The 57,671-nt window shown below is 65.3% G+C and carries 44 protein-coding genes and 8 pseudogenes (2 of these 52 cut by a window edge); 27 read left to right on the top strand and 25 right to left on the bottom strand.

Annotated features, from left to right (window positions below; translation table 11 throughout):
* From IU450_RS28085 to IU450_RS28050, 8 genes and pseudogenes are all read left to right on the top strand, one after another.
* Window positions 1-3,343: the 3' portion of a hypothetical protein gene (locus IU450_RS28085; RefSeq protein WP_195152748.1), read on the top strand. The gene continues 329 nt to the left of window position 1, outside the view; 3,343 of the gene's 3,672 nt are visible here — the last part of the coding sequence; its start codon lies off the left edge, out of view; it ends in the stop codon at window positions 3,341-3,343.
* Window positions 3,344-3,345: 2 nt separating this feature from the next.
* Window positions 3,346-7,899 carry a hypothetical protein gene (locus IU450_RS28080; RefSeq protein WP_195152747.1) on the top strand — a complete coding sequence of 1,518 codons (4,554 nt, stop codon included), beginning with the start codon at window positions 3,346-3,348 and terminating at the stop codon, window positions 7,897-7,899.
* 46 nt (window positions 7,900-7,945) lie between these two features.
* Window positions 7,946-8,839 carry a hypothetical protein gene (locus tag IU450_RS28075; RefSeq protein WP_195152746.1) on the top strand — a complete coding sequence of 298 codons (894 nt, stop codon included), beginning with the start codon at window positions 7,946-7,948 and terminating at the stop codon, window positions 8,837-8,839.
* Window positions 8,840-9,087: 248 nt separating this feature from the next.
* Window positions 9,088-11,574 (top strand): hypothetical protein, encoded by a 2,487-nt coding sequence (locus IU450_RS28070; protein ID WP_195152745.1) that lies wholly within the window; start codon window positions 9,088-9,090, stop codon window positions 11,572-11,574.
* A gap of 4 nt (window positions 11,575-11,578) precedes the next feature.
* Window positions 11,579-16,153 (top strand): hypothetical protein, encoded by a 4,575-nt coding sequence (locus IU450_RS28065; protein ID WP_195152744.1) that lies wholly within the window; start codon window positions 11,579-11,581, stop codon window positions 16,151-16,153.
* A 107-nt stretch (window positions 16,154-16,260) separates the two neighbouring features.
* Entirely contained in the window at window positions 16,261-17,070 is an 810-nt protein-coding gene (locus IU450_RS41400) for a transposase (protein ID WP_416382913.1), read from the top strand.
* Between the two features lie 202 nt (window positions 17,071-17,272).
* Window positions 17,273-17,494, top strand: coding sequence for a hypothetical protein (locus IU450_RS28055; RefSeq protein ID WP_195152742.1), 222 nt, complete (start codon window positions 17,273-17,275; stop codon window positions 17,492-17,494).
* 62 nt (window positions 17,495-17,556) lie between these two features.
* Window positions 17,557-17,811, top strand: a pseudogene (locus IU450_RS28050) (transposase); the annotation flags it as partial.
* A gap of 506 nt (window positions 17,812-18,317) precedes the next feature.
* On the opposite strand, the gene IU450_RS28045 reads toward IU450_RS28050, so the two are convergent.
* Both IU450_RS28045 and IU450_RS28040 read right to left on the bottom strand, forming a co-directional pair.
* Window positions 18,318-19,163, bottom strand: a complete 846-nt coding sequence (locus tag IU450_RS28045) for a hypothetical protein (protein ID WP_195152740.1) — start codon at window positions 19,161-19,163, stop codon at window positions 18,318-18,320.
* 121 nt (window positions 19,164-19,284) lie between these two features.
* Entirely contained in the window at window positions 19,285-19,695 is a 411-nt protein-coding gene (locus IU450_RS28040; RefSeq protein WP_195152739.1) for a hypothetical protein, read from the bottom strand.
* Window positions 19,696-21,004: 1,309 nt separating this feature from the next.
* Here IU450_RS28040 and IU450_RS28035 point away from each other — a divergent pair.
* Window positions 21,005-21,828 (top strand): IS5 family transposase gene (locus IU450_RS28035; protein WP_324197859.1). Its coding sequence is split into 2 segments (ribosomal slippage): window positions 21,005-21,352 and window positions 21,355-21,828, totalling 822 coding nucleotides; the frame shifts between segments, so codons are not numbered across the junction.
* Here IU450_RS28035 and IU450_RS28030 read toward each other — a convergent pair.
* A pseudogene (locus IU450_RS28030) lies at window positions 21,817-23,161 on the bottom strand (IS701 family transposase). The gene IU450_RS28035 and the pseudogene IU450_RS28030 sit on opposite strands and share 12 nt — an antisense overlap.
* A 103-nt stretch (window positions 23,162-23,264) precedes the next feature.
* Between IU450_RS28030 and IU450_RS28025 the strand changes: the two are divergent.
* Window positions 23,265-24,586 (top strand): annotated as a pseudogene (locus tag IU450_RS28025) (IS701 family transposase).
* 175 nt (window positions 24,587-24,761) lie between these two features.
* Here the strand turns inward: IU450_RS28025 and IU450_RS28020 are convergent.
* Entirely contained in the window at window positions 24,762-25,895 is a 1,134-nt protein-coding gene (locus tag IU450_RS28020) for an IS701 family transposase (protein WP_195152737.1), read from the bottom strand.
* 48 nt (window positions 25,896-25,943) lie between these two features.
* On the opposite strand from IU450_RS28020, the gene IU450_RS41395 reads away from it, so the two are divergent.
* Entirely contained in the window at window positions 25,944-26,915 is a 972-nt protein-coding gene (locus tag IU450_RS41395) for a DUF6585 family protein (RefSeq protein WP_416382912.1), read from the top strand.
* Here IU450_RS41395 and IU450_RS28015 read toward each other — a convergent pair.
* The 5 genes from IU450_RS28015 to IU450_RS28000 form a co-directional block, all read right to left on the bottom strand.
* The gene (locus tag IU450_RS28015; protein WP_195152736.1) at window positions 26,842-27,552 is read right to left on the bottom strand and encodes a hypothetical protein; all 711 of its coding nucleotides are present in this window, start codon (window positions 27,550-27,552) and stop codon (window positions 26,842-26,844) included. The genes IU450_RS41395 and IU450_RS28015 overlap by 74 nt on opposite strands.
* A 34-nt stretch (window positions 27,553-27,586) precedes the next feature.
* Window positions 27,587-28,600, bottom strand: a complete 1,014-nt coding sequence (locus IU450_RS28010) for a hypothetical protein (RefSeq protein ID WP_195152735.1) — start codon at window positions 28,598-28,600, stop codon at window positions 27,587-27,589.
* 136 nt (window positions 28,601-28,736) lie between these two features.
* Window positions 28,737-28,859, bottom strand: a complete 123-nt coding sequence (locus tag IU450_RS40660) for a hypothetical protein (RefSeq protein ID WP_267470624.1) — start codon at window positions 28,857-28,859, stop codon at window positions 28,737-28,739.
* A gap of 111 nt (window positions 28,860-28,970) precedes the next feature.
* Window positions 28,971-29,141 carry a hypothetical protein gene (locus tag IU450_RS28005; RefSeq protein WP_195152734.1) on the bottom strand — a complete coding sequence of 57 codons (171 nt, stop codon included), beginning with the start codon at window positions 29,139-29,141 and terminating at the stop codon, window positions 28,971-28,973.
* Between the two features lie 73 nt (window positions 29,142-29,214).
* Window positions 29,215-29,973 (bottom strand): WD40 repeat domain-containing protein, encoded by a 759-nt coding sequence (locus IU450_RS28000; RefSeq protein WP_195152733.1) that lies wholly within the window; start codon window positions 29,971-29,973, stop codon window positions 29,215-29,217.
* 717 nt (window positions 29,974-30,690) lie between these two features.
* Between IU450_RS28000 and IU450_RS27995 the strand changes: the two are divergent.
* Both IU450_RS27995 and IU450_RS27990 read left to right on the top strand, forming a co-directional pair.
* A pseudogene (locus IU450_RS27995) lies at window positions 30,691-31,385 on the top strand (IS30 family transposase); the annotation flags it as partial.
* A gap of 1,010 nt (window positions 31,386-32,395) precedes the next feature.
* Window positions 32,396-33,433: a peptidoglycan-binding domain-containing protein gene (locus tag IU450_RS27990; protein ID WP_195152732.1), complete on the top strand. Its 1,038-nt coding sequence runs from the start codon at window positions 32,396-32,398 to the stop codon at window positions 33,431-33,433.
* A gap of 18 nt (window positions 33,434-33,451) precedes the next feature.
* On the opposite strand, the pseudogene IU450_RS40140 reads toward IU450_RS27990, so the two are convergent.
* Window positions 33,452-33,974 (bottom strand): annotated as a pseudogene (locus IU450_RS40140) (IS3 family transposase); the annotation flags it as partial.
* A gap of 616 nt (window positions 33,975-34,590) precedes the next feature.
* Between IU450_RS40140 and IU450_RS40135 the strand changes: the two are divergent.
* The 5 genes and pseudogenes from IU450_RS40135 to IU450_RS41390 all read left to right on the top strand — a co-directional run bounded on the left by IU450_RS40135 (window position 34,591) and on the right by IU450_RS41390 (window position 37,956).
* Entirely contained in the window at window positions 34,591-34,995 is a 405-nt protein-coding gene (locus IU450_RS40135) for an LGFP repeat-containing protein (RefSeq protein ID WP_228835243.1), read from the top strand.
* Window positions 34,996-35,022: 27 nt separating this feature from the next.
* Window positions 35,023-35,430: a hypothetical protein gene (locus IU450_RS27975; RefSeq protein ID WP_195152729.1), complete on the top strand. Its 408-nt coding sequence runs from the start codon at window positions 35,023-35,025 to the stop codon at window positions 35,428-35,430.
* A gap of 333 nt (window positions 35,431-35,763) precedes the next feature.
* Window positions 35,764-36,137 (top strand): annotated as a pseudogene (locus IU450_RS27970) (transposase); the annotation flags it as partial.
* A 36-nt stretch (window positions 36,138-36,173) separates the two neighbouring features.
* Window positions 36,174-37,315, top strand: a protein-coding gene (locus tag IU450_RS27965; RefSeq protein WP_195152728.1) for an IS3 family transposase whose coding sequence is annotated in 2 segments (ribosomal slippage) — window positions 36,174-36,441 and window positions 36,441-37,315 — 1,143 coding nt in all. Because the reading frame shifts where the segments join, the coding sequence is not laid out codon by codon here.
* A 230-nt stretch (window positions 37,316-37,545) separates the two neighbouring features.
* Window positions 37,546-37,956, top strand: a complete 411-nt coding sequence (locus IU450_RS41390; RefSeq protein ID WP_416382911.1) for a methyltransferase domain-containing protein — start codon at window positions 37,546-37,548, stop codon at window positions 37,954-37,956.
* Window positions 37,957-38,726: 770 nt separating this feature from the next.
* On the opposite strand, the gene IU450_RS27955 is transcribed toward IU450_RS41390, so the two are convergent.
* The 4 genes from IU450_RS27955 to IU450_RS27940 all read right to left on the bottom strand — a co-directional run bounded on the left by IU450_RS27955 (window position 38,727) and on the right by IU450_RS27940 (window position 41,576).
* Complete coding sequence (locus IU450_RS27955; protein WP_195152726.1) at window positions 38,727-39,482, bottom strand: hypothetical protein; 756 nt, start codon at window positions 39,480-39,482, stop codon at window positions 38,727-38,729.
* Window positions 39,483-39,953: 471 nt separating this feature from the next.
* On the bottom strand, window positions 39,954-40,625 hold the full coding sequence (locus tag IU450_RS40130) for a hypothetical protein (RefSeq protein WP_228835242.1): 672 nt from the start codon (window positions 40,623-40,625) through the stop codon (window positions 39,954-39,956).
* Between the two features lie 4 nt (window positions 40,626-40,629).
* Entirely contained in the window at window positions 40,630-40,977 is a 348-nt protein-coding gene (locus IU450_RS27945) for a hypothetical protein (RefSeq protein WP_195152725.1), read from the bottom strand.
* Between the two features lie 377 nt (window positions 40,978-41,354).
* Entirely contained in the window at window positions 41,355-41,576 is a 222-nt protein-coding gene (locus IU450_RS27940; RefSeq protein WP_195152724.1) for a hypothetical protein, read from the bottom strand.
* A gap of 111 nt (window positions 41,577-41,687) precedes the next feature.
* On the opposite strand from IU450_RS27940, the gene IU450_RS27935 reads away from it, so the two are divergent.
* Window positions 41,688-42,065, top strand: a complete 378-nt coding sequence (locus IU450_RS27935) for a hypothetical protein (protein WP_195152723.1) — start codon at window positions 41,688-41,690, stop codon at window positions 42,063-42,065.
* Window positions 42,066-42,133: 68 nt separating this feature from the next.
* Window positions 42,134-42,373: a hypothetical protein gene (locus IU450_RS27930; protein WP_195152722.1), complete on the top strand. Its 240-nt coding sequence runs from the start codon at window positions 42,134-42,136 to the stop codon at window positions 42,371-42,373.
* Window positions 42,374-42,977: 604 nt separating this feature from the next.
* Here IU450_RS27930 and IU450_RS41385 read toward each other — a convergent pair.
* Window positions 42,978-43,226: a helix-turn-helix domain-containing protein gene (locus tag IU450_RS41385; protein ID WP_416382915.1), complete on the bottom strand. Its 249-nt coding sequence runs from the start codon at window positions 43,224-43,226 to the stop codon at window positions 42,978-42,980.
* A 193-nt stretch (window positions 43,227-43,419) separates the two neighbouring features.
* Between IU450_RS41385 and IU450_RS40120 the strand changes: the two are divergent.
* A pseudogene (locus IU450_RS40120) lies at window positions 43,420-43,563 on the top strand (IS256 family transposase); the annotation flags it as partial.
* Between the two features lie 168 nt (window positions 43,564-43,731).
* On the opposite strand, the gene IU450_RS27920 reads toward IU450_RS40120, so the two are convergent.
* The 6 genes from IU450_RS27920 to IU450_RS27895 all read right to left on the bottom strand — a co-directional run bounded on the left by IU450_RS27920 (window position 43,732) and on the right by IU450_RS27895 (window position 50,512).
* On the bottom strand, window positions 43,732-43,905 hold the full coding sequence (locus IU450_RS27920) for a response regulator transcription factor (protein WP_195152720.1): 174 nt from the start codon (window positions 43,903-43,905) through the stop codon (window positions 43,732-43,734).
* Window positions 43,899-46,451 (bottom strand): AAA family ATPase, encoded by a 2,553-nt coding sequence (locus IU450_RS27915; protein WP_195152719.1) that lies wholly within the window; start codon window positions 46,449-46,451, stop codon window positions 43,899-43,901. Before IU450_RS27915 ends, IU450_RS27920 begins: the two co-directional genes overlap by 7 nt.
* A gap of 122 nt (window positions 46,452-46,573) precedes the next feature.
* Window positions 46,574-48,010: an FAD-dependent monooxygenase gene (locus IU450_RS27910; RefSeq protein ID WP_195152718.1), complete on the bottom strand. Its 1,437-nt coding sequence runs from the start codon at window positions 48,008-48,010 to the stop codon at window positions 46,574-46,576.
* Between the two features lie 61 nt (window positions 48,011-48,071).
* Window positions 48,072-48,962: an alpha/beta hydrolase gene (locus IU450_RS27905; protein WP_195152717.1), complete on the bottom strand. Its 891-nt coding sequence runs from the start codon at window positions 48,960-48,962 to the stop codon at window positions 48,072-48,074.
* A 50-nt stretch (window positions 48,963-49,012) separates the two neighbouring features.
* Window positions 49,013-49,660 carry a carboxymuconolactone decarboxylase family protein gene (locus IU450_RS27900; protein WP_195152716.1) on the bottom strand — a complete coding sequence of 216 codons (648 nt, stop codon included), beginning with the start codon at window positions 49,658-49,660 and terminating at the stop codon, window positions 49,013-49,015.
* A 12-nt stretch (window positions 49,661-49,672) separates the two neighbouring features.
* Window positions 49,673-50,512, bottom strand: coding sequence for an SDR family oxidoreductase (locus tag IU450_RS27895; protein WP_195152715.1), 840 nt, complete (start codon window positions 50,510-50,512; stop codon window positions 49,673-49,675).
* A gap of 777 nt (window positions 50,513-51,289) precedes the next feature.
* Here IU450_RS27895 and IU450_RS27890 point away from each other — a divergent pair.
* Together IU450_RS27890 and IU450_RS27885 are read left to right on the top strand one after the other, a co-directional pair.
* Complete coding sequence (locus tag IU450_RS27890; protein ID WP_324197858.1) at window positions 51,290-52,201, top strand: caspase family protein; 912 nt, start codon at window positions 51,290-51,292, stop codon at window positions 52,199-52,201.
* A gap of 284 nt (window positions 52,202-52,485) precedes the next feature.
* A complete protein-coding gene (locus IU450_RS27885; RefSeq protein WP_195152713.1) occupies window positions 52,486-52,695 on the top strand; it encodes a hypothetical protein in 210 nt (69 codons plus the stop codon).
* 471 nt (window positions 52,696-53,166) lie between these two features.
* Here IU450_RS27885 and IU450_RS27880 read toward each other — a convergent pair whose 3' ends face one another.
* Window positions 53,167-53,709 (bottom strand): TOBE domain-containing protein, encoded by a 543-nt coding sequence (locus tag IU450_RS27880; RefSeq protein WP_324197857.1) that lies wholly within the window; start codon window positions 53,707-53,709, stop codon window positions 53,167-53,169.
* A 210-nt stretch (window positions 53,710-53,919) separates the two neighbouring features.
* On the opposite strand from IU450_RS27880, the gene IU450_RS27875 reads away from it, so the two are divergent.
* On the top strand, window positions 53,920-54,462 hold the full coding sequence (locus tag IU450_RS27875; protein WP_195152712.1) for a TerD family protein: 543 nt from the start codon (window positions 53,920-53,922) through the stop codon (window positions 54,460-54,462).
* A 333-nt stretch (window positions 54,463-54,795) separates the two neighbouring features.
* Here IU450_RS27875 and IU450_RS27870 read toward each other — a convergent pair whose 3' ends face one another.
* From IU450_RS27870 to IU450_RS40105, 3 genes and pseudogenes are all read right to left on the bottom strand, one after another.
* A complete protein-coding gene (locus tag IU450_RS27870; protein ID WP_228835241.1) occupies window positions 54,796-55,437 on the bottom strand; it encodes a hypothetical protein in 642 nt (213 codons plus the stop codon).
* Window positions 55,438-56,145: 708 nt separating this feature from the next.
* On the bottom strand, window positions 56,146-56,472 hold the full coding sequence (locus IU450_RS40110; protein ID WP_228835240.1) for an LGFP repeat-containing protein: 327 nt from the start codon (window positions 56,470-56,472) through the stop codon (window positions 56,146-56,148).
* Between the two features lie 79 nt (window positions 56,473-56,551).
* Window positions 56,552-56,683: pseudogene (locus IU450_RS40105) on the bottom strand (hypothetical protein); the annotation flags it as partial.
* Here IU450_RS40105 and IU450_RS27860 point away from each other — a divergent pair.
* The 3 genes in view from IU450_RS27860 to IU450_RS27850 are tightly spaced (each overlapping or abutting the next) and all read left to right on the top strand, a layout consistent with a single transcriptional unit that may run on beyond the window.
* A complete protein-coding gene (locus IU450_RS27860) occupies window positions 56,626-57,405 on the top strand; it encodes a GbsR/MarR family transcriptional regulator (protein WP_195152711.1) in 780 nt (259 codons plus the stop codon). The pseudogene IU450_RS40105 and the gene IU450_RS27860 sit on opposite strands and share 58 nt — an antisense overlap.
* Entirely contained in the window at window positions 57,402-57,614 is a 213-nt protein-coding gene (locus IU450_RS27855) for a hypothetical protein (RefSeq protein ID WP_195152710.1), read from the top strand. The genes IU450_RS27860 and IU450_RS27855 overlap by 4 nt, the downstream gene beginning before the upstream one ends.
* Window positions 57,607-57,671 carry the 5' end (the start) of a hypothetical protein gene (locus IU450_RS27850; protein ID WP_195152709.1) on the top strand. The gene runs 271 nt beyond the window's last position, so the window shows 65 of its 336 coding nt (coding positions 1-65); it begins with the start codon at window positions 57,607-57,609; its stop codon lies beyond the right edge, outside the window. The genes IU450_RS27855 and IU450_RS27850 overlap by 8 nt, the downstream gene beginning before the upstream one ends.

The following is a 57,671-nucleotide window of genomic DNA, read 5'->3' as shown; positions in this document are numbered from 1 at the left end:
ATCATTGCTGCAGCCGCAGTCTCCATCCGGACCGGATCTACCACCGCAGCCGATCGCATTCCGGCTGCTGCGTCCCGCCGACTTGCTGGACCTTCGATGCGAGGCCAACGGATGTCGCATGGTCACGGACAACCGGACCTCGCGTCTGGTCGCGGTCACCGACGACGCCCACATCATCGTCCGCTTCGGCAGCCAGAACCTGCTCGAGGAGTGGTTCGCTGGCCCGCCGACCACGACTGCGAAGGCGTTGGCGGCGAACGACTCCCGGGTCGTCTTCGCAGTCGCGAAGGACACCGGGATCGAATATTCGATCACCGGTGTCCTCGCCGCGCTGACCACCTTCCCGCTGCGGGTCACCAAGCTCGCGACACCCGCCCCGGAGCCGAATGTTCCCGTTCCGGCGGACACGCCGACGACACCTGCACCGCCGGACCCGGATCAGACGGCCATCGAGGCGCCCTTCCGCTTGATCGTCTCCCCGAGCCCGTGCGGCGGCTTCGTGCACAACAGCGAATTGTCCGCCGCCCCGGGCGATCCCACCCGTCTCGAGCTGTGGGCGACCCGGCTCGGCGTACGCCGGGAGGTCGACGGAAAGTTCGCGCAGGTCGACGAGCAGGACGACAAGCAACGCATCGTGCGGGCCGTCTGGACCCGCGATCTGGACGCCGGCACCGCAGACCAGTCCTTCGACGCGTCCCTGGACCGGCTGACCCGTCAGGCCATCGTGCGGCAGACCGCGGACCGCCGGGAAGCCACCAAAGACGGCACGCCGATTGTGCCCACTCCCCTGTCCGTGCGGCGGCTGCATCTCAGCGCGATCGGCGCGTGGGTGGACTGGCACGCGACGTGGCCCGAGACATATCAGCCGGGCAAGGACCCGGTCACCGGCCAGCCCTTCACACCGCTGAGCGCCTATCGCCACCTCGCGCCGATGGGCCGTGACGCCTACGTTCGCGTCGAGACCCCGGCGATTCTGTTCCCGTTCGGCAATCACGTCACCCTGGTGAACCTCACCGAGCGCCGCATCGACGTCGGCGACAACCCGGTCGCATATCTGAAGCGGCGGACCTTCCTCGTGGTGCGCGAACGCACCAGGGACTACGCGGCGAACCCCGCGTTCAAGTCGGTGCTCACCTCGTTCCCGTTCCCGATCGTGTCGGTCGACCCACCGGTGACCCCGGACCTGGACTTCATCGACGTCAATCACACGGACCCGATCGTTCCGACGATCGGCGGCAAGGACTACCGGTGGAAGGTCACCGGTATCGACCACAGCGGTCAGCCGGTGGACATGCTCGCGGTGTTGTGCCTGGTGCCCGAACTCGCCGACGGCGCCGACACGAACAAGATCCTGACCCACTGGCAACCCGCACAGCGACGAGTCGCGCTGAACGACGCCGAAGTCGCGATGGCGCCGCCGACCGCCAAGGGCGACACCACCTTCCGGGTCAACGTCTTCGACCTCGGTGGCGTGCACTTCCCGAACTCGCGCACCAGCACTCCGCAGATGGCGCGAGCCTTCGTCGCGATCCCGGCGCTCAACGTCATCAGCGGCGGCCGGCAACCCACCCAGGTCGGCTACGAACCCACCTACCAATCAGTTGGTTTCGCCGATCAGGCGGAAGTGTTCCTGACGCTGACCGACCGCCAGAAACTGGACTTCGCCACGGGCACCGACAAGGGCGGTGGTTTCATCGAACCCAGCGTCGGCGTGTCCGCGCTGTCCCGCAAACACGGTGCGATCGGCGACTCGAGTGTCGGCCCGGGAAGTGCGCTGAGCCAGGGGCACTTCGATCCGACCGCGTTCCTGGCCGGCGCTCTGCCCAAACTCTTCGGGCTCTTCCCGCTCCTGGACATCCTCGTGAAGGACGCCGTCGACCTGGTCCGGGCACCGAATCTGATCACCGAGCAACTCGGAATGATCGATTCGCTGACATCGGAATTCGCCCGGCTGATCGCCACCTTGAACCAGGCGAGCAGCGATCTGGGCGTGGATGCGGTCAACAGTGCCAACGATGCGGCCAAGCAACGGCTGCAAGCGCTGCAGGCGAAGGTCGACAATGCCCGCACCACCCTGGTCGGCGCCGCCGACGATCTGCACAACGCCCTGACCAATGTCCTCGACGGACAAGCACAGGCCGCTGCTGCGGAGGCCGCCGCCTTCTCCGGCAAGCTGGCGAGCCTCGACGCGATCCTCGCGGATCCGGTCCTGCCCGCCATGATGCGGGGTGCGCTGGAAAAGCCCGCGGCCGCGTTGCACACCATCTCCACCCTGGCGCAGGGCGCGAATCTGCTTGCCGCACTGCGCGCACCGACCTTGTCGAATGTCATGCGGTTCGAATGGCACCCGCTGATCCACAATTGGACGCTCTCCGGTCTCGATCCGGAGACGGCTCCGGTCTTCAAAACGGACAAGGACGGTTTGACCCTCGCCGTCGAGGTCCGCACCACCGATCACGACAAGCCGCGGGTCGACGTCAGCGCCCAGCTGCGGGCGTTCGAACTGATCCTCATGCCGGGCGACGCTGCGCTGATGTCGATGCGCTTCGGCCGCTTGGGTTTCCGCACCTCCACCGGCGGTAAACCCGAGGTCGACGTCGTCTTCGACCGACTCCAATTCCTCGGCCCGCTCTCGTTCATCGAGAAGATCCGTGAGCTGATCCCGTTCGACGGCTTCTCCGACCCGCCGTACGTGGACATCTCCACCGACAGCGTCACCGCCGGATTCGACCTGGCCCTGCCGAGTGTCGCGGTCGGTGTGTTCAGCCTGCAGAACATCGCGCTGTCCGCGGACTGCCGCATTCCGTTCCTCGGTGAGGCGGTGACCGTCGGATTCGGCTTCTGCAGCAAGGAGAATCCGTTCCGGCTCACCGTCATGTGCATCGGTGGAGGCGGCTGGGTGGCGTTGCGCCTGAGCCCGCAGAAGATGGTCGTGCTAGAAATGGGTCTTGAGGCCTGCGCCTGCCTGGCCGTGGACCTCGGCGTGGCCTCCGGATCGGTCTCCGTCTCGGTCGGGGTCTACCTGCGACTCGAGGACACCAACGGCCAACTGACCGGGTACTTCCGTATCCGCGGCCAAGTGGACGTCCTCGGCTTGATTTCCGCGTCGATCACGCTGGAACTGTCGCTCACCTACCACTCCGACTCCGGCAAGCTGATCGGCCGCGCTAGCCTCACCGTCGAGGTCGAGGTGCTGTACTTCTCGGCATCGGTGGAGGTCACCTGCGAACGCCAGCTCGCCGGATCCCGCGGCGATCCGCGGATGCTCGACATCATGCCGCCGGACGCCGGCGGGCAGGACATGTGGAATTCCTACTTCGAGTCGTTCGCGATGGGGGTCTGACGATGACCGGCACAGTGCAGTTGATGACCACGGTGCTACCGCACTCCGTGGATCCCGGCGCGGATTTCCATGTGTCACTGTTCTTCACCCACCGGCTGACGCCCGGCGACACCAACACCCTGGCCGACGTGGCTGCCCTGGCGAATTGGGTCGCGCTGCTGAAAAACGCGCAGATCTCACTGCAGACTGATGCCGGAACCGTGGCCTGCACACCGATTCTCACTCCGCTCAGTGAATCGGCTTGGCACACCGCGTTTCCGGGAACGACACCGGTCCGCGACTTCCCGAAACCGCTGACATCGCAGGCGCCGTGGAAGTCCTATCCTGCCAATCGCCTGCCCGAGCATGCCCTCGCCGCGCACTACGCCTCGGTATTCTCCTCGCCGGTGACGCGGCCGGGTGTGGACGCGAGCCGGCTGGCGCAGGCGGTGCTGGCCCAGCTGCGGGATACCATCGCCACCACCGGCGACCGCCCGAATCTCAGCCGCACGATGCGCGACCTCGACGACTACGCCGGGAACAAACGAGACCGACGTGCCGGATACGAACGGGGAACGTACGACCAGGCCGGCGCGGCAGTCGATTTCACGCTGCCCGCCCCGCCGGCCGACCCGCCTGCGCCCCCGCCGCACATCGCGCTGCATCTGACCGAGGAGGTCGTCGAGCAGCCCTGGCGTTCACCGATCGAGGCGCCACTGGACGCCTGCGACACCGAAATCACCGACTACCTCGACAGTTCGATGAACGACAGCGCGTCGGTGGAGGATCCGGCCCTCGCGATGGTTCGCGACGCGCACATGACCCAGCGCTTCTACCACCGCACCGAGGAACAGACCGCGCCGAAGCCATCGCCGACCCCGGGCGTGCACGAACCGCGCCCGACGCCGGTCGTGCCTGACTTCCACGCTCGCGCGGCCACCGTCGGCAGCACGCCGGCGCTCGCCCGGCAGCTCGGGTTCGTCCTGGATCTGAAGGTGTCCGATCTGGACAAGCTGGCCGCCGCCACGCTGATCTGCTGTGACGTGACCGTGCCCGGTGTCGGCCTGCTCGTCGGCCCGGCCACCCGGTGCGTCGTGTCCGGCACCCGGTTCCTCGCCGCACCCGAAACCGACTCGTGGGTCGACGGCTTCCTCGCCGTCGGCCGGCCCGATCGATACCGCGTCATGGACCTCGACCCCGATGCCTCGGGCTTCAAACTCGAACAACTGCTGCGCGGTGTGGTCCGGGCCTACGCCACGGAACTGAACGGCGACTCCACCTCCTACGCCCCCGGCACGCTGCGTTCGTCCGGGTTCTCCATCGCACACATCGACCGGCCGGAGGACCTGCGGACCCGCGTCGAAGCGGCGGAACAGTTGCAACCGCAGGTGGCGGCCGGGGAGGTCCCGATCGATCAGCGCACCCGTTTCGGTTTCGAGCAGCTCGCACGCGGCTTCCGCGTCGAGGTCTGGGACGACGCCACCCGGCACTGGCACAGCCTGCACGAGCGCCGGGTCGACGCGGATTTCCAAGGCGCGCCGTTGCTTTCCGGCACCCCGGACACCGGGTATCTGCAGAACACCCCGATGAGCCGAGTGCCCGGCAATGCCGCGAACCCCTACTACGTGCACGAGGTGATCGCGGGCTGGGACGGCTGGAGTCTGGCCGCGCCACGGCCCGGCCTGGCGATCGTCCACGACAGCGGACAGGACGGCCATCCCGGCAGCGAGGTCGTCAAGGCCGACCAGGAACGCCCGTCCGGCGCCGCCGACGGCATCGGCATCCGCGGGGTCGCCGCCCCGAATACCCTGCCCGCCTTACGGTACGGCCGCAGCTACTCGTTCCGGGTCCTCGGAGTCGACCTCGCGGGCAACAGCGTCGACCATCGAATGGACGTCTCCCCGGTCGATCCGGCCGATCCCGCAGTGGGGGCCGCGACCATGCATCTGGCCGGCCTGCGCGAGGCCACCGACGCCCGGGACGCGGCCGGTCTGCTCGAACAGCAGCGCAAGCAGGTGATGCAGCAGCCGCCGCCGGCGAACGCTCATATCGCCAAGGTCGAGAACGCGGTGTCGGCCATCGAAGTGGCGGCGCAGCGGCTGACCACCCGGCCGCAACTCGACGTCGACCCGGCCCACTTCGCGGGTCTGTTCGCCACCGAGTCCAGCGACCCCAACACCGTGACCACGCCCCGACTGTTCCTGCGCTGGGAAGCGGTGCTGCCGCCGACAGTCGTGCCGCGCAACCCCTACACACTCGGAGAGTCGCTGAACCGCTTGGTGATTCGAGACAGCGTGGACGGGTCGGTGACCTCCCAGCGCCATCTCGTCCCGGCGAAATCCACCCAGCTCGACGCCGAATTGGACGGCTGCTTCGACGCCCTGATGACCTCGGCGAACCCCGACGATCGGCGGCGCGCGTACGCCACCGCGCTGAAGGAACGCGGCAGCCTGTTCGACATCCGCATCCAGAGTCTCGATGATCCCTCGGCGACCGTCGATCAGCCCGGCGTTTCGCTGCAGGCATCCGCCGGCGCCGATCCGCGTCCGTTCGTGACTCCCGAGCAGCTCCAAGACCATCCGGAGGTCCAGCCGGCCGAAGGCCAGTATGTTGTGCACGATGTGGACACCCTGGTGCTGCCGTATCTGCCGGATTCGATGGCCGACGGTGTCGCGCTCGTGTTCTACCGGGCCGGCGCCGGACATCACCTGCGCACGGCGCAGATCCTGCAGTCGGTCGTCATTCCCTTTGCGGGACAATGGCCGAACGTCGAGCCGCTGCGCCTGGTGGTGCACGGTGCGCCGGTGCTGCACGCCGAACAGGACGGCAACGTGATCGACGTCGGCATCCCGCCCGGCGAGCAGGTCGCCGTCGCGGTGTCCACGACATTGGACAAGGACCATCTGGATCGCCTGGGGCTGTGGCGATTCCACGCGGTCCACGACCCGAAGGTCGCCGACGCCGACCGGATCCTGTTGGAACGCGCCGCACTCGACGGCTGGCTGTGGTGGTTGACACCGAGCATCGATCTGCGCCTGGTGCACGCCACCGCACGTCCGGCGGTACCGCCAGCCATCACCGCCCTGACCGCGGTGAGCCGCCAGCAGGGTGTCGCCACCGCCGAACTCGTGGGCACGCTGCGCATGCACAGTGACAGCACCGAGCGGGCCGAACTGCACGCCACCTGGACCGACATCGAAGACGACGTGAGCAAGGATGCGGCGCAACCGGTGCAGCGCACCGAGATCGTGTCCGCATTCACGGTCGGGCCGGACGAGACGGATTCGCTGGTCTTCACCCGGAGCAATCCGCCGTCGGGCACTCGCGATCCCGGTGTACCCGTCCGCCCGATCCTGCACACCATGCCGGACACCCGGTTCCGCACGGTCGACTATCGGCTCTACGGGTCGTCCCGCTATCGCGAATTCTTCGACGCCGCAGAACTGCCCGCCCCGAACGACGAGGCGTCGGCCGGAAACACCGTCCGGGTGACACATCTGAACAGCGCGCCGCCGCTGCCGCCCCAGGTCCACGATGTCGTTCCGATGTTCCTGTGGGAGGAGGACAGCGAGCCCGAACAGCCCTTCGCACGACGGCGCACCCGTCGCAGCGGCGTCCGGATCTGGCTCGATCGGCCATGGTTCTCCAGCGGCGACGGGGAACTGCTCGCGGTGATCGTCGGCCCCGACAACATCCCGCCACCCAAGAACAAGGACGCCACCCTCGACAGCATCAGCCTGTGGGGCCGCGATCCCGCCTTCGTGACGCCCGGCGCGCGCAATTCCACCGACGTGCACCTGGTCCCGGCCTGGCAGCAGCGGGCCCTGCAACTGCAGCTGGATCCGCAGCGGCGTCCGGGACGTCCGGTCGGCTACAAGGGCCTCCAGTTCCTGCAGACCGATCCCGATCTGCGCAGCGCCTACCTCTATCAGCCGGAATATCACCACGATCGCAAACGCTGGTTTGTCGACGTCCTGTTCGACGCCGCCGACACCGCGTGGCCGTTCGTGCGGTTGACTCTGGCGCGGTTCCAGCCGAATTCGATCCTCGATTGCTTCGTATCGCCGACCGTCACCACCGATTTCGTGCAGTTGCTGCCCGAGCGCATCGCCACGCTGAGCCGCCCCGAGGCCGATCAGGTCCGGGTCACCGTGTCCGGCGCGACGGCGTTCACCAATATCCCCGGCATCTTCGGCACACCGAACCCGCCACCGGATGTCACCAATCCGAACGTTTTCGTCGCCTGGGCCCTGCCCACCAGCCGGCAGGTGGTGGCGACCCTGCAGTCCAAGGACCCCGGATCGGACAGCGACCTCGGCTGGACGAAGGTAGAGCAGGTCCAATGCACCGTCGAGGGTGCGCGGGTGGTGCTGAATTCCACCAACGGCAGTATCACGGAGCTGGCCGCGAGCTGGAGCGGCGTGTTGCAGCTCGATCCGGCGAATCAGCTCCGGACACCCGGCACCGTGCCGGAACTGCGCGTCCTGGTCGAGGAGTACGAGATGCTCCCCGCCGATCCCGAGAGTCGGAAGGCCACGATCTCGCGCCTGATCTACGCCGACCATCTGTATCTATGAAACAGACGGAGTAGTGAAATGCCGCTACATTCAGCACAATTCGCCGGTGATTCCACAGCTCGAGGCCGCGCTGGTCGACAACTCGGCGCACATCGCGCCGGGCGCCGTTGGTACCCATGTCCTGAAGATCCAGCTGGCGCTGGAGACGCTGGAGCAGATCCAGCTCCCCAGCGACGAGAAGGACAACTTCAAGTACGGACCCGAGACGGCCGATGCGGTGCTGCACTACAAGAGCATTCGGCGCAGCATCAACTTCGCCATCGAGCAGACCGCCGACAATATCGTCGGCGAACGCACGATCGCCAGCATGGACGCCGATCTGGTGGCCGGCGGTGACACCCGCGGCACCCAGCTGTCGGTCGCACACCGGGCCAGCCGCGAGTCCCTCGACGCCGTCCACACCCGGCTGCAGGGTCTGCGCGACGACATCGTCACCGCCGCAGCACTATCGGAACCGGAGCGGACCTTTGAGGCTGGCATCGTCGCCACCTCGCACGCGCGCGACCTGCAGGTACTGTCCCGGCGGCTGGTGGTGTCCGCCGACCCGCTCGACAACGCACTGCGCCAGGGCATTTCGGCGACCATCGACCTGATCACGCAGAACCTCGCGCAACCAGTGACGGTCATCGACGAGGGCGTATCCGGCCGGTGCGGCGTGTTCGCCGATCCGCCGTTCGCCGCGTCGGTGGCCAGTGACCCGGATCCGAAAGTGAGCGTGTGTGATCCGTTCTTCGCCAGCGCCGCGGACCTGCGGCGCGACATCGTCACCCACGAGTACTTCCATCTGATCGGGCTCGAGGACCACTCAGTCACCAATCTGGCGGAGGCCCTGACGAACGCGAACACCATCGCGCAGATCGTCGCATTCCTGTTCGACCGCGACCGCCAGGTGAACTCCGACGGTAACGAGGCCGCCGTGCCGCCGTTCCCGTCACCGTAGGCCTTCGCTCCGTACGAGAGAGGCCAACCCGGATCTGATCCACCCCCGGAGAGATTTTGGTCATTCCCCCGCCTCTGGTGGGCCCGCGATAGGGACGACCCCGGCGCCTCCGCTCCGGGGTTCAAAGGATCGTTGAGACCAGAAGAGCGCATAGCGATCCACCGCCAAAGCGCCAATCACACTGCTTATCCCGAGATCGAACCCGAGCCACTGCGCGTCGAGCGGTTCTAGCTCAGCGCCCTGGGCGCATGGATCGATTGGCGGGTGGGCTGGGACCCCCTGTCGCCGACGACGGCACTGGCGCGCTCTCGGCGTATCGGCACCTCGCACCGCTGGGCCGCGACAGCTACGTGCGCGTCGAGAAACCGGTATACCTGTTCCCGTTCGGACATCGCGGCACCCTGGTACGGGTCACCGAGCGCAAGATCACCGTCGGCGAGAAGAATCCGGCGGCCAACCTGTTCACCCGCAACTTCATCGTGTTGCGCGAACACACCCGCACCTACACCGGAATCGACGCCCGCCGGCTGCCGTTCACCTCGGTGACGATCGACCCGGTGGTGTCGCCAGACCTGGACATGGTGGACAATGACTCGAAGGTCTTCATCCCGTCGGTGGCGAAAACCCACTACCTATGGAAGGTCACCGGTACCGATCACGCCGGCCGCCCGATCACGATGATGACCGCGCTGGTGGCCGTCCCGCGCCACGCCCACCCCGACGCGCTGAACACCTGGAACAGCAACATCGTGGCCAAGGGCGTGACCGACCTCGGCGGCGCCGAGGTTGCGTTCGCGCCCGCCGCCACTCCCGGCGATACCACGACCCGCGTCCAATACATCCAGTTAGCTGGCGCCGCAGAGGAATTGACCAGCACACCGTCGATGGTCAAGGCGCATGTCACGGTCCCGGCGCTCACGGCGCTGAACCGCGGCGGCGGCCCGGTCGCCGTGCGGTACCCGGATTCCTACGTGAACCACGGGTTTCCGGCCGACGACCCAGCTCAACTGTTCCTCACCCTCGAAAGAGAGAACGAGAACAAGCTCGACTTCGCCGGCGCCACCGACCGCGGCGGCGGATTCATCGAACCCAGCGTCGCGGTCAACGCACTATCCCGCACCCAGGGCGCGGTAGGCGACGCGGGCAAGACCGCCGATGGCATCAGGGCCGGCAAGTTCGATCCGGCCGCGTTCCTGGGCGGTGCCCTGCCCAAGTTGTTCGGCCTTTTCGACCTCAAGGACATCCTCGTCGACGAGGACGTAAACCTCGGTATGGCACCCAAACTCATCACCGAACAACTCGGTCTGATCGGCTCGGTCGCGTCGGAGTTCGCCAACCTGGCCACCGCGATGGAAAAGGCGCGCAATACGCTGGACTCCGATATCGCCGACACCACGACGGCCGAGGCCAAGAAGCGCCTCCAGGACCTGCGCACCCAGGTTCAGCAGGCCATCGACACGCTGGCGGCTCATCCCGTGCAACCCCTGCTAGAGGCGCTGCACCTGGGCCCACCCACCGACGACGGCCCCAATCCGGCCGCCGAGCCGGCACGCCGGATCCTCGACGCCCTCCAACCTCTTGACGCGCTGCTGACCAATCCGTTCCTGCCGGCATACCTACGCGCCCTGATCGAACGGCCTTACCGCGCCGTCAAGTCCGCGCTGACAACCGCACAGGACGAGGACGCCAGGAAACTGGCCACGGCCCTGAAGTCGGCCGTGGAGGCCGCCACCATCCGCTACGAGTGGAATCCGCTGATCAAGGGTTGGCCGGCCACCGGCGACGAGGTGTTTGACCCCAAACAGCCGGACAAGGCACTGACGATCGCGGTCGAGATCCGCACCAGCAAAAATGCAGACCCGCAGTCCGACGTCAGCGCACAGCTGCGCAACTTCCGACTGCAGCTGCTGCCCGAAGCACGTTTGATGGACATGAAGTTCGGGCGCATCGGATTCCGCGTCGCCACCGGAGGAAAGCCCGAGGTCGACGTCCAATTCGACCGAATGGAATTCCTCGGCCCGCTCGGCTTCATCGAAAAGCTGCGCCAGCTCATCCCATTCGACGGTTTCGCCGACCCGCCCTATGTCGACGTCACCGCCGAGGGCGCGACGGCAGGTTTCGACTTGGCGCTGCCCAGCGTCGCAGTCGGCGTGTTCACCCTGGAGAACATCGCCCTCGGCGCCGACTGCCGGATCCCCTTCCTGGGCGAGGCCGTCACAGTCGGATTCATGTTCTGCAGAAAGGAAGCACCCTTCCGGCTCACCGTGCTGGCGATCGGTGGCGGCGGTTGGGTCGGAATCCGCCTGGCGCCCAAGGGATTGGTGCTCTTGGAGATGGGGCTCGAAGCTGGTGCTGCGCTCAGCGTCGACCTGGGCGTGGCCTCCGGCTCGGTGTCGGTGATGATCGGGGTGTATCTGCGGCTGGAGGACAAGAAGGGTCAGCTGACCGGCTACTTCCGGATCTGCGGCGAGGTGGAGGTGCTCGGGATCGCCTCCGCGTCGATCACCCTGGAACTGTCGCTGACCTACGACTTCGACTCGGGCAAGCTCGTCGGCCGCGCCACACTGTGTGTCGAGGTGGAAGTCGCGCTCTTCTCGGCCTCCGTCGAGATCACCTGCGAGCGCAAACTCGCCGGCTCCAAGGGCGACCCGACGCTGGCGCAGATCATGCCCCCCGATGAGGACGGCCAGGCCCTGTGGCGCCAGTACTACTCGTCATTTGCGATCGGAGCGTGACCGCATGCCCACCACCCGACTGATGAGCACCGTCCTGCCGTACTCGGTGGATCCGGCAGACCCATTCCATGTGTCGCTGTTCTTGTCCCATCGACTCGAGGGCGGCGGTCAGCTCGACGACTACCCGGTGATGCGGAACTGGGTGAGCACGCTGCGCGGTGCGACGATCCGGCTGCGCACCGACACCAGCCCCCTTCCGATCGCATGTACGCCGCTGCTGGCACCGAGCGATGACCCGCGGATCATCGCACCGAGCGACACCGCCTGGCAGACAGCGTTTCCCGCCGACACCGTCGTGCGTGACTACCCGCAGCCAAAGCTGACCGACGTGGCGTGGAATACCTATCCGGCCAACCGAACACCTGATCATGCCCTCGACGCGCACTACGCATCGATATGCTCGTGCCCGGTCAGCAGGCCGGGCGTGCTCGGCAACCCGCTGGCAGAAGAGCTGCTCGACGTGCTGCAGCGCATCCCCGAGGCTGAGGGCGTCTCTGATCTGGTCCGGGAGCTGCGCGGCTACCTCGACGCACGTGATCGTCGGCGGCTCGCGCTGATCGTCGGCCGCGACCAGGCCGCGCGCGACAGCGTCGCGCCCACGAAACCCGACCCGGACCTCCCCGGACCTGGTGACGGTGGTGGCGGTGGCGGCGCCGGTGACGGAGGGGTGCACCTTCGCGCCGCCGAAATCCCCCGCGGCTGGCGCTCCCCCATCGAGCTGCTGCTGGACCGCGACGACACCGATCGTCTGATCACCGAGTTTCTCGACCGCCTGCTCACCGATCCCGAGGCGGCCGGCGACAACCCGATGCTGGTCATGCTGCGCGACGTCCACGCCGCGCAGCGCTACTACAACCGCCCCGAGGAGCAGCGACCACCCCGCGACAAACCACTTCCGAACGTGCATCCGCCGCGCACACCGCACGACGCACCAGACTTCCACGAACGCGCGGCGGCGGCGTGCAACGTACCCGCGCTGGCCCGCGCGCTGGGCTTCGTCGTGGACGTGCACGTCGAAGATCTGGACGCGCTGCGTGCCGCCCACGCGATCCACTGTGACGTGATCGTCGACGGCGCCGAAGCGTACCTATCTCCCGAAACACGCTGCAACACCGTCGGTCCACGATTCTTTGCTGCCGCCCAGACCGACCGCTGGACCGCTGGTCGGCTACGGCTGGGCGATCCTGCCCGCTACCGGGTGATGGACCTGGATCCGGATGCGGCGGGCCTAGCGCTCGAGCAACTGCTGCGCAGCGTGATCCGCGCCTTGGCGGTCGAGGTCAACGGCGACCGCAGCTCGTTTGCGCCCGCGGCGCTTCGCGCACATGGTTTTTCCATCGCCGAGCTCAACCGGCCCACCGCGCTGCGTGAGCGCGTCACCAAGGTCGAGCAGCTGGAGCCGGTCGTCGAGGTGCCCGGCACGGTCCAGCCGCACAACCAATTCCACTTCGAAGACCTGATGCGCGGAACCCGGGTCGAGGTGTGGGACGACACCACACGGATGTGGCACAGCCTGCACCAGCGCAGGGTGAGCGCATCGTTTGACACCACCCCGATCCTGGCCGCCGTGCGCGACGTCGGCTTCCTGCAGAATCCCCCACCGAGCCGGGTGCCCGGCAACGACACCAACCCCTACTACGTGCACGAGGTGCTGGCCGGCTGGCACGGGTGGAGCCTGTCCGCACCGCGACCGGGTCGACACGTCATCCACGATGACGGCACACGCGGACGCCCAGGCACCGAGTACATCGCCAGCCAACCCCAGCCCCAGGACGGCGGGCTGCGGGTGCAGTCCACGGCCGAGCCGGGGTCGCTGCCGGCGCTTCGCTACGGCCGCCGCTACTCGTTCCGGATCGCCGGAGTCGACCTGGCCGGCAACAGCGTCCCCCTCGACCCGATCCCCACGTCGGAGCCACAGGAGTCGACCATCGCCAACGCCACGGCCCACCTGGTCGCGCTGCGCGCCGAAGCCGCCCAACGCGACCAGGCGGGCCTGCTGGCGTCGCTGCGCGCCAGGGGACTGGCGCACCCGCGCGCCCTCGACCGCCACGGGACGCCTGGCGAGATCGAGCGGGCGATGGCTTCGGTGGTCGACAACGCGACGTCGCTGCGGCAGCATCCGCAGTGGGATGTCGATCCCAAGCAGCTGGCCGCCCTGTTCGCCGATTCCGGTGACCCGAGCACGATCAGTTCGCCGCGTCTGTTTCTGCGGTGGGACCCGATCCCCGCCCCGACGCTCGTGCCCCGGATCGCCTACACCACCGGAGAATCCCTGCAGCGCATGGTGATCCGCACCGGACTGACCGGCACACCGGGGCTATGCGAGCGCCACATCGTGCCGCCGAAGGGAAGCCAACTCGAGGCCGAGCTGGACGGGCGCTTCGACGAGCTGATGCGGCTCGGCAACCACGCCCGCGCCTACGCGATCGCGCTCAAGGAACGTGGGAACCTGTTCCACACCCGCATCCAGGACCTGAACTCACCCACCGGAACCATTGCGCAGCCGGGGATCTCGCTGCTGCCCACACCGGGCGCCACCGATCCAACCCTCGACGACATTCAGAATCCCGATGTGCAGCCCGCCGAGGGCCAGTACATCGCCCACGACGTCGACAACCTGATGCTTCCCTATCTCGCGGACCCGATGGCCAATGGGGTCGCGCTGGTGTTCTACGAAGCCGGCGCCGACCACCGGTTCGCCAATCCGCGTGTGCTGCAGTCGGTCATGATCCCATACGCCGGGAACTGGCCCGAACTGCAGCCGCTTCGGCTGGTGCTACATCATGCACCGCGACTAGATGCCCGACAGGACGGCAACGTCATACACGTCGGCCTTCCTCCCGGCGAGCAAGTCGCGGTCACCTATTCCACCACCCTCGACGCCAACCATCTGGAGAAGATGGGGCTCTGGCGGTTCGACCCCGTGCACGATCCGCAGGTACCCGACGCCGATCGGCAGGTCATCGAACGCGCCGCCCGGGACGGCTGGCTGTGGTGGCTCACCCCCGACGAGCATCTGCGGTTGGTTCACGCGACGGCCCGGCCCGCGATCGCGCCGGCGATCTCGCGGCTGACAGCAAAACCCCGCAACCCCAACGTCGTCACCGTCGATCTCGACGGCGTCATCGACGTGCACGGCGCCAGCACCGAGAAGGTGCAACTGCGCGCGCGGTGGGACGACGTCATCGATGACCCCGACACCGACGCTCCTACGCCGCACGGCACCAAGGAGATTGTGGTGGACCACCGCATCGAGGAGCACGAGCGCTTCTCGCTGCTCACCCTTGACAAGAAGGCGGAAGAGGTCGGCAATCGCATGTCCGAGGTGCCCATCCGTACCGCCATCCACAACCTGCCCGACACCAAGGCGCGCACCGTGTTCTACCGGCTGCACGGCTCGTCGCGATACCGGGAGTTCTTCACTCCCGAGGAGCTTCCGCCCCCAGACGACGCGCGGTCCGCCGGCAACGAGGTCGCCGTTAACATCCCCAGCTCGGCCGCACCGGCACCGCCGGTGGTGCGTGATGTGATCCCGATGTTCATGTGGGAGCAGACCACCGAGCCCCAGCACCCGTTCGCGATCAGGCGCATCCGCCGTAGCGGTGTGCGGATCTGGCTGGACCGGCCGTGGTACTCCAGCGGCGACGGCGAGATGCTGGCCATCATTACGACCGGTGATTCCGCGGCCGCGGAGGGCAATGCGGAAAAGGTCAGCCTGTGGGCGCGCGACCCGATCCTGGTCGGACCGCAGCTAGCGTCCTCACAGCCCAAGTTGGACGGGGACAACAAACCGCTGCCGCTGACTTCCAACGAAGTTCCGGTACTGCCAGCCTGGCAACAACGTGCGGTGCAGCTGAGCCTCGACCCCCAGAATGCGCCCGGCCGGCCACTGTTGCACGTCGTCAAGGAACGCAAGTCAAACAGCCCTGACGATAAGGACAACGTCATCAACGCCTACGCGTACCGGCCGGAGTTTCACCGCGAGCGCAAGCGCTGGTTCGTCGACGCGGTCTTCGACTCCGCCAGCGCGATCTGGCCATTCCTTCGCCTCTCGGTGGCTCGCTATCAACCCAATTCGATAACGGGCATGGCGTTCTCGGAGGTCGTGCCAACCGACTTTGTCCAGTTGCCGCCGGAACGTATCGGCACGCTCAGCAGGCCCGAGGCTGGACAGGTGCGGGTCACGGTTACCGGTGTGACCGCCCTGACAAACGCACCCGGCCTCGAGATGCCCACGCAGCCACCAGACCGCGCCAAACTGCTGGAGCTGCTGCCGAAGTCGCGACAGGTCGTGGCAACCCTGCAGGTTCGAAATTCCCTGTCCGGCTCCGACATCGACTGGGTCAACGTCGCTCAGGTGCCGTGCGAATTAGCCGGCGTCGACGAGCAGACGTTCAAGGCTACGTGGTCCGCCGTGCTGAATTTAGAACCGGCGCAGCAGCTGCTGACACCAGGCACCGCTCAAGACCTGCGCGCACAGGTCGAGGAGTACGAGATTCTGTCGGCCGACCCGCACCCGGGCGAGGAAACCCCTACCGGCACGACCCGATTGGTATACGCCGATCACTTCTACCTGTAGCCAACAGACTTCTGTGACGGCTGACGCCGACAACTTCGCCGTGCACCCCCGTTCTCTCTCCGTATCCTGGGCTTCCCCTCGTATCGTGGAGACATCGCCATGAGGAGGTGCGGCGATGGAGACGCGGCGGATGTTCGATCCGGAGTTCAAGGAGGGCGGGGTGCGGGATCGTGCGGGAGACCGGGAAATCGATCGCGCACGTGGCTCGAGAGCTGGGCATCAACGACGGCACACTGGGCAACTGGGTGGACAAGGATCGGCGGTCCCACGATGGCGGCGACGGGGCCATCGGCAAGAGCGAGCGCACCGAGCGTGCCAGCGGCGGCGACGGCTTTCGATTCGCTGCCGCTAAGCGGTCCAAGCAGGTGGGGCCACGGGCCCAGCCACGCCGTACGGGTCACGCCCGCCAACGCCTGCACCATAAGCCCGTGCCGGCGTCGCCGACCTCACTGCCTTGTCCGAAGCTGGCCTCGACCTCCACGGCCGCGTCCTCGCCACCGCCCTCGGCGTCGCCGAACAAGCCGCACGGGCCCGCTCACCCTCACCGAAGGCCAACAACTCACCGCCCTCATCCGCAAAGGACGCTAAACCAACCCACCCTCTACCTCCGAAAGCAGCGCCTGCGATCACCGGAGATGCGCCTACGCCGTCTATCGTCAGCGCGATCGTCCTTCTGTGTGGTGTGGTGGCTGTCGCCGGATCGGGATCACCGCCGTGTCGGGGTTCGCCGCCGCTTCCCGCAGCTCTTGGTTCTCCAGTGTGAGTTGATTCACCGCCCGGACAAGGGCGGGGACGTCGACCCGAAGTTGGGCGAGTTCGGCATTCTTGTTCGCGATCGTCTCTTCAGTGCGGCGATGGTGGCCCGGCGTCGGGTCTCCACCTCCGATGACGCACCGCGCTCAGCCACTCGCGTGTAGAACTTGTTCTTCAAGTCCGTATGTCGTTGTGTCAGGGCATATCTAGGGACACCGGCTTCCAGGGCGAGCCCGACGATCGTGAGCGCACCGGCGTTGGCGCGTAGGCGCTCACCCAGTGGACCGGGAACCCGGGTGGCCCCATATCCAGGGCGACGATGGACCCGGCATCGTCACTTCGGTTGACCTTCAGAGCCTAAACGGTATGCCAGTTGGCGATCAAGGCGCCGCCTCGCTGCTGGATCTGACCGACGCCAGGTTGTTCACGTTGTCGGACGAAGAGGCGCCTCCCACTATTCCACAGCCAGAATGGCCGGTGAAGCTCGTATTGGGTGGGTTTGCATTCGCGCAGTGGATAGTGACTTTCAATGTGCCGGTCGATTCTTTTGATATCGACGGTCGGTGGGCACGTCCACCACAGCCGTGACGGCCCGAACGGTCAGCACTAAAGGGATTCGGGACTGCAGGCTGAAAGCCTGGCATTTGGTGATCCTTCCTCGTCAGTTGCTTTCGCGGAACCCGCTGCTTCCGGAGTTCACCGCGCGTCCGCAGGGTGGTGGCACCGCCCCGGCCGATGAGCGTGCGGGGTTCACAGCGGTGGTGTTCATGCTGACCAACGGCTGCACGTGGCGGATGCTGCCGCCCGAGTCCGAGGTCACCCTGCCGAGGGCCCACCACCGGTTCAGCGTGTGGACCGAGACTGGGCTGTGGCGGCGTCTGCACAACGCCGTCCTGGACGAGGTTCTCCCCAAGCGAGAATGATCAGCGTCCCGCCGCCGATGTACGGCTCGGTTAAATCCAGATACTAGGACCCCCCCGTTGCCACGATCCACTGCGGCCCAGAATCCGTGATCGGTGCCGGTATTGACCTCGACCTGGAATATCCATGCCTTCTGGGGGTCGTCGCCGGTCTCGCTGTGTTCCCCCATAGGCAGCAGCGCGAAGCTGCCCGCGGCGACAATGGTCGACGCTGCTGGTTTGCGGATGCAGGGAGCTGCGGGGCGGTGAAAGCGACGTTCGCCTCTGCCAAGGCGTCCCAGTAAGGTTCCGAGACCGCTGCCAGGTGCGCGAAGTCCGCTCGAGACAGGCCGGTCAGAGCCGGATCGATGCTGCCGGTCAAGGGTTTTGCGTGCGTTCCGGGGTGATTGCGGGGTTAGGGTGCCGTAGATCAAGGGTGTGAGCAATGACATTGACACCGTCTCCCGTGCACTGTGTGTCACTACCGATGACATGTTGATCGCCGGGCCGGACTATGTGCAGTTGCTCCCGGCCGAATTTTCGGCTATCCGGAATTCGAATCGCACCGCCCCCGGCGGCGAGGCCGGCAGGATGATGGCGGCGCCGCGTTGCGTCGGCCAGCTCCGTGGCAGCAGCACGTACTGGTCGCCGATGTGCGCAAGCAGGACCAGCCCGTCGTAGCGGAACCGATAGGCCGAGCGGAACGAGTAGGCCGAGCCCTCGGCAGGGGCGCATTCGACTTTCCGCACGTCGGGGTCGGACAGATAGAGGTCTTTCTCGCTGTAGACGACGACACCAGGTTTTTTGTGGATTTCAGCGGCCGTCAGCTGTGCCCGGGATTGGCCGACGGCGGCGGAGTAGTCGGCAGTGATCCAGAACAGGCTGATGCCGATGACGATGAACAGGATCGTCCATTCGATGACCGCGGCGGCGTCGGAGGCGACCGGTTGTTCGGGGATGCGTTCACGCAGCTGTTGCCGTCGTTGCAGAACGACATACCAGAGCAGCGCGACACCGGCGATGATCGATATCGGTGCGACTGCGAGGGCGTTGTTGAGCGGGGTTTTGAACAGTAGCCTGGTCAGGCCGTTGACGAGAATGATGACTGCGACCGCTGTGATGGTCAGCAGCTGCCATCGTTTCCGGTGGCCGCGGCGTAGGGAGTCGGGCAGCGCGAGATAGCCCCATGTCAGTGCCATCCCGATGACGCCGATGGCGATGAGGGGGATGAACAGGGCGTCGACGCTGCGCATTAGGTAGTCGCTGAGGCTCGGGTGCAGGGTTGTGGAGTCGACGCCGAAATAGTCGAAGAACCAGTAGACGTGTGCCCAGCCGAAGTAGAACAGCAGCGCGGTCACCAGTGTCGTTGGCGCGGCGAGTTGGCCGAGTGCTTTAGCTACCTTGCCGAACCCGGCAAACGGCGATGCAGCAGCGCGGGCCGGATCGCTGCTGCCGGGCTCCGGTGCCGTCTCGTGGCCCTCAGCTGGTCGGGACATTGGTGCCCAATGGCGGGAGAGTGGCTTCTGGGATGGTGGGCTGTGGTGTGCTTGGCACCACGTCCGGCGGCGTCGTGCTAGGCGCCACGTCCGGCGTCGTCGTGGTGGAGCCGTCGCTATTGCCCGTCTCTTCGGACCCGTCGGGTGTGACGTCGGCGCCTTGAGAGCAGGGCGTCTTCGAGCCGGTGTACAGAACCAGCGTCGCTCCACGCTCGATGATCAACATTCCGTTCGGGGCCCCTTCGACCGGTGTCCAGTCGACCTTGGCGCCGCTGTAGGACACATACTGGCAGCGGTCGTAGTTCGGGTTATCGCCCGTCCGTACCTCGACCTGGACACAGAGGGTCCCCCCGCAGGCCTCCATGATCGGTGCGATGACCCAATCGTTCTTCACGGAGTCGATCGACGCTGAAGCAAGCTCTACGAGATTCGGGATACGAATCGGCGCACCTGGCACCGAACCTGAATCGGGCTTGCCTGGTTGGCCGGGCACACCGCCGCGAGCCGACGGCGCGGTCCCGGTCGACCGCCCGTGGGTGAGAGGGGCCTGCTTGGGCGGGGAAGTGGCGCAGGCCGCGGCGAGTGCCGCGATTAGAAGGACCCACAGAATCACTCGTCGACAGCCCATGACTATCCTCCCCTCCGCGGTCACGGCACCACAACTGCCGCGTGGGCGATGGCGCGGCCGATGATGCCGCGTGGTGTCGGCAGACTGACTTCGCGAGATATTGACAGCCATCTGATCCCCTCTCTCAGTGGGTACTCCTGTTCCAGGACCGAAAGAGTCCATGTCAAAAATCCTCGGATGCCTGGCGCGCACCTAACATGCGTAGTCGACTACTCGACTGTCAGGGGGTTATCCAGCCGCCGAAGAGGTAACTTTTCGGCACCGACTTGTCCCACGCCGACTCATCGGCGCGGGGCTGACCTCGGCCAACCTGCACAACACAACGCTGACCGGCGCGGTCACGACCCCAACCGGCCTCTACGGCGAGGAACTGTCCGACGCTCCACTGGCCGCGACGCCTACCTTTCGCGCCTTTCGCGCGCACCTCGTGCGCGCGGACCCGTCCAGAGCGAACCTGACCGGCGGCCATTCTCAACCCGCGCGGTCCTCATCGACGCCGACCTCATGCTGGCGGTGTTCTACGGGCCGCTGGACCATGCCCGAAACCCGGGAGTGCGACGGTACCCCACACGACGGAGGCCACGGGATTCCGACAGGTAACAGCTGATGTTCGGTTCTCGCCAGCCGCTGAATACGCGAACGGCGTCACGACACAATACGCAGGCAATCTGTGCGTTATCGGAAGGAGGTGGCCTCCGCTGCCGACGGCGGCCCACCGGTCTTCGCCGATAGCTCGACCAACCCACTTTCGTGAGTCCGGGGCAGCGCTGTCCCGGACATCTCGGAATCCGGGTTAGCGCTGTGTAACTCAATCATGTGCGCTGGATTGAGGAAGCCGACCTAGAGACTGTCTAGCTGTGGCGCGGTCGACGCGGCATCTCGGACGGCGTACTTGTCGTGTCCGGACGGAAGCGCGATGGTTGACCGTATACCGGCATTCAACGACAAGAACTGCGCGATCGGGTGCATTGGCCGCGCAGGACGCCAAGTTGGGCTGTCACCTAAGACGTTGTCTCACGTCGACGTACTCCGTATCCGGTGTGTCGGGATCGGTTGTGTCGCAGGATGTTCGATCGTGGCAGACGAGTTGTCGAAGCGGCTGGTGCCCGACGAGTTGTGGGAGCTGGTGGAGCCGTTGCTGCCGGAGTTCGTCCCGCGCATGCAGGGTGGCGGTACCGCGCCGGTCGACCAGCGTGCGGTGTTCACCGCGGTGGTGTACGTGCTGACCAGCGGTTGTGCGTGGCGGATGCTGCCACCGTCGTTCGGGGTCACCGTGCCGACGGCGCATCGCCGGTTCACTGTGTGGACCGAGGCCGGTCTGTGGCGGCGCCTACACCGCGCCGTGCTCGATGAGCTGGGTAGCGACGGCTTGATCGACTGGTCGCGGGCGGTGATCGACGCGGCGTCGGTGCGAGCCAAAAAGGGGGCGACATGACCGGGCCGAGCCCGGTCGATCGTGGCAAGTCCGGCTCGAAACTGCACGTGCTGTCGGATCGGGCGGGAATTCCTCTGGCCGTGGGCATTTCGGCTGCCAACACCAACGATGCCGAGGCGCTGCGCCCGCTGATGCGGGCGATCCCGTCGGTCCGGTCGCGGCGCGGTCCGCGACGACGCAAGCCCGCCAAGTTGCACGCGGACAAGGCCTACGACACCGCAGAACTGCGCCGATGGGTCCACGACCGCGGCATCGGCATCCGTATCGCCTGCAGAGGTATCGAGTCCAGCCAGCGACTCGGCCGCCACCGTTGGGTGATCGAGCGGACGATCTCCTGGCTCACCGGCTACCACCGGCTCAACCTGCGTTACGAGCGCAAGGGCATCCACTTCTGCGCCTTCCTGACACTCGCCGCCGCGCTCACCTGCTTCAAGAAACTGACGAAAGCGAGGTCAGCGACATGAGACAACGTCTAATACTCCAGCATCACTTCGTGATGTAATCGGCGTCGTAGCTGGTAGTGGGCCTGTTTTGCCCGGTGCTGGTGGCGTCTGCGCCAGGTTGACCAGTGCAGTGCATTGGTGAGGTTCGGTGATGGTGTGGTCAGGTGTGCCAGGAGACGTCTGATCTCACCAAGTGTGAGTGGGATGAGTTCGCTGCCAATGCTTTTGGGGAGATAGCGGCTGTCACGGCGAGGTAGGTGTGGGCGAGCAGGGCGAGGGTGATGTGGCGGTACCAGGCGTCGTAGCGGCGGACCTGGTATTGGTCGAGCCCGACTTCTGTCTTGGCGGTCTGGAAGCAGTCCTCGACCGCCCAACGGGCACCCGCGACCTTGATGAGCTCGTCGTCACTGGTGCCGATCGGGGCGCCGCACAGGTAGTACGCGGTTTCGAGTTCGCCTTTGACGTTAGGAGTCAGTGACCGGCGGGCCAGCAGCCATCGTCGCCAGCCCGGCCCGGCCTCACTGACGGTGGGCACCGTGGCCACGGCCCAGTCGAACATCCGAGGGCCTTTCGCGCCGTCTGCGCAGCTACGGCGCTTCCATGCCTGCGGTGGCGCGTCGGCCACGATCTGGCCGGCGCGGCGGCTACCGGCCAGCGACATGACGACCGGCGCGTTACTGGGCACCGCCACCACATAACCGATCCGTCGCCGCTCGAGCCAGGTACGGAACTTCGAATCACCACCATAGGCCTCATCGGCGCTCACCCACCGCGCAGGCACCCCGGCATCCAACGCACGAGCCAGCATCCGCTGGGCCAGAACCTGTTTCGTCGCGAACTCGACATCCTCTGGCACCCCGGCATCGCGGCAGCGATCCCGATCGGCGATCCACGACTTGGGCAGATACAACTCCCGATCGATCAGCGTGCGCCCCTTCACGCTCGTATACGCGCAGAACACCCCGAGCTGACAATTCTCGATCCGGCCCGCAGTCCCCGAGTACTGCCGTTGCACCCCAGCCGATTTCACGCCCTTCTTCAGAAACCCGGTCTCATCGACCACCAGCACACCGTCGCGATCACCCAGATGCTCCACCGCATACGCCCGCGCGTCATCACGCACCCCATCGACATCCCACGCCGCCGCGTTCAGAAGACGCTGCATCCCGATCGGCGTGAACTCACCCGCGACTTCGGCCAATGTCCAGCCGTTCTTGCCCGCCAACGGCGCCAGCAACCCCCGCACATACGCCCGCGCCCGCCGCCGCGGCTCGGACCGCACGAACCGGCCCGCCACCCGCCCGAACAACTCCTCCAACCCCGCCGACCACGCCACCAAATCCTCATCAACCACCACGAAAACACAGGCTACCCAACAACATCACGAAGTGATGCTGGAGTACTAATACTCCAGCCGCACTTTGTTATGTTGCGCGGTAGCCTGTTTCGTTGTGTCGATCGATGAGGATCTGGCTGCGTGGGTGGCTGGGCTGGATGATCTGTTCGGGCGGGTGACGGGCCGGTTCTATCGGGCGGAGCCGCGGGCTCGGGCGCGGTTGTATGTGCGGGGACTGTTGGCGCCGTTGGCGGGTAAGAACGGCTGGACCTTGGCGGAAGCGGCTGGTGATACGACGCCGGACGGGATGCAGCGGCTGTTGAACAAGGCTGCGTGGGATGCCGATGGGGTGCGTGACGATCTGCGCGCCTACGCGGTCGAGCACCTGGGCGATCCGGACGGTGTTTTGGTTGTCGATGAGACCGGGTTCTTGAAGAAAGGCGTGAAATCCGCTGGGGTGCAACGTCAATACTCCGGCACGGCCGGACGTATCGAGAACTGCCAACTCGGTGTGTTCTGCGCCTACACCAGCAGCAGGGGGCGCACGCTGATTGATCGGGAACTGTATCTGCCGAAGTCGTGGACCGAGGATCGACAGCGCTGCCACGCGGCGGGCGTGCCGGACGAGGTTGCTTTCGCCACGAAGGCGACGCTGGCCAAACAGATGCTGGCGCGGGCGCTGGATGCCGGGGTGCCTGCGCGGTGGGTGACCGCGGATGAAGCCTATGGCGGTGACTACAAGTTCCGGTCCTGGCTGGAAGACCGGTGTATCGGGTATGTGGTCGCGGTCCCGCGCAGCCAGACCATCCCGATCACTGCGGGCTGCACGCGTGCCGATCATCTTGTCGCACAGGCACCTTCGCAAGCGTGGAAACGACTCAGCTGCGGTGCCGGGGCGAAAGGGCCGCGACTGTTCGACTGGGCGGTGGCCTCGCTGCCGACCTACCCATGGACGACGACCGCTGGGTGGAGCCGCTGGCTGCTGGCACGCCGCGCGCTCACCCCGAACAGCAAAGGCGAGCTCGAGATCGCCTACTACCTGTGCTGCGCACCGACCGGGACCAGCGACGACGAACTGATCCGGGTCGCCGGCGCCCGCTGGTCGATCGAGGACTGCTTCCAGACCGCCAAGACCGAAGTCGGCCTCGACCAGTACCAGGTCCGCCGCTACGACGCCTGGTACCGCCACATCACCCTGGCCATGCTCGCCCACACCTACCTCGCCGTTACCTCCGCTATCGCCCCAAAAGCATTGGCAGCGGCCTTATCTCGCTCACCCTCGGCGAAATCCGACGTCTACTGGCACACGTGATCACCCGCAATCTCGGCCAAGCCGCCATCTTGCAGTGGTCGATCTGGCGCCGACGCCACCAATACCGAGCCAGACAGGCCCACTACCAGCGGCGACGCCGATTACATAACAAAGTGCGGCTGGAGTACTAATACTGCAACGGCAGTCAGGTGAGTGGGTGTCCTCGGCGTCGGTAGTGGGATAGGCGGGCTTGGTGTTGTCGTCGGCGGCGCCAGTTCGACCATGCCCAGACACGGTGAGTGCAGCGGATGGCGGGTAGGAGCAGGGCGATGGTGAGGCGTCGGATCTCCGGTAGCGTGAGTGCGATCATGTCTTGATCGCTGTCACTGTTTCCCCTTTTGCGGCAACGGCTTTCGTCCCGGTGAGCCAGGCCAGCGCGAGCATGGACAGGGTGATGTGGGCATACCATGCCCGCCAGCTGCGGACCTGGTAGTGGTCCAGGCCGGCTTCGTTCTTGGCCTGCTGGAAACACTCCTCGATCCGCCACCGCGACCCCGCGATCCACGCCAGGTCCGCGATGGTGGACCGGCGCGGCCCGTAGCAGATGTAGTAGGCGATCTCGGCCGGATCACTGACCGAGCGTCGCGCCAGCAGCCAGTGCCCGCGCCCGGGTTGCCAGCCGATACGGATCGGGACTTTCGCCCAGTCGTAGTCACGCGGCCCGTGCGCGCCGGCACCGGCGGAGATCCGCTGCCAAGCCCGGGCCGGGAGCGCGGCGACGAGTTCGTCAGCGCGGGCCTGGCCGAAACCGGTCGTGATCAGGGTGTCGTTGCGGCGCGTGGCCAGCACGTGGGCGATGTCGTGGTGTTCGAGCCAAACCCGCAGGTATTTGACCTGGCCGTAGGCTTCATCTGCGGTGAACCAGCCAAACGGCATCTTCGCGGCCAGTGCCCGTTCCAGCATGGCCATCACCAGCCGCGGCTTGGTCGCGAACCCGACCTCCTCGGGGACACCGGCCGCGCGGCAGCGGTCGCGATCGTCGGTCCAGGACTGCGGCAGATACAACTCCCGATCCACCAGCGCGTGCCCGTGGCCGGAGGCATAGGCAAGGAACACCCCGATCTGGCAGTTCTCTGTCCGCCCCGCGGTGCCGGAGTACTGGCGTTGCACCCCCGCCGACCGCACCCCCTTCTTCAGGAACCCGGTGTCGTCGGCGATCAGCACCGCGTCCCGGTCGCCGAGCCGCTCGGCCACATACGAGCGCACGTCGTCGCGGACTCCGTCGATGTCCCAGTCCGCCCACCGCAGCAACCGCTGCATCCCGTCCGGGCTCACCTCACCAGCCCGCTCGGCCAGCGTCCACCCGTTCTTCCGCTCCAACCCCGCCACCAGCCCCGTCACATACTCCCGGGCCCGGCCCCGCGGCTCCGACCGCGTAAACCGGCCACCGATCCTCGCATGCAACGAATCCAACTCCGCTGCAACAACATCCACCACCACACCAGCAAGCTACCGAACCGACTGCCGTTGCAGTACTAAGGCTTTCGTATGCATGCTTCCCAGGATCCGGGGCGGGCGGTGATCTGCGCGCTCCTAACGGCGCGACTGGCCGTGGCCGCTGTGGCGCTGATCAACGAATTGCTCATTCGCACAGACGGAACCGGCGGCAAGGTCGGAAATATCGAAATTGTGGTTCACGGGGAGTTCGGTGTCGACGCAAGATCTGTCCCCTGGCCCCAGGCCCGGCAGGTCGCCGTGGAGGACGGGAGACTGCGCGTCGGCGCGGAGGGGCGCTGGCTGACGCTGACCAGTACCCCGGTGCGCAAGATCCCCAACTTCTACATGTTCCTGGCCTTGGCCCGCAATCTGGGCGCGGAGAATCGCGGGCCGGGCGGCGATCCAGCGCCGAGCCCGGCGCCGACTTCCTCCGAGATCGAACCAGACGGCTTCCGCGTGCTGCTCACCATAGTGAGGTGGGAATCCGTTTTCCACCAGGGTGCATATTTCGTGTCAACCGTGCCAGCAAATAGGCATGGACGAGGCCTTCGGCAGAGGGTGTCCAAAGCCGTTGTCTCACCGATGCACGCCTTGGTAAACGACGCCGTGGCATTGCTCGATCCGGCTTGTTGCGAGTGTGGAGGCGCTAGCCCGCCGCGTGCGGTGGCGGCCGGCAAGATCATCTGCGGACGAACAAAAAACGCGCACGACTGCCTGTTTCGGCGTGTCGTCCGCGTGTGTCGGTGTTGGTTGCTCGCCGACGCGATCGCGCTGGAGATCCTCACTTCGGGCTCTGCTTCCACGCGATCAGCCGAGTGTTGGTGTATCCACCGAAGCAGTCGATCGGTCTCACCACGAGCGCGTTCGGTGACTTCACCTCCACCCGGCGGTTTCTCGACCCCGCTGCTGCCGGACACGGCCGCCGCGCCGGTGACGGTCGCAAGCCCTGCTACGGCGCAGCGGCAGTGTAGTGCTCCACGAAGAAGGCCTTCCATGGTTCGGATGGCAGGCCTGGACAGTTGAGCACGCAACTTTGGGACTGCGGTATCACTCGCAACGTGCAGGTCTTCATCGGATGCCGGCAGTCGTAGAGGAAGAAGTCGGTTGCCACTGCGGCATCGGGTGGGGCATCGTCGTATCCGGTTGCCACGACGACGTGTGAGTCCAGAATCGACGTGGCAGCGACCAATCCGAACGGAATCGGCCTGCCTGTGCGCAACGCCGCGATCGTCGCGGCAATCTGTTGCGTCAACTGGGCGCTCGTCCAGAAGGTGTTTGGCTTCAGAAACTGGAGGACGTTGTGGGTGTCCGCCGGGATGGGTAACACCGAGATCGGGATCGGAAGTCCCGGTAGCGGGACGGCCAGCGGCGTGAACGGCGGGACCACGTTCAAACCGAGCGATGCAACGTGCCGCTCGAGGATCTGTCGGTACAGCGGCGTACTCGTGGGCGGAAGGCCGCCTGTCGCAGTGAAATTTTCGGTCGGGATCGGCTTACCGGCATTGAAGTAGTCGAGCGCGGCATACGACATTCCACCGCATAGCCCACTGAGCGTCGGCGGTTTGATGATGTTTCCGGGAACCGTGATCGGTGTGACGAAGCCGTTGGCAAATCTGAATCCATTATTGTCGGCGGTGAATGCGGTGAACTCGAGCGTCATGATCGTCTCCTGGTTGGGTCGGCATAGTGCGGCGTCAGGTGGGCAAGCTGAAGCTGATGCCGAGCGCCTGCTCGATGACGGAGATCGGCGTCATCAGTCCGAAGCGAATGGGATTTCCAGGCGCGTCGTAGCCGCCCGCGAAGTAGAGTCCGACGATTCTGTTGGCGCCATCGACGACGACGGAGCCCGAGTCACCCTCCTCACCGAAGACTGCCGACTGGGGAAAGTCGATCATCACCTGAACTTGATTTTTGAGTTCGCGAGCGATTGTCGGTTGAGCGGTGAGTGGATTGTTGACCGGCGGAAGATGCTTATAATCGACGTAGTAGGTGCCGAAAAGCTCTTCCGCACTGTCCGTGGTCACGATCCCATGTGTGACGCCCGTCGTTCGACCACGTTTGGTCACCGGCAGGCCGAGCGACACCGGTCTCGTGCCCGCCGTCAGACCGATATCGGTGATCGACGGGAGCGCGACCGTGGGTAGGTCGATGGAACAGATCGCCGCGTCCGCAATCCCCGAATACACGATCTCGGGAAACTCCCAGCTCAGCAACCTTCCGATGAGATCGTTCGGCACACGTCCGAAGGGTGTCGGTTCCGGCTGGATGATTTCGTCGCCGAAGTTTCGATCGCCGTCGTGGGCCAGGACGTGATGATTCGACAGTCCGATGACCATCGGCGGAAAGGTCGTTGTGGTGCGACCGATTGCCCCCAGCGTGCCGACGGGAAAGTTGCCGGTCGCCACGAAGCGTGCGGCGCCGACTGATACGCCGCCGACGACCGGGCGATGCGCACTCGTGTCGAACGCGGCCGTCGGTTCGAACGTCCGCTGAATCACCCGGATCGGCATATCGCCCCCGCCGATGACATCGTCGAGCACCGCGGGAATCGAGGAAGCATCGCGGACGAAGACCCGTACCGCGAGGTCATCCGGGTCGCGTGCCTCCTCGTCGGCAAATCCGATGTCGATGCCGGTGACCCCGTCGATGCCGGGGAGTGCAGGTTCGAGCGCCGCCCTGGCGGCGAGCAATTCCGGTGATGCTGGCATTTCCGCCTCCAATTGTCGAGTTCAGGTTCTTACGGCCACGCCTCGCTCTGGAGGATGTCGAACGCGTTCCGCTTGAGTTCTCCCCGCTGCCTGGGTTCTTCTCCCCACGGGTCCACCTGTGGTTGGATCCGTCGAACTAACGAGCGACCACTGGTCGACGGGCGCCGGTGAGCTTGAGTACACCCAGTCCCCACGGGCTGGGGATCAGGATCTCGGCGTGCCCGTCGCCGTCGAAGTCCGTTCGCTGCTTCGCGGTCATGGCCCCTCCTTCCGTCTGGATGAGTGGCTACCCAGCAGCGTAGGAACGGCAGGCCAGCACAGCGCGAGTAGCGGGCTACGTGAATCGGCCGCAGCGAGCTGAGGCAACAACTCACACTTCGGTCGCCTTCGCGCCGATGTATACGCGGTGCTCGATCGTCCGCGTCACGTCGGCTTTGACGATGATCGCTACCTCGAGACGGCCCAACCGGAATACCGGCAGTGCCGTGGCACCGAACGTGACCCGGTCGAGTACAAGTAGGACGAAGCCCTTGCCGACCATGCGCTCCGGTTGGAATCCATTTGTGCGGCGCCGTTCGTCTTGCCAAGCCAGGGCTGTTCGAGGCACGGTGTGCTCAGCCAGTGCTTATTGTGATCACCGCGACGAGGTCTGATGTGGGTGACGCGGCGTACAGCCTCAGGCCGTCTGGGCTGATTGCTAGCAAATCGACCCGACCGGCGGCGACCGGGATCTCATCGATGAGCTCTGATGTCTTGGCAGAGAACACAAGCACCGACTTGCCGTCGGGCGCGCTGGCCCCATAAATCCTGCTGCCGTCCGGGCTGACGGTGAATGAAGTGAACGGCCGAGCGGTCTTGACAGCAGCGGTGACGACAGCGGTTTGGACCGTGGGTGTAACCGTCAGTCCTGAAATGTCGATCACCGAGATCGAATCGGCCGGGGCCATGATGTCCTCGTCGGGCGAATGCGCGACAAACACGCGCCCATCCGAACTCACCGCAAGAAATGCGGGCCGCTCCAATGCGATGACCCCGCGCAGTTTTTCATCGACGCCGAAATCGTGGATCCAAAGCTGAGAATCACGCAAGCCCGAGACGATGCACCAGCCGTCCGGAGTGGTGGCCAGACATTGGGGCCCGTTGGGATCTGTCCCGGCGTGCGTTTCTGCGAGGCTATGTCCGTTCGATGTGTCGACTTTAGCGAGCCAACCAGTGCTTCCGTCGAGCGTGAACACGTGCCCGCTATCGCGGCCGGCCGCGACATCGCGCGCCGGGACGCGCGCGATGAGGGTTTCGGTGACTGATTCGGCGGCGGTATCTAGAATGCGAATGCTGCGGAAACTCTGTCCATGCTGTTCCGAAAAAGCGTCCACCGTCGCGTACAGTCGTGCTCCGTCCCGGCTGACTGCTATGCCATGGACGCCTCTCGGGGACAGTCGACCTCCACCGACCTGAATAACTCTTTGGTCGATGTTTCTCAGTCCGTGGGGTGAAATCTGGTCCGCCATCACTTCTTCTCCCTCGCGCTCCCGTTTCGGCGTGGTGGGTGATGCTGATGAAGAAAGGCAACTCTGACCTGCGATACTTCGACTGTTTCTGGTCTAATTCGGTTGAGAAGCATCATTTGCTGGGAAGCCGTACGTTCAGCGTATGCAAGATTCGCGGCAAATGTCGCAGATTCGTAAACCATGCTCATGACTGTCCGACAACGCGATGCGCTCCCATCGCCCTTCGATGCCGAGCTGCTGACGGTAGCCAACTTCATCTCTCCGTCCACACCGCGGCCCTGCGCATTCCCCGGCCAGCGCCCCGCTACAACCCCCACCTACCAGCGCTCGAGGACTTGGACATATGGTTATGCCTGACCATCGAGCACGGCTACCGATTCCGTCACGGGCCCGTGCCGACGGTGGACTACCACGGGGTGTCAGGGCAGGCTGGCGTGTGCGGCAGCACGATGGAGGACACTGCGGCGCGGCGCTGGCAGGGTTGGGCACGCTGGTCGAGCGGATCCGGGCACGCTTGCCCCGCGCCCACGGCCCGAATACACCGTCGACGCGCCTTCCTCACCCTTCGGCGGGCGGAGTTGCGCGCTGCTCAGGGTGCAGGGCAAGGGAGTTCGGCAGATCGTGCAGGTGTTGGGCGGCAGCCCGTCGACCATCTCGCGGGAGTTGCGGCGCAACGCAGCGACGCGGGGAGGAAAGCTCGATTACCGCGCCTCGGTTGCGCAGTGGAAGGCTGAACTGTTCGCAGACGCCCGAAGACAGCGAAACTCGTTGATAACCAACAACTTCGGGAATATGTCCAGCATCGACTATCGGGGCGAATCGCCGACGCGAACGGCAGGATCGCTGCTGGCCCGGCGATCGGAACATGGACCGGCCGGAACAAGCCGCACCGCGCGGACCGGCAATGGGTGCAGGCGTGGAGCCCTGAGCAGATCTCACGGCGGCTGCGGATCGACTTCCCCGATGACAAGTCGATGCGGATCAGCCACGAAGCCATCTACCAGGCACTGTATATCGAAGGACGGGGTGCTCTGGACCGAGAACTGATCTTGAATCTGCGGACCGGCCGGTCACTGCGGATGCCGCGGGCCCGCGCCAAGCGTGTGGCCTGCGCCCACGTCACTCCCGACGTGCTGATCGGCGAGCGCTCGTCCGAGGCCGACGATCGCGTGATCCCGGGCCATTGGGAAGGCGGCCTGATCATCGGGACCGACCGGTCGGCAATCGGCACCCTCGTCGAGCGGACCACCCGGTTCACGGTTCTGGTCCGCCTGCCCCTTCCGCATCTGGGGATGCTTTTCGATCAGCAACTCGGCACGAGAGTGGCGGCGAAATCGGCCCTCGAAGAACATCGCGGTGCAGAGCATCGCAGAGGTGTGCGGCGGCTGCGTTAACGTTGCTCGGTGCCGTATCGGCCCATGGTGCCCGAATCGCGAAAGTCGCGCTTACAGTGCGATGTGATCCGCATAGACCAGCCGCTGGGTGGTAGTCAGCGTCTACATTGCCGACACGTACCCATGCGCGATACCGACCTGCCCAGCCAGGGCTGGTGGTCTATCTGTTCCTAGCGTGCCGGTGGAATGGCATCCGGGAGGATTCTCGCTCAATGGATGAGCGCGATTTCCAGGCACTGCGTGGCTGTTGCAGCCGGGCGTTGATGGGGCACCCATCGTGGAATCACCAAGCGATTCGTGGAACTAGGGATTACCGGCCCAGGCCCCGACGACAGAACCAAACACGAGAGGGTTGTCGCAGCCATCCAGGATGACGAGTTGGACCTCAACTTGTCTGACTCTACCGAGCGGCCTTGGTACGAGGTCGCGGTGTTGTCGCATCGGGGGCGGCAATGGCTCAAGCCGGTTGTAGCATCGTTGGACGACATCGCGGCGCCCGGTAAAGTGGTCCGGTCGAAGGCCGGTGGGCGACAACCGGCACTACCCGGCGGCGACGTCCCAGGTTGGGCTGGGACGTCGCGCCGCGGCACTCGGCCCGGGTCCGCCACCTGATGCCGTCGATCAGCTGCCGCTTCGTCCACATCGTCGGACGTCCCGCTGAGGCTACGGTTCTTCGACGCCCTCGTCATTCTCGCCGAGGGCCGACCCTGCCTGCCCGCACAACGTGACCAGCTACCAATCGAGTAGCCCGGTACTCGCGAAAAGCTCGACACCCGAAAATATGGTGGATTTCAAGCAGGCCCCTTCGACCTCCTGGACCGACTATGAGTCTCGGCAATCCTCGCTTCGCGAACGGCAGCGTCCTTGAGTCGTGTGCGGCCGGCACTCGCGTCATGGGTCGCGGTGACAACGGCATCTCTGTCCGCCGTGTCCAGTGGGCCCTGATCGACCTCGGATTCGATCTGCCGAAATTCGGCGCCGACGGATCGTTCGGTGACGAAACCGCCACCGCTGTCTCGGCGTTCAAACAGTCGCGAGGCATCGAGCCCTCAGACGGCAAGGTCGGTGTGAAGACCATGGCCCGCCTCGATATCGAACCGCTGCCCAGCCTCGACGATCAGCAACTCCACTATTCGGACCGAAAGTCCTTTTACACCAATCGAGCGCTGGCCAAGGCCAACGACGCTGCTCATGTCGAGTGGGAACCCACGCTCGGCTGGGCCGCGAACCGTCCGCGGATCATCGACCTCTACGGCTACTACCGCGATCTCTACGTCACCGCCCCACTTGAGCTGCTCTGGGCCGGGTTGGGGCGCATGGCCGGAGGTGCGGTCGTCGGTGGTCTCGACACAGATCCTGGCGTCATCGAGCAATCGATCATGGTGCGGATCGGCCGCGACATCTTCTTCGACCTCGCTTGGCTCCACGAGGCGTATCTCGACCATCCGACCGAGGCGATCAAACTCGGTCATCTCCACGATCGGTTCGCCGAGTACACCGCCTATCTCGGTGGCATCCCGCAATTTCTCCGCGGATTCCCGACACGTTCATACGGCGCCGCGTGGAACAAGATCACGACCGGGCTGGTTGTGGAAGGTAACCAGGAACTTCTCGAGAACGAGCAACGCACCGTCATTCAACCCCACTACGACGTGCTCATGACGATGTTCTTCGCGGGCCTACCGACACCGTTCACCAACAACATCCACCCCTACCACCGGGCCTTTGTCGTCGATCTCCCCGGCGCCGACATCCTGGTCTTCGTGGATAGATGGCGGTGGATCACCCTGCCCAATGGCATGCTCCAGCGCTGGGGCGACATCGGCGTCGACGAACGGCTTCGGTTGGCGACATTGCCAATGGACGACATCATCGCCGGCCGATTCGGCACACCAGGACGGCCGGACCTCCTACCGCCCGGAGGGCCCTGACGTGAACGGCCAGCCATCCGACCAGGTGGACACATACGTGATGTCGGCAACCCATATACGGTTCGGCGCCGGCGGCGTGAACTTCCGCTGCACCAGGTCCGCGGGCCGGTCAGCGGCCGGATCCGGGATCGTGGTGCGTGTGACGCGGCCTCGCGACACCCCGCGCAGGCCGAGCTCACGCATCAGCCTCTCGACCGTGCAGCGGGCCACTCGGTGGCCTTCCCGGTTCAACTGCAGCCACACTTTCCGGGCGCCGTAGACACCGAAGTTCTCGCGATGCACGCGCTGGACTTCCAGTTTCAGGTTCTCCTCACGCACCTGACGCTTGGTCGGGACTCGCTTGCAATGTTCGTAATATGTCGAGGGGGCGAGGTTTACGCCGAGCTCGGTCGGAAGTGACACCTGAGCGGGCGCCCTCGTCGACCTCGGCCTGACGCACCCACGTCCGGACCGTTTCCGGATGCGTCACTCCCAGCAGTTCCGCGACCGCCCGCATCGCGGCCCACTCCGACGGGTGCTGGTCACGGACCTCCACAAACATCCGCACCGCCCGCTCACGCAACTCGGCCGGATACTTCTTCCTCGACGACACGACTCCATCCTCTCCAAGAGATCAAAGTCTCCGGACATGCCGGGGCGATTCACACTATGAACCGAATACTGACAGTCTCCCTGAAATGTACACTCGGGCCACGGTGCAAACAGCGTCTTTGTGCGAGCACACTCGTCATCGACGCCGAGTGTGGGCGTTTGCCGAATCGGTGAGTAACGATTTGCAATGAAGCTCGCCAGAGCGGCGGGCGAAAGAGTGAGGAGGCGATTCATGGCCGTGCTGAACTCACCGCGATTCCACGGGAGCGTCACGATCGAGCAACAGAATGAGGTGATGGGATGCACGGTGGCAGCGGTCTCCGGGACTGCGGTCGTCGGCGATGCCAGTGCCAGGGTTGGATATGCTTCGCGACAGGTGTACCGATCGGCTCCCGTCCGAGGGTGTGCCCGGTTCGTCACTGCCTAAAGGTGTTCTGTCGGTAACGTTACGAGGTGATGAGCACGAAACGAAGAGGTTCCTCGCCAGATCAGTCATTCGAATTGTATGCAAACCACAGTCAATTGGTCGCCAGTGCAGAAGGGGAGCAATAACGAATGGAGTCAACATGACCAGGCTTGAGCAGCGCTACAACGAACTGGTGGCGAGCGGTTGGGGACCAGGTGTCGACCTGCCCTTTCTTAACGTCCCGACCGGAGATGGTGTCGGTACGTGGTTCACCTGGACAACAACTGGCGGCGTCAACGTCGCCCTCTACGACAGCCCTGACACTGAGCCTTTCGAGGTGCACGGGGTCATTCTGCTGACTTATCAGGCTCAGGAAGGTCCGTTGGGAATCCTCGGGTACCCCACTTCAGATGAATACGACCACGTCGTCGGACCGACAGTTGTGGGACGGGTCAGCGACTTCGAACGAGGGGCTATCTTCTGGTCGAGCGCCGACGGCCAGACCGCAGTCTTCGAATTTCTCGGTGGTGCTGACCCCGAGCATGAGTTCGAGGAGGTGGATTGACCGATGCCGCCGCCAGGATTCCTCCCAATGACCTGGAGTGAATGGAACCCTATAGATGCCCCGCCGCTTCCGTTCGATGCCTTAACGAGGTTCAATCATTCCTTCTTCTTCAGCGAGAAGTGGATCACAGCGCAGTTCAACGCTTCCAGCTCCTGGGTGCGTAGATCGTTTCTAGCTTCTGCACCACAGAGCGCACAAGACCAGCTGCTGCGGCACGAGCAGTACCACCTCCTACTCGTGGGCGCCATCGCGGCACAGGCAATCACAGCGATGCGGAGTGGCGGCACGCCGCCACGGACGGCGTGGCAGCAGTATAAGGACGCGGTCGACAGGGAAACCAAACGGTACGACAAGGAAACCGACCACGGGAGGAAGAGGACAGCACAGCAGGTATGGGAGTCCAACATCGACAACCAGAACGTCGTATTCCCCTGACGAACCGCTCCGGTCACAGCGGGTTAATCGAAGATGCACACCACACTCGCAAACCGGCCAGACTGAGTATGACGAGCGCTCTTGGTGCAGCCGGGTCTACCGTCTGCAGGCAACAACCGAAATTGATACGACCTGACCAAGGGGTGAGTGAACCGTCCCTGGCCTGCCCCCGATGAATGAGACCGATTGGTTCTAACCTCAATCTTTCGCCGGGTGGCCAGCCTGGCTTGATTGGGTTCGGATTGGTTTCCGGCTGCTGATCAGCGGCCGGTGGGCAACACAGGTTAATACTGCAACTGCACTCGTGTGGTTCGGTGCTGGTAGACCTGTCGTGTGGTGTTGGATCGGGCTGCGGCGAGCTGGATTCGTTGATGGGGAGGATCCGGGAGCGGTTCACCCGGGCGGAGCCGCGGGGGCGGGCGCGTGAGTATGTGTCGGGCCTGCTGGCGGGTCTGGAACGCAAGAACGGCTGGACGCTCGCGGAGCGTGCTGATGAGGGCTGTCCGGACGGGATGCAGCGGCTGCTGCGGGCCGCTGACTGGGACGTCGACGGGGTGCGTGACGATGTGCGCGACTACATGGTCGAGCATCTCGGCGACCCTGAGGCCGTGCTGGCCGGTGATGAGACCGGGTTCCTGAAGAAAGGCATCAAATCCGCAGGGGTGCAACGCCAATACTCTGGCACGGCCGGGCGTACAGAGTCCTGTTGGCCCTGATGAGGGTCGGAAGGGACACTGAGGGACATGGCAGGACGCAAGCGGCATTCCGCGGAGGAGATCGTGCGGAAGCTGCGCCGTGCCGACGAGCTGGCCGCGGAGGGCCGCTCGGGTGAGGAGATCGCCGCCGAGTTGGAGGTCTCGGCGGCCACGCTGTACAACTGGCGCCGCCAGTACGGCGGGATGGACACCGACGCGGCGAAAGAGCTCAAGGAGCTGCGGGAGCAGAACGCGCGGTTGAAGCGGTTGTTGGCCGATGCCGAGCTGGAGAAGGACGCGCTGCGGGAGATCGCCAAGGGAAAATGGTGAGCCCGGCCGCTCGCCGCCGCGTCGTGGACATGCTGAAAGACGGTTTCGGTATGTCGGAACGCTTCGCGTGCAGGGTGGTTGGGCTTTCGCGTTCGACCTATCGCCGTGTGCCGGTGGCGGCCACACCGGCCGATCCGGATGCTGGTGTGCGGGCCTGGCTGCGCGGCTACGCCACGAAACATCCGTGTCACGGGTTCCGCCGTGCCTGGGCGGCGTTGCGGTTCGACGAGGGCCACGCGGTGAACAAGAAACGGGTGCATCGGCTGTGGCGGGAGGAGGGCCTGCAGGTGCGTGAGCATCACCCACGCAAACGCGCGGGTGTTTCGTCGATGTGGCCGGTCGATGCCGATGCGCCGAAGGTTGTGTGGGCGTTGGACTTCCAGTTCGACTCCACCGTCGATGGGCGGGTGGTGAAGATCGCGTCGATGGTCGACGAGCACACCCGCGAGTCGCTGCTGCACCTGGTGGAGCGGTCGATCACCGCCGATCGGCTCGTCACCGAGCTGGAGAAGGTGTTCGCGGCCCGTGGCGCACCGAAGGTGCTGCGGCTCGACAACGGACCGGAGATGATTTCGGTAGCGCTGCAACGATTCTGCTCGAACCGGGTCGGAATGGTCTACATTCCACCGGGCACGCCGTGGAACAACGGCTTCGTCGAATCGTTCAACCGGCGGCTGCGCACCGAATGCCTGAACCGCAACCACTGGACCAGCCTGCTCGAGGCCCGCGTAGTGATCGGCGACTTCAAAGACGAACACAACCGAGCCCATCGCCACTCGGCGCTGGGGTATCTCACGCCCGCCGAATACGCTTCCCGCTGCACCCACCGCCACCACCCGGTGGCCTGCACCATCAACTGAAACTGGATCGACAACAACCCGGACTCAAAGACCGGGTGGTCCCGTCATCGGGGACCGGTCAGTCGCCGCCGGGCTGCTCAAGGACGAGGTGAGATCTGGGGAAGTTCGCCTAGCGGCGGAACTACACTTATGCCCAGGGAAGTTACTAGACATAGGTTGCGGTTCTGGCCGACTTCACGATCATCTCCAGCGCCCGCAACTCATCGGTATCGATTACGCACGGAAGCAACTTGCCAGCTATCGACACCGCGTGCCTGCGGCAAAGCCGGTGTAGCACTGCTACGAAATTGCCATTCGCCGCCAATGCATTCGACGTTGTGCTACTGATCTATCACTTGATTGAGTCGATTCTCCCGGCCGCAGCACGTGAGTCCGCGCTTCTCGAAGCCGCCCGCGTCCTGAACCCCGCAGGTAGCCTGTTCCTCACTCGCCATCAAACGCGTGCGGTACAAATTGTGGCAGCAAGTGATCGACCGCGTTACCGGAAAGGTCGGCAATTTCGGCGATTTGCACGGAAAGGGCCTCAGTCGAGCAGGCGGAAACAATCTACTAGGATTCGCGATGCACATCCTCTCCTCTCGGGAAATGCGTCAACTGGCTCGGACAGCCGGCCTGGCACGGGTAGGTATGTGGGATTTTGATACCGGCAATCGTCAGCGCTGGACCAGTCGTGCAATCGTAGAGAAATACCGAGTCCAGTAAATTCAATGACAATCCAGTGTGCGATGCTCGCAATTCATGATAAATCTTTTGGCAACGCACCGTTGGTACGCCTATTCGCAACCTCGGATGCAGCCAATATCCCTGGGAGTTCGAAATGGCCACAAGGCATAATACCCGAAGCCTTCACTTTCGACGCAAATTTATAGCAAACACGCGGCGTTCTAGTTGTGGCACTCGCTGCTGGCTAACTCGAAAAATCCCGGATTTTGAACACGCCTCAGTGGCCAACATAAGTGAAGGCGGCCCAAATGCGTGGGGTCGTTCATAAGCGTGGCGCGCGGACCGAACGGCGAAAGCCACTCGGCAAAATTAGTTTTTACGACGTATTGCCTGCAGCCGATTCCAACCGAGGATCAACGCAACGCGATGTCGAGTACGTCGCCGAGCCGACAGTGATCCACACGCCCGCTCCTTGAGTGGCCGAACGGTCGGCTTGCCACCTCACTGCCGCATGCCACCGGCGCACCGGACACCGGCGTCTCATCTTCTCCAGCTTCGACTGGACTCGGGGGTTGCTGAGTGTGGCTGCGCTGCGCGGTGGGAACCGCCTTGGTTTGGGCGTGTCGTCGACGTAGCAGCCAGCCGGTTATTCGGCCCTGAACTCGGCATAAAAAGGAGTGCTCCCCTGGGGGGATGCACTCTCCTTCTGCACCATAAGCGCGCGTGGAGGGACAACTTCTGTCAAGTCCTACACCGTGGTGCGGCCTTCCTGCCACGCCCGGTGTCGGCGGCCACGGATCTCGTATGTTTGCGGGCCAACCTCTTCAGAATTGCTGAGGACGATCGGAAGCCAATCGCCGGGCCACTTCGTTTCGCTGTTCCATCGAACGCCATCAAGGATGACGCCCCTCAGGTCAAGAGCACTTAAATCGCTTGCGCCGAATTCACTGGCCGCCGAGTCGAGCACATTGGAAACCCTGATCAGCTCTTGGATAGTGATAATCCAGTAACCCATGCCCATCGAAACCTGAATAGTACCACTTTCATACTCAAATGCGCGCAATTTTTGAAGCCCCGCGAACAGACGATAAAATGCTCTATCGCCTGGATGGAAGAGGCCACCCATTACCTCTCGGAGACGGTGAATCTTTGCATTCAAGGATGCGACTTCAATCGCCTCGACGTCTGAGCTACCCAGCATTATAGTGTCGAACGATTGGAGGTGATTACATACCTCAGTCAACATTCCTACCAAGCTGAGTATTTCCATTCTTCCCGTCATGCGCACTTGGCCGCTGACGTTCTTGAAATTTTCGGCAGCCCATACAGCGGGCGACATTTGTACGAAATGCGCTGCCGAGAGGTTTACTCCCAACATACCCGCGATCACACGTCTAACAAGGGAAGTTTCCTTGACTTTGGGAGGTATGAGATAGTAAGTCATATAATCGCCGACGCCGATGATCTGAAACAATGCACGGCGGACTCGGGAATTGTGCCTCATCCTCGCCCACCTTCTCCCGTAGCGGGCTCGCCTTCTACCACGAATGAAACGGTTCCCGACTCGGTCACGCGCTGGGCAATTTGTGGAAATTGACCGAGTTGGCTCAACACGGATGGCGCTGCGAAACCCAACGCTACCGCAGCGAACGCCCCGCTGATCTCACCGCTCAGCCCAAACAAGCCCGCAGATATAGAGCCAAGCGCGGCCCGGAAAATGAGCATCCATACGTGAGCGTGGACATCGATATACGCCCGGAAGGGCGCAGGCTTGGCCTTCAGCCTTCCTGCCGGCGTCCGGCGCGCAGCCTGCCATACCGCGACGCATCTGAAGATCACTAGCGCTTCGACAAGAGTCCCACCAGCGGCGCCAAGCGCGGCGAACTCCGACCAATGCACCAGCCGACCTCCGTCTTCGAACGACTGAATCCCTAGTGGCTAATGATGCCCAACGACGGCGTGTCGCACGGAGGAACTACGCGATTGACTGGGGCCGCCGCGGCCGCCGCGGGTGCTGGACGTGTACCGCAAGAACGTCACCGAGCCGGTAGAACTTGGTTTCACCGTCTCGGTCAACTTCTTGAAGTCCTTTCTTCGTCAGGTAACGCACTCGGTCGCGGTTGAGTCCCTTGCCGACGTCGCCGAGCTTGGCCGCGAGCTTCTCGACTTGATATGCGGTAACGACCTTGTTGTTGGCCGCCCGCAACCGTGCTTGGTCGATGACGATGTCGTCGTCCAGCGGCAAATCCATCACGATCTCGCATTGGGTCCCCGCGGCCTTGATGTCGTCGAGCGCGGTCTCGGACCCCTCGGTCATCGCCAGCGATACAACGTGCCGGTCGAGCCAGCGAGCCGCGCGGCGAGTGTCCCTGATGCGCGGTGGGGTGAGCGCCCGTTGTTCGGCGACCAGTTTCACCCAGCCGATCAGTTCGATGTACAGCGCTTCGGCGGCGAGGTACGCGCCGATGTGCATCGGTAGCTGGGGTTCCTGCCGGCATCGGGGAGCGCCCAGGCCGGACTTGACGACGGCTTGGCGCGTCTCGGTGATGGCGAGCTCGTTGATGAGCGCGGGTATCCGGCGCAGCAGGGCGATGAGCTGCTTCATTTCGGCGCGGGACAGGTACAGTTGATCGACGTCGGCGGCCATGTGCCTATGCCTCCCAGGTGATTTCGAGCCACAGTGCGCCGGTCTCGCCGCGCTCGGTGGAGTGAATGACCGGTTCGGGGGTGGAGACGTGCGGTGTGGACTCGTCGGGCACGAACCCATAGCCTGCGTGCACGTTGAACCCGCGCTTGGTCTTGACGACCTTCTGCGGCGTCAGTCCGTCGACTACCGCATTCAGAGTCGGCGCGAGGCTCACGCTGTCGCGCGGCTTGTTGTCCCGTGGCCGGTAGTGCAGCGTGATCGTGGCGTAGCCGACTCCCTTCGGCAGGCGAGCTTCGCGGGCGAGAGTGACCACGTCGCCGCGGATGACCGCAATCTTACGGGCCTTCGCCATCCGTGCACCTCGGCTGGCGCCGCTGTCGTTCATCGACAACGGCGGGCTTGGTCAGGGCAGGCCGAGGATCCGCTTCAGCCATCTCGATCGGCTCTTTCGATGGCGGCCCGGGCCCGCTCACTCAGGTTGTTCGGGTTGTAGCCGGTGCCTTCGGAGTGCTCGCGGCGTGGCCGATACAGGGGGCATGGGACCTGCACATCAGCCTCTTCGGGAGTGAGCCAGCCCCCCTTGCGGCAGTTGTGCGGCAGGTGTCCGGTTCGATCGGTTCGCCGGTGCGGTCGAGGGTCACACAGCCTGGACCAAGCCGTCGCCGTGGACATGCCGCCGCTCCCGCGCACCGAGGCGAGCGTGGTATGCGTCAGCGGCCGGGTAGGTGTTCACCCCATGCGGGGTGCGGTGCTCCCACGCGTACTCGATGCAGACGACATCCCCTGGGGTGCGACCAGGAATTCGGCGGCGATCATGTCAGCGACGTATTCGGCATGCTCGCCCTCGTGGATAAATTCCAGGCCGAGGCACGCGCGGCAACCGACGCTGATACGTGCTGTGCGCTCATGCTCGGAAAACAGGCGCGCCAACACTTGCCGGGTGTCACTCATAGCGACGTCTCGTCCGCGAGTTACCGCTCCTGCCCACGAGGGCGCTGATGGCATCACGCACGAGCCCGAGCAGGCCGGGCCGGTGCAGACGCGTCAGCGGCTCTTCGAGCGGTGACGGGCAGTCGTCGCGGCGCCCGCCCCGCGGCTGAGTTGCCAGTCGACGAGGTCGTCGATCTCGTCGCCGGCGGTCTGGTCAGGCATGGGTGTGCTCCTCGCTATCGGGCACCGGCCCGGCACTGGCTGGTCCGCGCGCGGGCGTTCGGGGGTGTCGGTGGGTTCTGGTATGGCCGAGCCGCGTTCGGCGCGCTGCGCGGCTTTCTCGGCGAGCACGGCGCGGACGGCTGCCGAGCCGCGGCGGGCGCGCTCGGCGGTGCCGGGGTCGTGGTCGCAGACACGGCCGCCGATGTAGCCGCCGGTCTCGGCGCAGCCGAGGGGGCATGCCTCGATGGCGCGTACTCGGTCCTCGGCGGCCTGGCGGGCGGCGGCTGACTCGATCGCGGCTGCGGTGCGGCGCCGTTCGTCGTCGGCGCGCTCGCGGTCGGTCTGCCATCGGTTGTGTGCTTGCCGGAGTTCCGCACGCCGACGGCGTCAGCGCTGAGCCGGAAAACGCACCGGCGAACATGCTGGTCATACCACGCAACATGTTCGCAGTCAAAGACATTGAGGACCTCGCTCGCTTGCGTACCCACGGCGCCGAACTGATCGGCGCGCTCAAGCAATACGAGGACAGCCATCGGCTCTGTTACGTCCGCGACCCCGAAAGCATCATCGTGGCATTGGCCGAGCAGCTCAGCTGAGGGCGCCGGCCAGCCGCCCACCGCCTCGCCGGCGTCAATGGTCGTCCACTGGATGTGGTTCGAACACCGAGGCAGAATCCGCCGCCGAGACCAACGAAGTCAAGCGGGCCACGCCCTGCGGAGCGGTCCATTCCTAGCGTTTCCGCAGGTCGATCTCTGTGGTTAGCGCATGTGTCCCCCTCCGGACACCAGTGCTAACCCCACAGGGGGTGGCACCAACGATTGCGAGTTGCTGTTGGTGCTGGTAGCACACTTCTAAGGCCAAGGCTCGGTACAACCGGGCCTTATCGGCAGGATCTCCCGCAGCGAGCACTGCGCGGATGTCACCCAGCGAGTCGATCAACTTTCGGATCTCGTTTTCGGTGAGCCGATTGATCTTGGGCAGACTCTTCAACTCGGCTTGAGCTGCCGCTTTGTCTGCCTGTGCCGCGTTCATGGCTGTGACGAGGGCTTGCGGATCGACTCCGGCCTCGATGGCGGCGAGGTGGCGCGCGAGTCCGGCATCAGCAGAGTCTTGACCACCGCGTCACCAATGTCCTGAGAGACCGCCATCTGCCGGTCAAGAAGTGGGCACCGATAGTCCGAACCCTCGACCCACGCATCATCACCGACCCCTACTGGCCCACCCTCGCCTCAGAACTAGAGACCGCACACGAAACCGGAATCGACAACCGGTCTTCGGTCGTCGAGTGCCACGGGCGAGCTCGCGGCTGACGGTCGAGGCGGACCTTCCGATGGACCTGGCGATCGCTCGCACGCTCTCGCCGGCCGCTCGGCGACAAGCGATCTCTTCCCGCTCGGCGAACGACAGTCGGGCCGGGCGAGTCGATCGCTCACACCATTGTGGCGGCATCACTCCGCCAGCCTCGCGGAACCACCGCCAGCCGACCGTCTTCGACACATCAACCGACGCGGCCGCGGTGTCGATGATCTCGCCCTCACGGATCCATGCCCAGAACGAACGCTGAACCTCGACCGATATCGCGGGACGTCCCAACATGAACCCCCACGTCATGAAGGGTGTTGCGTTGACCTCTTGAACCTAGGCCGCCTTGAAATGCATCTACCTGGCCGTCATGGCCCTCGACCCCACCGGAACCGGGCGACAACGCTGGAACACCAGATGGAAAGCCGCGCTGAACGCCTTCGACATCACCTTGGAAGGCCGACTCTCAGCCGCACGGACCTAACCAAAACACCCCTGGTTACACCGTTCTCTGGACAGACCCTTCAATGGTGGACAACTGGGTCGCCTTGGCCATGCCCCTGCGGCCGGGCACCAGCCCCCCGCGAAGGTCGCTCGGTGCCCTGCTCGACGAGATGGCCGCAGCTGAGGTCGAAGCCGACCGGCTATAGCGTCACAACACCAGCTTGGCCAGCTCCGCGCGCGAGGCGACGCCCAGCTTGGGGAACGCCTTGTACAGGTGATAGGCGACGGTGCGCGGGCTCACGAACAGCTGCGCGCCTATTTCGCGGTTGGATGCCCCCGTGGCGGCCAGCCGAACCACCTGGAGTTCCTGCGGAGTCAGCACGCCGAGCGGATCGCCGGCACGGGAGTGGTCGGGCATGGAAAGCCCGGTCGCGCGCAGTTCGGCGGCGGCGCGGTCCGACCAGACGGCCGCGCCGAGCCGGTCGAAGGTCTCCATGGCGGCGTGGAGTTGCGGGCGAGCCTCGGCGCGACGCCTATTGCGGCGCAACCACTCTCCATATACCAGGCGAGTACGTGCCTCATCGAAGGGCTGCCGGTGTCGGGCGTGCAGCGCCAAGGACTGCTCGAGAGCTCCCCGGCCGCGTTGTCCGGGGCCAGCAGCGCACGTGCCCGATGCAGAATGGCGAGTGCCGCCGCCTGGCCCGTGCTCTCGACCCATTCCGCGAGAGGGCGCAGCCGATCGTGGCCCCGTCGCGAATCGCCCAGCCGGATTGCGGCTTCGATGTAGTCCGGCCACGCATACCACCACAGGAAGGCGTGGCGGGTGGGACCGGTCATCGCCTGGTCCACCCGATCGAGCACCGCATCGTAGCGGCCCAGTCCGAGATCGAGGATCACCCGCGCGTACTCGACCCAGCAGGCCGCCGGCATCCACGCACGCTGGTCCGCGTCCTGAATCGCCTGCTCCGCCAGAGCAATACACTCGGCTTCCGCCCCGGCGATCGCGGACAGCCAGGCGTGCACGCCCGCCAGGTATCCGCGCCACATCGGCTGGCCGACATCTGATGCCAAGGTCATGCCCGCGGTCGCTGTGGCCCGCGCGGAGGGGTGCCGTCCGTTCAGGAGCTGGGCGATGGCGAGGAGCGTCATGGCCTGGGGCATGCGTCCCAGTCGCCCTTCGGCCCGGCATTCCTCGACGAGCCCGGTCGCGCGATCGAGCATGCCGTACGCGCCGGCGCGGGCCAGGTCCTGAAACGCGATGAGGTAACGCAACTCCGACGGTAGGTGACCGGCCGGGATCACGAAGTCGGCCGCCGTCGCGGGCTTGCCTTCGACGAGCAGGCGCAGCGCGCGGTTGGCCGAGCGCACCATGGCAGGCAGCCCCGCACCGTCCGGGCACATCTCCTCGGAGCGGCGAGCCAGCGCGAGCTGATCCGGGTGTGTGGCGCTGGCCCAGGTGTAGTAGCCCGCCAGTGCGATCAGCGACAGCCTGGCCGGCATGTCGTCCGCCGCCTCGGCCCCTTCGTGCATGAGCCGCACGGCCGCCAACGGCCGAGCGGATCGGAGTTCCAGTTTCGCGCGTACGTAGGCGAGCTGTGCCAGCACAGTGCCCGTCGGTGTCTCCGCCTCTGCCCGGTCCCGTGCCCTGTCGACCAGTTCACCCGCGCGTTGCCACAGTCCGGCTTCGGTCGCGGCTTCGGCCGCGGCCGTCCACCGTCGGACGGCCTCAGCAGGATCTGTGGACAGCTCGGCCGCACGTGCGTACGTGGCCGACACCGCCGCCTGACCACCGCGTTGCCGCGCACGCAGCGCCAGCCTTTCGAGCTTCCCGGCCAATTCCTCGTCCGGCTGGAGGGCGACGGCAGCGAGATGCCAGGCACGCCGGTCGGCGTCGACCGCCGCGGCCAGCGCCCGGTGCGCGGCCATCCGGGTGGCGATGTCGCAGGCCAGCAGCACCGCGGTACGCACCAGCGGATGCCGGAAGGTGACACCGTCCGGGCCCACCCCGACCAGGCCCGCCCGCTCGGCCACCGCGAAGTCCTCCAGCGAAGCGCCGAGCAGGCCGATCGTGTGCGTGAGCACGTCCAACTCGTCGATGTTCTCCAAGACCGCCACCAGCATGCAGGACCGAGTGTCGTCCGGGAGCTCTGCGATCCGCGCGCGGAACCCCATCAGTACCCTGTCCGTCACGGGCTGTTCCGCACTAGGAGAGAACGGCGGTAGGACCAGAGCGCCCTTGCGTTGCTCGCGGGTGAGCATGCGGGGCAGTTCGATCAGGGCGAGCGGATTTCCCATCGCCTCGGCGATGATCTGGTCACGTACGGCGAGTGGCAGGTCCGGGGCTTCGTCCTCGAGGAGTTTGCGGGCAGCCTCGTCGTCCAGGCCACCTGGTCGCAATTCGGGCAAATCCCGTGCGGGACAATCTTCCCCGGAACACCAGCCGTTCCTCGATGCGAACAGTACGGCGACGGGCTCGGTATGCAGGCGGCGCGCGGCGAACAGCAGGGCGTCGGAGGATTCACCGTCCAGCCATTGCGTGTCGTCGACCAGGCACACCACCGGGCTCGCCACCGACAGCTCCACCAGCAGGCCGAGCGTCGCGAGCCCGACGAGGAATCGGTCACCGTGCACGACGTCACCCAGACCCAGGGCGGCGCGCAACGCATTCGCTTGCTGCGGCGGCAATGCCTCCACCTGATCGAGCACCGGGCGCAGCAGTCGATGTAGGGCAGCGAACGGCAGATCGGCCTCAGACTCGACACCAGCCACCCGCAATACCCGTGCCTCCGCTGTTGCGGCAGCGTATTCCAGGAGAGCCGACTTGCCGACGCCCGCCTCGCCACGGATCACCAAAGCGCCGGACCGGCCCTTCAGCAGCCCGTCTATGGCCGACTGCTCCGCTTGCCGGCCGAACAGCATGGATCCCATCCAACAACGCCTATCCCTCGTGCCGCACGAAACACGGCACGGTTCAGATTAGCGTGACGTTGGCCGGCGTTCTCGACGCCGGATTAGGTGGTCAGCTCCGCACGGGTGGGACCGGGCCGCGGTCAGGTCCAGTTATCCAGTGCCGCCTTGCATTCGGCCGCGTCCTGACGGTCGCTGGCCCAGGCCACATAGCCGTCCGGGCGGACCAGCATCGCCGGATGCGCCGGATCGGCAGGCCTGACGACACGCACGTGGTCAACCCAACCAGCCTCCGCCACTGCACCATTGGCGACCAGTACGAACCGCCCGCCCCGCAGCGCCTCGTACAGCCGCACCGGTGTGCCCTGCAGCGGAGTATCGCCGACCCGACTGCCGACGAGGCGATGCGCACCCTCGGGGCGTGGGTAGACGAACCCGATACCCGAGATCGACCCCGCGGCCTTGCGCGCGATCGGGGGTAGTTCGAGTGCCGTTCCCGCGACGACATTGCGGGCCAGCTGACCGATCCGCGATTCCAGCATGGCGCCGCGAATAATCGCGCCGCTGCTGCGCAGCACTTCCCGTCCTACCGGGTGTCGTTCGGCGTGATAACTGTCCAGCAGCCCGACCGGGGCCCAACCCTGAATGGCCGCAGCGAGTTTCCAGCCCAGATTGGCGGCGTCCTGCAGTCCGGTGTTCATGCCTTGACCACCTGCGGGCGAGTGCACGTGCGCGGCGTCACCGGCCAGGAACACCCGGCCGACTCGATACGACTCGACCTGCCGTTCGTCGCTGTGGAATCGCGACATCCAGCGCGGGTCGTGCATCCCGTAATCGGAGCCGAGCGCGCGGCGGGCCACCTCCCGCAGCTCGTCCAGTTCCACGGGTTCGGTGTCGGGCAGCTGATTGCGGCGGTTCCAGGCGAAGACGCGGTACCAGCCGTCACCGAACGGGGCGATGAAGGCGAAACAGTCCCCGACACCGTTGACGGCCAGCACATCCTCCGGCGCAGCGGTGAGCCGGACATCGGCCAGCATGATCGACTTCAGTACCGATTTGCCCGGGAATTCCAGGCCCAGTGCTTCCCGGACCCGGCTATGGTAGCCGTCCGCGCCGACCAGATAATCTGCGCGCACTCGCTGCTTCGAATCCTCGTGCTGCACAGTGGCGTCCACACCTTCGTCGGTCTGTGCGAGCTCGGTCAGCACGGCCCCTGGTGCCAGGTTGGCGCCGAGTTCCATTGCCCGACGGCGCAATACGTTCTCGACGTGGGTCTGTGGCACGATGAGCAGGTACGGGAATCGGCTGTCGAGCAGCCCTGCCAGATCTATGCTCACCGACCCGAACAGTCTGAGTCTTCCTACTTTCGCGCCCGCAGCCACGATCTCGTCGGCAATCCCGCGCGCATCGAGCTGTTCGAGAGTCCGGGCGTGCACGCCGAAGGCGCGTGTCAGGTCCGACCCGTGCTGATGCCGTTCCACCAGGGTGACGGCCACCCCCGCCCGGGCCAGGTCACCGGCCAGCAGCAGCCCGGTAGGGCCGCCGCCGACGACAAGTACATCGGTTTGCTCAGGAATCATATTGTGCTCCAACCAAAGTAGTTTGTTCGTGATTCGGCGTGTGGAGTGCTCATGTGTCGCGTCATGCCGTTGTGGATGCGCGGCGGTAGAAGTCGATCTGGTCGGCGACTACACGGTCCCGGAACTCGGTGTTGGTGTAAAAAGTGAAGTGGGTGCCGGGATAGACACGGAGTTCGCCGTGGGGGGCTCGGCGGGCCAGCTCACGGCTTTTTTCCAGGGGTGTTTCTCGGTCCTCGGCGGCTACGCAGACCAGTAGCGGGCGGGACAGGCGGGCGGCGGACTCGGCGGGCCGGTAGCGCATCATCCGCAGTAGAGCTCTGGGGGCTACGATATTGCGCCACAACGTGTTCTGATTTCCACCGGTCAGAGCCTGGATATGCTGTTCGGCCTCCGGGCTCGCAGTCACGGCGAGCTCTCCGGGGTGGCCCACCATGGGGATGTAGTAGGGGCGAAGGCCCAGCTTGCCGCGGAGGGCGTCCCAGATGATCGCGGTGAGCAGCTTCAGTGTGTCGGCGGTCGATCGGCCCTCGACCTTCTTCGGGAATCCGTTGAACGGGATCTGCGCCACGATGGCTGCGATGCGGGGATCGCCGGCGGCCACGGTGATTACGTGGGCTCCGCCCAGCGAATTGCCCCACAGCAGCACCCTGCCGGGATCGACCCGTTGATGTTCTCGAGCGAAGTCCACAGCGGCCGCGATATCGGCAAGCTGGGCGTCGATATCGGGGAGCTGGCGCGGTTCGCCATCGCTCTCTCCGAACCCTCGGTAATCGAAAACCAGCGCCGCGAAGCCCGCGGCGGCGAAGCGCTCGGCGTAGTCGAAGAGGCGGTCCATCGTTCCGCTGAAGCCGTGGCACAGCACCACGCACGGCACCGGACCGGATTCGGCGGGCAGGTAAAGGTAGCCGACGCACCGGACGCCGACAACGGTGAACGACACTTTGGTTCGCATGCAGATCATCTCCACGGCTGTAGACCGGCTGCCAGTAGCCGGCGATTGGTTCAGGAAAGGAGTTCGCGTGCGGCGGCCCAGGCTCGGGCCAGCCCGAACTCGGCCAGCCCACGGAGCAGGTCGCGGAAGGTCTCCTCGGTGGCCCCGGCTGCCCTGGCCAGCTCAGCGTGCAGGTGCATCGATTCGCCCAGCGTCTGGTAGAAGACGTCCACGGTCAGGCACGCGATTGCCCGTTCCCGGACGCTGAGGTGCGGGCGGGCCCAGCGCTGGGCCAATTGGTCCTCTGTGAAGGCGGCCAGTCTGGGGTCCACATCCTCCAGTGCACGGACAGTACTGGACAGCGCACCGGTCAGCGGCACTGGCGAGACCAGATCGACGTCCTGCGCTTCGGGTAGGCCGAGTTCGCGCAAGCGCTGAAAGGCTGAGACGACGACGGGGTAGCCCACATACGGGGCCAGGTGGCGGTAGAGCTCCCTGATGGCCTCGGGTTCAACGCCGTTGGTGAGGGCCATCCGCACATGGATGCTCAGGGGCAGGTCCAGGTGCGGGTGGCACAGGTCGGAAGTCAAACAGACGAAGGCTTTCTCGCGCATCGTCAGATGCGTCAGGCCCCAGAGGTTGTCGCCCGCGCCGACGGCGAGCTGGGCGAAGACGGGGTCGAGGGCGGTCAGCGCGTCGGCTCCGGAGAGCTGGGTCATGATGTACCCCGTTCACGACAGGCCCAACGCGCGCAGGCGCAGGGCATCGAGGGTGTACTGGGGGACGACGCGGCCGAGTGTGCTCATCAAACGCGACTTCTTGCCGACCGGATAGCGAGAGCGCGGCTTGCGTGCGGTCAGTGCGTGCAGCACGGCCCGTGCGATCACGTCGGGGCTCGAGCCGGTGCGTTCCTCTTCGAGACTGCTGGCGACCATGGTCCGATAGGCCCCGCCGTACAGCCGCTTGCCTTCGGGTCCGAGAGAATCCACGCGGGGTTCGACCTCGTCCTCGAGTTTGTCGACGGCGTCGGTTCGGGTGGATCCGGGTTCGATGAGGACTGTGTGCACGCCAAAGGGTTTCAGCTCCATGCGCATGGCGTCGTTGATCGAGCGGATGGCGTGCTTGGAGGAACAGAGCGGACCGCCGAAGGGCAGGGTGATCCAACTACCCACCGAGCCGACGGTGACCACTCGGCCGTGTGAGATCCGCAGCATCGGCAGCATGGCCTGGGTGACGGCGATCTGGCCGAACACGTTCACCTCGTACTGCCGACGCCACTCGTCCAGCGGAACGAACTCGACTGGTCCGGTCACGCCGATTCCGGCGTTGTTGACCAGCGCGTCGAGGCGGCCCAGACCTTCAGCGACCTCGGCGATCCGGCCCGGATCGGTGACGTCGAACTGGAGCGGGATGACGGTCTTGCCGAGCGCCTGCCCGTCGGCCTCCTTACGGACGCCGGCGTAGACGGTGAAGCCCTCGTGGGCCAGCAGCAGCGCGGTGGCCCGCCCGATGCCGGTGGAAGCACCGGTCACCAGCACGGTCGCCGAGCGCGCTTCGGATCGTTTCGCCATAGTCCGACGCTACGAAGGTCGCGGAAGCCGTCGCGTCCGTCAGATGACTGGTATGCGCCCGCGCTCGTATCGGTCAGGTGACGCAGGCCCGTCGCGACGCGGGGCCTGCCACCCCGGCGTCGCCGAGCCAGCGACGAGCCCACTGCCGATTCCCGAAGGATTCACCGCCTACCCGGTGCGCGATCGGCCACTGTCTTTCCGGAACGTCTCGCCCGCCGAGCTCGATCGCCTCGGAGACCGGGAAGCTGTCGTCGATGTGCAAAAGATCGACAATCGGGTCGACCTGACCGGTGCAGCACCCGTTGCACCGAGCCGCAGCCGGCATGCACGAGATCGCCCCGGACCCGGCCACACCGAACCTGTGCCCGCTCGACCGACGTCGTTATAAGCAAATCGGATTCGAGAACAACGAACACGCCCACGCCCGATGCACGGCGGCGATCTCCGCAGTTGGGAGGCGACCGCATCGACTTCGCCGGTCCGACGATCACCGCGCTTCTCGGTACCATCACGGGCGAGATAGGCCAGGGTTGTCGGACGCTCGAGGCAGGTGGAGCGCACGAAGTTGGTCAACAGCAGTTTGCCGGTGCTCTCCCGTGCGATGCGCGCCAGTCGATGCAGCGCCACCACGGTCTTTCCCGTTCCGGCCGGTCCGATGATGCACTCGGGGCGGCTGATCGATCCGTTGACTTGGTTCAGGAATCTGGGCCTCACGAAGATCTCTGAATCCGCTGGAGTGCGCAGGCCCCGAGATCAAGGAACTGGCACGCCGCGACGGTGGCGCGATCGAGGCATCGACGACCTGGACCGTCAACAGTGACACCGGCACCGAGTCGCAGCGGGTGGCGTGCCGCACTAATCGGAGTGAGCCGGTATGTCGATCCTGAGTTCCCTGACATTCCAGCTGCTGTCAACAATGTCGTGGACCTTTACCGGCTGCTGACCGCATCCACCGGAAGCGCGCTTGCCGAACGCCAGTGCAGTGTCCTGACCGATCCTGAGCACAGCGCGCAGGTCGGTCAGGTGGTTGCGACCGCTGCACGGGAGGCCGATGACGTCCTGTTGGTGTATTTCGCCGGACATGGTGTGGTGGATCGACGTGGGCGACTGTTCTTGGCGCTGTCCGGCACCAGCCGAGACCACCCTGAGTGGAGCTCGGTGCCGTTCGCAACGCTGCGCGATGAACTCATCGCGAGTCCAGCCCGTGCACGCATCTTGATCCTGGATTGCTGCTTCTCGGGACGAGCGTTCGAGGCCATGGGAGCGTCCTCCTCGCTCGTCGATGGTCAAATCGACATTCAGGGGACCTACACCATCGCATCCTCTGCCAGAAACGAACCTTCGGTCGCGCCCGAAGGCCACCGCCACACCGCCTTCACCGCGGCCTTGCTCAGCACCGCCACCAACATCGGCCTTACGCTCGATCAGCTCTACCAGAAGGTCGACCAGACTCTGCACCGTGACGGCTACCCCCGCCCTCAGCGACGAACCGTCAACATCGCCGGTGAACTGCGGCTGTTCACCCCGCCTGCCACCCGACCGGTATCTGGCGGCGACACCTCGATTGCGCCGATCACCGATCTGGGCTCGACCACAGTGCCAGCCATGCTGGCCACTCATCGGCTGGTCCTCCTCGAGTTGGTGAGTACATCGACCAGGTACGTACGAAGGTCCCGCCTAAGACGCTGAGGACCTATGAGTCGGCATGGCGTGCGATTAACGGGAATTGGCGAGACCGCGAGAACGGATCTGATGCGCATCCATCAGTTCTTCTATCTCCCTGGTGGTCGGCTCGCTCAACGCTCGGTCAGCCCATACCTGGCCTGGCGCTTCACGATCTCGACCGCGACAACTGCCTGGTGCGGCTACGGACGCGGGGCGGGGGTTCCACTGGCATCCGGTTTCGCCCCGTCTCATGGCCGCCCCTGGGAAAGCATGCCGAACGTCGGGGAGGTGAGAACGCTACGCATCGAGTGCTGCGCAAACGCAGCGGGCGCCCGATCAGCTATAGGCGTTACGACGGGTTGTGGAATCGAGTCCGTGAGAACCTGCCGTGGGCGAAGGAGTTGGAGGTCACCACCTCCTCGATCACGGAGACCGTGCATGCCCACGTCCGCCCGTCGTTCGGGGAGACGGTCGAGCGGGTCTATGTCGGCAGCACCACGAAGACACAGCTGTCCTGACCCACCTGCGCGGGGATGTCATCGAAGCACTCATGACGGTCACCGGCGAACCCCATCCACTCGCCAGGAACCAACGGCCGCAGGCCTCACCAGTCGATAGCCGGCCAGCCTTGTTCTCGGGACGCGGGCAATCATCTCTCATGGATCAAGTCGATCGCTCGCCGGAGCGTTGAATGCGCTTGCCGGGCGGGAGATCCGCGCTTGCCGATGTGCGCTGACCGCCAACCGATCCTCTCGGGTTGGCAGCATACCGGCCACCGGAACCTCAACCTGCTCGAGATCGCCCATTCCGGAGGTCCGGATGTCCCGTCGGTGGGGAACGCCTTATTCGAACGGGAATTCGGCGTGCTCACCGACATCGACATGAGAGCGGAACTCGTGAGGACATGGAGGGCTACCCGCAACCACGGTTCACGTCGAGGTAGGCCGGCCCGATCGAGATGAACATATCGCGGTCACCCGCGGTGGTGGTCATGCGCCCGGCAAGAGCATTCCGGTCTCCGGGTCGTACCAGCGGCATGCCTCGGGTGGCAGGTACAGATTCGAGGGGCCGCCCTCGTCGGCGCGGAAGCCCGGCGGTGCTTGGACTTTCACCGTCTGCCCGCTGACGCGGGTGGTGAGCAGAGTCGAGGAGCCGAGGGGCTCGAGCACTTCGAGTTCGCCCCGCACCGTCGCGGCCGCCGGTCCGTCGGTCACCACGATGGCCTCGGGTCGGATACCGAGCCGCAGCGTCTCGCCTTCGAACGAGGACAGCGCGGCAGGAACGGCGAGCGATTGCCCACCCAGGTCGATGCGCAGCCCCGCCTCCGCCGCGCGGACTGTGCCGGTGAGGAAGTTCATCGGCGGGCTGCCGAGGAAGCCGCCGACGAATTCGGTGGCGGGGTCGTCGTAGACCTCGGTGGGCGGGCCGCATTGGACGATCGCCCCGTCGCGCATCACGGCGACGCGATTGCCCAGCGACAAGGCCTCGACTCGCGGAAGCGAGGAGTCCTCCTTCGGCGCGGCCAGGGACACCGATCGTGTTCTGGGACCTCACGTGCAAGCCGTCGCGGCCACCGCATGGGCATTCGCCCCCCTGCGCCCGCCGCTCGCGCTGCCACTGGATGCCTGGACCGCTCAGTACCCCACGGCCACAATGCCTTCGGTCCCAACCGTCTGCCACGCCACCGGGTTGCCGGACCGGAACTCGACACCCGTCCCGCCACACCCGAAGGAAGCCAGCTCATGACGTCGAGTGATCACAACAGGATGCGGCTCGAGCATCTTCGCATGGCATTGGGATGGGATCCGGTGCGGCGCAATTGGTTCGGCCCCGACGCCAAGGACATCGATCTGAACGCTTCGGCATTGATGTTCGCCGAGGACCACATCACCGATGTCGTCTACCACCAGCAGCTCAGCTCGCGAGACGGCTCGGTGCGCCACCTCGGGGACAGCACTACTGGCGAAGGCAAAGGCGACAACGAGGTGATCACGATCGACCTGACCCGGATACCGCCGCAGATCACCACCATCGTTCTTCTCGTCACCTCATATACCGGCCAAACCTTCGACCAGATCGACAACGCGTTCTGCCGCGTGGTCGACAGCACCTCCGGCACCGAGATCGCTCGTTACGACCTCAGCGCAGACGCTTCCCACACCGGCCTGGTGATGGGCAAAGTGTCCCGGCCTGGGGGAACGTGGCGTTTCGAGCCGATCGGCGAGGCCATCAGCGCGCAACATCCGGTCGAGGCGATCCCGCACATGACCCGATTCCTGACCTGATCGGATAGCTGACGCGCAGTGCAGTCGAACGCCTTTCCACCTTCGGTCGCCTCCGATGATCCGGCTACACAGGAATCAAGCGATCGACATCGACATTCACCACATGGAGCCCTGGTGCTCGTAGGAGCCACGCGGTGGTGTGTGGGTCGATATCAGCTCAACCTGTGCTGGAGGCACGCTGGAAACAATTCGATCGCGGCGCCCTATGAACCGATGCCGGCTTCGGAGACGGACCAGCCCGTGGAGCCCATTGCTGCGCCCCGCGGTTGGACAGACCGTAGACCGCGAGAGGCCGCCCGCAGTCTTCGGGGGACGCCGCCGAGAATGGGTTGTTCACCCGCGGTGCAGACCGGGCTTGTTCGGCCGCGGCCCCGCTACGGAATCAGCCCGGGAGCCGGGTTCCACAGGGCCTGGCGTGTCGGCTATCCGGCGCTGACTGTCTGCTTCCGCGGCTCGGGCATCGATCTCGCGTCGCGCGAAGGCGATATCGCGTGCGCTACGCACTGACAATCGGCCGAGCGAGGCCGCGGCGAAGAACAGGATCAGCGCACCGAGACCATAGAAGTAGGTCAGCTGCAGCACGGCATGCTTCAGGTCGGACGTAGCGACGGGTTCCCCGACGTCCCCGATCCCCAGTGGGTCCGCCAGCAGCGGCCCGATCACGAACCACACGCCCGCCGCCACTGCCAGCCACCCACCGAAGCTCGCCACGAGCCGGTTGCGGCTTGCCAACATGAGCAATCCGCCGATGATCGCGGCGACGCCGGGCAATACCTGGAGCCACCCACGCGCCGCCGTCCACACCCATGGCTCGTCCGGAGTGAACGCGAAGTCGAAGTACGGCCCGACGAACGGGATCAGCGCACCCCACACGCCCAGGAGTAGCACACCGAGCCCGCCGAGAGCTCCCCGGCTACGCGGAATCCGAAGCGGACGACCGCGGCCTGCGGAAACATTGTCGTCGACGTCCCTCATGACGCCTCCATTCATCGAAGTAGATGCATATATCGCCTACCCTCTGTCCACCGCGATACGCACGAACACCGCAAGCGGCGTCCACAACCTCCAGTGACCGGCGTTCGTGCGGCTGCGAAACAACACCTGGGCCGAGCTGCGGGGCAGGGCAGGGCGAGATACGCCGCCGTGACCAGGCCGCTCACGCGTCCGGTTACGTCGTCGGCGACGACCGCGTCAAGGTCGGGTCGAAGCTGCACTCCGGTCGCCGCGTCACACCAGCTCGTCCTCACTCGTGACCGCTCCGGTCGGCAATCGGCGCGCGACCGCTGCCAGCGTGGTGACGCACGTGTCGGTTCGACTACGCCGGCCAGGTTCAGCCAGGTCAGCACACCCACTGACCGACCGTGGCCGTGACAACAGGGAAGACCCGATAAGCAGGGCATTTCGAATTTCCCGGCGATCCGGGCGCTGCCTGCAAGCCGAGCGACTCCGCAGCAGAGCAATATCGTCGCGTCGCGATGCATCCATACGGCGGCCAAGCCTCATACCTCGCAGTCCGCAGTCCTCATCACCGCTGGACTGTCACCCAGCTCCGAGACATGGCAAGTGACAACTCGGCGTTGCGACTCACCCCTGGGGTGCAGCGCCCGCAGTCGCGAGTCGAGTATTTTCGGTACCGCTCGAGCTCCAGTCGGGTATAGCACCACTGCCGCTTCAGCCCCGGATTCATGCTCCCCGGGGCCGAAGCGCTGCTCTCGCACTCGGAGAAGGATCGGCGCCGATGATCCGCGCTGACCCTCGCGAGCGCCTCACCCGGTGGTGAGTTGCCCCGTAGTGGCGTTCCATTCGATCCAGCCGCGTTGGAAATCCATGCGACGGCCAGGGGACGTCGAATTCGTCGGAGATGGGGAATCCGAGTCGGCCGTTCTCGTAGCCTTGCCGGGCCCATTCGCCGAAGATACCGCCGTAGACGGCGTCGGTTCCTGCCGGGGAGTGATAGATGTTGCCGGTCTGGAACCGGTTGAACCGGGCCGGACCGTTCGGCGTGGACAATTCTCCGCTGACCGGCCACCGCAACGCGGACGTACTTGTTCCCGATCAGCCCAAACACTTCCCAGGCCCCGGTCTTGTCTGTCCAGTAGATGGCACCGTTGTCGAAGTCTTGAACGGAGAAGCCGGGCTTTGACCCTGTCCGACGGTGGCGGGATGCAACGCACCACCGCGCGCGTGATGACCGCCTTGCTCTACACCGAACAAGCCACAATGACCGCTGTGGACCTGTGCGCAGAGCTGTCGATCAGCTCCGGCGCGGTCTCCGCCGCGATCAAACAACTCATCCCCGTCGGCCTGATCGAACGCGTCCCCGCCCCCGGCAGCCGCCGCGACCATTACCGCTTCCGCGCAGGCGCCTGGGCAGCATTGATGTCGCAGCAGAACACGATGCTGGCCACCATGCGTGACGCCGCCCAGGAAGGCATCGGCGCTTCCGCCCCGGACACCGCCACCGCGGCGCGCCTGCACGAGATGCAGGACTTCTACACCTACATGACCAACGGACTGGTTCCGCTCGTTGATCGCTGGCGCGAGCAGTACGCCGCCGAACACGACTCAGCCGAGCTTCACCGCCATAAGCTCAGCCGGCCTCGCATCCGCCGAGCCAGGGGTGATACGGCCGCCCGTGGCGTAGTCGGGAACGGTGATCGAGTCGTGTACTCGCAAGCCCGGCTATTGAATCCTGCCACGCCACGGCTCATCACTGCTGGCAGCGCACTGATCAGCAGAATGCCTCGACTCCGGGTCACGTGTGGCGACCGTCTCTGTGCACCCGGTGCTGGAGTGGACCTAGGAGGTTCACCCTCCCAGACGCGTAGTCTCTACGGTAGTCTGAGAATGTGGCGATCGAGTGGTACTGGGCGCTCGCCCAGATGCTGGCGCGAACAGGAGTCGACCCGGACGACGTATTCGACTTGGTGGATGCGTGGATGAAGGGGAAGCGACCGGTCTGGCTACGATCGGCTGCCGACCCGGCGACCGGGCTGGTATCGCTGGTGATCTGGGGTCGCGCTGACGACGGCACACCGATATCGGTGTTCGCCCGTCACCTCGGTCGCGACATCGAGGTGTACAACGCCGCATACCTCACAGCAGACCAGACCGCGGACTTCGAGAAGTGGGAGGCGACCCGCAATGACTGATCCGTTCTTGAACATGAGCCCCGCCGAGGTAGCGGCGATGACCGAGCGCCTCGAGTT

The organism is Nocardia abscessus (assembly GCF_015477775.1).
Taxonomy (GTDB): domain Bacteria; phylum Actinomycetota; class Actinomycetes; order Mycobacteriales; family Mycobacteriaceae; genus Nocardia; species Nocardia abscessus_A.
The sequence above is the reverse complement of the archived record's forward strand: the minus strand, read 5'-3'. Positions and strand labels throughout refer to the sequence as shown.

Bases quoted from the DNA above. Each gene is read 5' to 3' on its own strand.
- IU450_RS27870 (WP_228835241.1), bottom strand. From the start codon at position 55,437: ATGAGGGACGTCGACGACAATGTTTCCGCAGGCCGCGGTCGTCCGCTT.
- IU450_RS27945 (WP_195152725.1), bottom strand. From the start codon at position 40,977: ATGGCGAAGGCCCGTAAGATTGCGGTCATCCGCGGCGACGTGGTCACT.
- IU450_RS27905 (WP_195152717.1), bottom strand. From the start codon at position 48,962: ATGCGAACCAAAGTGTCGTTCACCGTTGTCGGCGTCCGGTGCGTCGGC.
- IU450_RS28065 (WP_195152744.1), top strand. From the start codon at position 11,579: ATGCCCACCACCCGACTGATGAGCACCGTCCTGCCGTACTCGGTGGAT.
- IU450_RS41385 (WP_416382915.1), bottom strand. From the start codon at position 43,226: ATGCCGCCACAATGGTGTGAGCGATCGACTCGCCCGGCCCGACTGTCG.
- IU450_RS27860 (WP_195152711.1), top strand. From the start codon at position 56,626: ATGCAACGCACCACCGCGCGCGTGATGACCGCCTTGCTCTACACCGAA.
- IU450_RS28080 (WP_195152747.1), top strand. From the start codon at position 3,346: ATGACCGGCACAGTGCAGTTGATGACCACGGTGCTACCGCACTCCGTG.
- IU450_RS27855 (WP_195152710.1), top strand. From the start codon at position 57,402: ATGAAGGGGAAGCGACCGGTCTGGCTACGATCGGCTGCCGACCCGGCG.
- IU450_RS27955 (WP_195152726.1), bottom strand. From the start codon at position 39,482: ATGAGGCACAATTCCCGAGTCCGCCGTGCATTGTTTCAGATCATCGGC.
- IU450_RS28005 (WP_195152734.1), bottom strand. From the start codon at position 29,141: ATGGTCGGCAAGGGCTTCGTCCTACTTGTACTCGACCGGGTCACGTTC.
- IU450_RS28055 (WP_195152742.1), top strand. From the start codon at position 17,273: ATGCCAGTTGGCGATCAAGGCGCCGCCTCGCTGCTGGATCTGACCGAC.
- IU450_RS27975 (WP_195152729.1), top strand. From the start codon at position 35,023: ATGACCTGGAGTGAATGGAACCCTATAGATGCCCCGCCGCTTCCGTTC.
- IU450_RS28010 (WP_195152735.1), bottom strand. From the start codon at position 28,600: ATGCCAGCATCACCGGAATTGCTCGCCGCCAGGGCGGCGCTCGAACCT.
- IU450_RS40660 (WP_267470624.1), bottom strand. From the start codon at position 28,859: ATGACCGCGAAGCAGCGAACGGACTTCGACGGCGACGGGCACGCCGAG.
- IU450_RS28070 (WP_195152745.1), top strand. From the start codon at position 9,088: ATGGATCGATTGGCGGGTGGGCTGGGACCCCCTGTCGCCGACGACGGC.
- IU450_RS28015 (WP_195152736.1), bottom strand. From the start codon at position 27,552: ATGACGCTCGAGTTCACCGCATTCACCGCCGACAATAATGGATTCAGA.
- IU450_RS27910 (WP_195152718.1), bottom strand. From the start codon at position 48,010: ATGATTCCTGAGCAAACCGATGTACTTGTCGTCGGCGGCGGCCCTACC.
- IU450_RS40135 (WP_228835243.1), top strand. From the start codon at position 34,591: ATGACCAGGCTTGAGCAGCGCTACAACGAACTGGTGGCGAGCGGTTGG.
- IU450_RS41395 (WP_416382912.1), top strand. From the start codon at position 25,944: ATGCATGCTTCCCAGGATCCGGGGCGGGCGGTGATCTGCGCGCTCCTA.
- IU450_RS27915 (WP_195152719.1), bottom strand. From the start codon at position 46,451: ATGGGATCCATGCTGTTCGGCCGGCAAGCGGAGCAGTCGGCCATAGAC.
- IU450_RS27940 (WP_195152724.1), bottom strand. From the start codon at position 41,576: ATGAGTGACACCCGGCAAGTGTTGGCGCGCCTGTTTTCCGAGCATGAG.
- IU450_RS27900 (WP_195152716.1), bottom strand. From the start codon at position 49,660: ATGACCCAGCTCTCCGGAGCCGACGCGCTGACCGCCCTCGACCCCGTC.
- IU450_RS27895 (WP_195152715.1), bottom strand. From the start codon at position 50,512: ATGGCGAAACGATCCGAAGCGCGCTCGGCGACCGTGCTGGTGACCGGT.
- IU450_RS40130 (WP_228835242.1), bottom strand. From the start codon at position 40,625: ATGGCCGCCGACGTCGATCAACTGTACCTGTCCCGCGCCGAAATGAAG.
- IU450_RS27875 (WP_195152712.1), top strand. From the start codon at position 53,920: ATGACGTCGAGTGATCACAACAGGATGCGGCTCGAGCATCTTCGCATG.
- IU450_RS27990 (WP_195152732.1), top strand. From the start codon at position 32,396: ATGGGTCGCGGTGACAACGGCATCTCTGTCCGCCGTGTCCAGTGGGCC.